The organism is Streptomyces sp. NRRL S-920 (assembly GCF_000717945.1).
In the GTDB taxonomy this organism is placed as follows: Bacteria; Actinomycetota; Actinomycetes; order Streptomycetales; family Streptomycetaceae; genus Streptomyces; species Streptomyces alboniger.
Genome location: NZ_JODF01000020.1, coordinates 57,034 through 106,674 on the forward strand (window position 1 = coordinate 57,034; position 49,641 = coordinate 106,674).

Sequence of the window (49,641 nt, forward strand, 5' to 3'; positions counted from 1 at the left end):
CCACGCCGCGCCCGCCGAGTCCAACGCCCCGTTGCTGATGGGTCTGTTGGGCGTCTGGTACGGCAACTTCCACGACGCGCAGTCGCACGCGGTGCTGCCGTACTCGCACTACCTCGCCAAGTTCACGGCCTACCTCCAGCAGCTGGACATGGAGTCCAACGGCAAGTACGTCGACCGGGGCGGCCGGGAGGTCGACTGGCAGACCGGCCCGGTCGTCTGGGGCACGCCCGGCACCAACGGCCAGCACGCGTACTACCAACTCATCCACCAGGGTACGAAGTTGATCCCGGCGGACTTCATCGGCTTCGCCGAGCCGGTCGCCGATCTGGCCCCCGGCCTGGTCGCCCAGCACGACTTGCTGATGGCCAACTTCTTCGCGCAGACCCAGGCGCTGGCGTTCGGCAAGACGCCCGACGAGGTGCGCGCCGAGGGTGTGGCGGAGGAACTGGTCCCGCACAAGACGTTCAAGGGCAACCACCCGACGACGACGATCCTCGCCAAGGAACTGACCCCCTCGGTCCTCGGCCAGCTCATCGCGCTCTACGAACACAAGGTGTTCGTCCAGGGCGCCATCTGGAACATCGACTCCTTCGACCAGTGGGGCGTCGAACTCGGCAAGGTCCTCGCCAAGCGCGTCGAGCCCGCGCTGACCGAGGGCGCCGAGGTGCCCGACCTGGACGGTTCGACCACCGCACTGGTCGCCAAGTACCGGGATCTGCGCGGTCGTTGAGCGACACGCGCTGTTAATCGGATGCGAGTGCCCCGCCCGGCGGGTGACACTGCTTCGGCTCTGTCACCCGTCGGGAGGACCGCCATGGACCAGCTGCTCGCCGCGCTCGCCGACCCCGAGAGACTGCGGCTGTACGCGCGCATCGTCCTCGACGACCTGCCGCCGCGCGAGGCCGACTCGCCCGCCGCCCGCAAGCATCTGGGCCGGCTCCTGGCCGGCGGGCTCGTGGAGCGGCTGCCCGACGGGTCGCTCCGGGCCGACCCGGCGGTCTTCCGGCGGGGGCCCGGCCCGGTGGACACCCACCCGACCGTGCCGCGCCGCCTCACCGGCTTCTTCGCGCACGGCCGCCTCACGGCCATTCCCGTACGGCCCGTCGTACGCCACGAACTCCTGGTCCATCTGACGGACACCCTCTTCGACGCCGACCGGGCCTACAGCGAGCGCGAGGTCAACGACGCGTTCCGCACCGTGCACGACGACACCGCGGCGCTGCGGAGGCACTGCGTCACCGACGGCCTCTTGGAGCGCGCGTCGGACGGCAGCAGTTACCGCCGCGTCCACGCCCGCGCGTAAGAGCCTGTGTCATCACCCCGGCCGGGTGGGCGCCGCCTGGCACGCACGCTCGCCGCGTTGCCGAAACGCCCTAGTAGCTCCGCTACGAGGACGCTCCGGCGCCTTGCGATCGCACGCACCAGACGACGCCCACTGATCCGGCCGGGGTGATGACACAGGCTCTGGCCCCGCACCGGACGGTGCGGGGCCCTTGTCGCGCACGGCCTGATCTCTAGGCGACCGCGGGCCGGTACAGGTCCGCGGGGAGCTGCGAGGCCGCCGCGTCGTCGAGCAGCCACAGCGTGCGCGAACGGCCGTAGGCGCCGGCCGCGGGGGCCTGCACCTCGCCCGCCCCGGACAGGGCGATGGCCGCGGCCCCCGCCTTGTCCTCGCCCGCCGCGAGCAGCCACACCTCGCGTGCCGCCCGGATCGCCGGGAGCGTGAGCGTGACGCGGGTCGGCGGGGGCTTCGGCGCGCCGTGCACACCGACCACCGTGCGCTCCGTCTCGCGTACGGCGGGCAGCTCGGGGAAGAGCGAGGCGACGTGGGTGTCCGGGCCGACGCCGAGCATCAGGACGTCGAACGTCGGCACCGGGCCGTGGTCGTCCGGGCTCGCCGCGGCGGCGAGTTCGGCGGCGTAGGCCTCGGCCGCGGCGTCCACCTCGTAGGGGCCGTCGGACGCGGGCATCGGGTGCACCCGGGCCGGGTTGAGCGGCACCGCGTCGAGCAGCGCCGCACGGGCCTGGGTGTAGTTGCGCTCCGGGTCGCCGTCCGGCAGGAAGCGCTCGTCCCCCCACCACAGGTCCAGGCGCGACCAGTCGATCGCGTCCTTCGCCGCGGACGAACTCAGCGCCGCCAGAAGGCCGTTGCCGTTGCGGCCGCCGGTGAGGACCACCGACGCGTAGCCGCGGGCGGCCTGCGCGTCGACGATCTTCGTGATCAGGCGGGCCGCCGCGGCCTGCGCCATCAGCTCCTTGTCGCGGTGGACGACGAGCTGCGGAGTCGCGCTCATTTCGCCGCCGCCTTCTTGGCCGGGGCCTTCTTGGCCGGGGCCTTCTTCGCCGGCGCCTTCTTCGGCTCAGCCGCCTTCTCCGGCTCGGTCGCCGCCTCCGCGGGCTCGGGCGCGTCCTTCGCGTCCTCGGCGGGCTTCAACGGCTCCGACGAGGGCTCGCCGAGCCGCTCCACGCCGTACTTCAGCGCGGAGGCGTAGGTGTCGTCCGGGTCGAGGCGGCGCAGCTCCTCCGCGATCAGCTCGGCCGTCTCGCGGCGCTTGAGGGCCACCGCGCGGTCGGGCTGCCCCTGGATGGAGAGCGTGGCGAGCGAGCCGTCGGCGCGGTCGAGCACGATGGGACCGCAGTCGGTCTCCATGCGTACGCCGGTCAGGCCGGGGCCCGCCGACAGCGAGCGCTTCACCGGGACGTCGAGCCGGTCCGCGAGCCACATGCCGAGCAGCTCGCAGCTGGGGTTGAACTCCTCGCCCTCCACCTGCACCGACGTGACCTTGCAGGTGACCTGGTCCAGGGCCGCGGCGAGCATGGAGCGCCACGGGGTGATGCGGGTCCAGGACAGGTCCGTGTCGCCGGGGTGGTAGGCCTCGGCGCGGGCGGTCAGCTCGTGGATCGGCTGCTCGGCCGCGTAGGTGTCCGTGACGCGGCGCTGGGCCAGCGCGCCGAGCGGGTCGTTGGACGGGTCGAGCGGGGCGTTCACCGGCCACCAGACGACCACGGGGGCGTCGGGGAGCAGCAGCGGCAGGACGACCGACTGGGCGTGGTTGATGACCTCGCCGTACAGCCGCAGGACCACCGTCTCGCCGGTGCCCGCCTCGACGCCCACCCGTACCTCGGCGTCCAGGCGCGAGGTCGTGCGGTCGCGGGGCGAGCGGGCGGCGCGCTTGATGACCACGAGCGTGCGCGAGGGGTGCTCGCGCGACGCGTCGTTGGCCGCCTTCAGGGAGTCGTACGCGTTCTCCTCGTCGGTGACGATGACGAGGGTGAGGACCATGCCGACGGCCGGGGTGCCGATCGCGCGGCGGCCCTTCACCAGCGCCTTGTTGATCTTGCTGGACGTGGTGTCCGTAAGGTCGATCTTCATGGCCGACGCCAGCTCCGTCCGTCTCGTGCGAGCATCTCGTCCGCCTCGGTCGGGCCCCAGGTGCCGGCCGGGTACTGCGCGGGCTTGCCGTGCTTGTCCCAGTACTCCTCGATCGGGTCGAGGATGTTCCAGGACAGCTCGACCTCCTCCGTGCGCGGGAAGAGGTTGGCGTCGCCGAGCAGGACGTCGAGGATCAGACGCTCGTACGCCTCCGGGCTCGACTCGGTGAAGGACTCGCCGTACGCGAAGTCCATCGAGACGTCCCGGATCTCCATGGAGGTGCCGGGCACCTTGGAGCCGAACCGGACCGTGATGCCCTCGTCGGGCTGGACGCGGATGACGATCGCGTTCTGCCCCAGCTCCTCGGTCGCGGTGTGGTCGAAGGGGGAGTGGGGGGCGCGCTGGAAGACCACCGCGATCTCCGTCACCCGTCGGCCGAGCCGCTTGCCGGTGCGCAGGTAGAAGGGGACGCCCGCCCAGCGGCGGTTGTCCACTCCCAGCTTGATGGCGGCGTAGGTGTCGGTCTTCGACTTGGGGTCGATGCCCTCTTCCTGGAGGTAGCCGACGGCCTTCTCGCCGCCCTGCCACCCCGCGGAGTACTGGCCGCGGACCGTGCTCCTGCCGAGGTCCTTCGGCAGCCGGACGGCGCCGAGCACCTTCGCCTTCTCGGCGACCAGCGCGTCCGCGTCGAAGGAGGCGGGCTCCTCCATGGCGGTGAGGGCCATCAGCTGGAGCAGGTGGTTCTGGATGACGTCGCGGGCGGCGCCGATGCCGTCGTAGTAGCCGGCGCGGCCGCCGATGCCGATGTCCTCGGCCATCGTGATCTGCACGTGGTCGACGTACGACCGGTTCCAGATCGGCTCGAACATCTGGTTGGCGAAGCGGAGCGCCAGGATGTTCTGGACGGTCTCCTTGCCGAGGTAGTGGTCGATCCGGAACACCTGGTCCGGGGCGAACACCTCGTGCACGATCGCGTTCAGTTCCTGGGCGGAGGCCAGGTTGTGCCCGAACGGCTTCTCGATGACCGCGCGGCGCCAGGAGCCCTCGGGGGCGTCCGCCAGCTCGTGCTTCTTGAGCTGCTGGACGACCTGCGGGAAGAACTTGGGGGGCACCGAGAGGTAGAAGGCGAAGTTGCCGCCCGTGCCCTGCGCCTTGTCCAGCTCCTGGATGGTGGCCTTGAGCTGCTCGAACGCGGTGTCGTCGTCGAAGTTGCCCTGGACGAAGCGCATCCCCTGGATGAGCTGCTGCCAGACCTCCTCGCGGAACGGAGTGCGCGAGTGCTGCTTGACCGCGTCATGCACGACCTGGGCGAAGTCCTCGTCCTCCCAGTCGCGACGGGCGAAACCAATAAGGGAAAAGCCCGGCGGCAACAGACCTCGGTTCGCGAGGTCGTACACGGCGGGCATCAGCTTTTTACGGGACAAATCGCCCGTGACGCCAAAAATGACCAGGCCCGACGGCCCCGCGATACGCGGGAGCCGTCGGTCTGCGGCGTCACGCAGCGGATTGCTGCTTGACAAAGTGGTCAGCCCTTCGAAGGAGCGAGGCGCTTCAGCTCGGCCTCGGTCGACTTGAGCAGGTCGTTCCAGGAGGCCTCGAACTTCTCGACGCCCTCGTCCTCCAGGAGCTGCACGACCTCGTCGTACGAGATGCCGAGCTTCTCCACCGCGGCGATCTCGGCACGGGCCTCGTCATAGGTGCCCGCGATGGTGTTGCCGGTGATCGAACCGTGGTCGCCGGCGGCTTCCAGGGTCGCCTCCGGCATCGTGTTCACCGTGTTGGGCGCGACCAGCTCGTCGACGTACAGGGTGTCCTTGTACGCCGGGTCCTTGACGCCGGTCGAGGCCCACAGCGGACGCTGCTTGTTGGCCTGCGCCTTGTCGAGCGCGGCCCAGCGGTCGCTGGAGAAGACCTCCTCGTACGCCTCGTAGGCGAGCCGGGCGTTGGCCAGCGCGGCCTTGCCCTTGAGGGACTTGGCCTCGTCCGTGCCGATGCCGTCCAGGCGCTTGTCGATCTCGGTGTCCACGCGGGACACGAAGAAGGACGCCACCGAGTGGATCTTGGAGAGGTCCAGGCCGCGCTCCTTGGCCTTCTCCAGACCCGCCACGTACGCGTCCATGACCAGGCGGTAGCGCTCCAGCGAGAAGATCAGCGTCACGTTGACGCTGATGCCGAGGCCGATGACCTCGGTGATCGCCGGGAGGCCCGCCTCGGTGGCCGGGATCTTGATGAGCGTGTTCGGGCGGTCCACCAGCCACGCGAGCTGCTTGGCCTCGGCGACCGTGGCCTTGGTGTTGTGCGCCAGGCGCGGGTCGACCTCGATCGACACGCGGCCGTCCTGGCCGCCCGTCGCGTCGAAGACCGGGCGCAGGATGTCGGCGGCGTCACGGACGTCCGCCGTCGTGATCATGCGGATGGCCTCTTCGACCGTGACCTCGCGGGCGGCGAGGTCGGAGAGCTGCTGGTCGTAACCGTCGCCCTGCGAGATGGCCTTCTGGAAGATCGACGGGTTGGTCGTGACGCCCACGACGTGCTGCTGGTCGATCAGTTCGGCGAGGTTGCCGGACGTGATCCGCTTGCGCGACAGGTCGTCCAGCCAGATCGCGACGCCTTCTTCGGAGAGGCGCTTGAGTGCGTCTGTCATGGAATTACATCTCCTACTTGGTCGTGTACGAGCGTCAGCGCTGGGCTGCGGCGATCGATTCCCGGGCGGCCTGGGCGACCGCGTCGGCGGTGAACCCGAACTCGCGGAACAGCACCTTGGCGTCCGCCGAGGCACCGAAGTGCTCCAGCGAGACGATGCGTCCGGCGTCGCCCACGAAACGGTGCCAGGTCAGGCCGATGCCCGCCTCGACCGCCACGCGCGCCTTCACGGACGGCGGCAGCACGCTGTCGCGGTACCCCTGGTCCTGCTCCTCGAACCACTCGACCGACGGCATCGAGACGACCCGCGTCGCCACGCCCGCGGCCTGGAGCTGCTCGCGCGCCTCGACGGCGAGCTGCACCTCGGAGCCGGTGCCGATGAGGATGACCTCCGGAGCGCCGCCTTCGGCCTCGAACAGGACGTAACCGCCCTTGGCGGCGTCCTCGTTGCGCTCGTAGGTCGGAACGCCCTGGCGGGTCAGCGCGAGGCCGTGCGGGGCGCCCTTGCCGAACTCCTTGGTGTAGCGCTTGAGGATCTCGCGCCAGGCGATGGCGGTCTCGTTCGCGTCGGCCGGACGGACCACGTTCAGGCCCGGGATGGCGCGCAGCGAGGCCAGGTGCTCGACCGGCTGGTGCGTGGGGCCGTCCTCGCCCAGGCCGACCGAGTCGTGCGTCCACACGTACGTCACCGGGAGGTGCATCAGCGCGGACAGGCGTACGGCGTTGCGCATGTAGTCGGAGAACACCAGGAAGGTGCCGCCGTAGATGCGGGTGTTGCCGTGCAGCGCGATGCCGTTCATCTCCGCGGCCATGGAGTGCTCGCGGATGCCGAAGTGGATCGTGCGGCCGTACGGGTCGGCCTCCGGGAGCGGGTTGCCCGCGGGGAGGAACGACGACGTCTTGTCGATCGTCGTGTTGTTCGAGCCCGCGAGGTCGGCGGAGCCGCCCCACAGCTCGGGGATGACCGCGCCGAGCGCCTGGAGGACCTTGCCGGACGCGGCGCGCGTGGCGACGCCCTTGCCCGTCTCGAAGACCGGGAGCTGCTCCTCCCAGCCCTTGGGCAGCTCGCCCGCGGCGATGCGGTCGAAGGTGGCGGCGCGCTCGCCGTCGGCGGTGCGCCAGGCGGCGAAGCCCTTCTCCCACTCGGCCTTGGCCTGGCGGCCGCGGTCGAGGGCCTTGCGGGTGTGCGCGATGACCTCGTCGGAGACCTCGAAGGTCTGCTCGGGGTCGAAGCCGAGGACGCGCTTGGTGGCGGCCACCTCCTCGTCGCCGAGCGCCGAGCCGTGGGCGGCCTCGGTGTTCTGCGCGTTCGGGGCGGGCCAGGCGATGATCGAGCGCATCGCGATGAAGGACGGCTTGTCCGTGACGGCCTTGGCCCGCTGGATCGCGTCGAAGAGCGCCCGCGGGTCGAGGTCGCCGTCCTCCTTGGGCTCCACGCGCTGCACGTGCCAGCCGTAGGCCTCGTACCGCTTCATGGTGTCCTCGGAGATCGCGGTCTCCGTGTCGCCCTCGATCGAGATGTGGTTGTCGTCCCACAGCAGGATCAGATTGCCGAGCTTCTGGTGCCCGGCCAGCGACGAGGCCTCGCCGGAGATGCCCTCCTGGAGGCAGCCGTCACCGGCGATGGCGTAGATGAAGTGGTCGAACGGCGACTCGCCGGCCGGGGCCTTGGGGTCGAACAGGCCGCGCTCGTAGCGGGCGGCCATCGCCATGCCCACGGCGTTGGCGACACCCTGGCCCAGCGGGCCCGTCGTCGTCTCCACGCCCGTCGTGTGCCCGTACTCCGGGTGGCCCGGCGTCTTCGAGCCCCAGGTGCGGAAGGCCTTCAGATCATCCAGCTCCAGACCGAAACCGGCCAGGTAGAGCTGGATGTAGAGAGTCAGGGACGAGTGGCCCGCGGAGAGGACGAAACGGTCACGACCGGTCCAGTCCGCGTCCGCCGGGTCATGGCGCATCACCTTCTGGAAAAGGGTGTACGCGGCAGGCGCGAGGCTCATGGCCGTACCGGGATGGCCGTTGCCGACCTTCTGTACGGAATCCATGGCCAGGACGCGAGCGGTATCAACGGCCCGCTGGTCCAGTTCGGTCCACTCGAGGTCTGTGGTGGTCGGCTTGGTGCTCACCCTGAGTCAGGGCTCCTCTCCACATGTCGAATGCCGGCGATGTGAATCCCACCGGCCGTTGTCGAGCCTACCGCTGCCGGAACGTGCATTTTTTCGAGTCATTCCAGACTGCCGGGACAAGCCGGGATACGCCTCCTGAAAGGAATGCGCGGCGATTCGCCATGTGAATAAGGAACCGCTCATTTGTCCGCTCAAAGGTCGTTCGGCATCGCTCATGTGTCCGCCCCCGGGTCCCCCCGAAGAACGGCCCGTACCGCGCACGTGGCGGCCCGCCCGATGGGCGGTACCCCTCTTACCCGTGCTCAACACGACCCCACCCCCGCGAAGGGCGAAGTATGGGCAACGTCTACAGTGGCGTGGTACGCGCGAGCCTTTACCGGATCTTCATGTCCGACGGTGCTGGTCGGCTCGCTGGGATGTCTCTGTCAGGGGTGTGCGTGACGGCCGTTGAATCCCGTCCAGCGGGGGTTTCCGGGACGGACCTTAGCCCGAGCCATCGGCCGTTCGGGGCCCGTGTCAAGGCGTTCGTGGCGCTGACGAAGCCGCGGATCATCGAACTCCTCCTCATCACCACCGTTCCGGTGATGTTCCTCGCCGAGCAGGGCGTGCCGGACCTGTGGCTGGTCCTCGTGACCTGCGTGGGCGGCTACCTCTCCGCGGGCGGCGCCAACGCGCTCAACATGTACATCGACCGCGACATCGACGCCCTGATGGACCGGACGTCGCAGCGGCCGCTGGTCACCGGCATGGTGAGCCCGCGCGAATGCCTCGTGTTCGGCATCACCCTCGGGGTCGTCTCCACGCTGCTCTTCGGCCTCGCCGTCAACTGGCTCTCCGCCTGGCTCTCGCTCGGCGCGCTGCTCTTCTACGTGGTCGTCTACACGATGATCCTGAAGCGGCGCACCTCGCAGAACATCGTCTGGGGCGGCATCGCGGGCTGCCTGCCGGTCCTCATCGGCTGGTCCTCGGTGACCAACTCCCTGTCGTGGGCGCCGGTCATCCTCTTCCTCGTCATGTTCTTCTGGACGCCGCCGCACTACTGGCCGCTCTCCATGAAGGTCAAGGAGGACTACGCGCGCGTGGGCGTGCCGATGCTGCCGGTCATCGCCTCCAACAAGGTGGTCGCCCGGCAGATCGTCCTCTACAGCTGGGTCATGGTCGCCGTCTCCCTGCTGCTCCAGCCGCTCGGCTACACCGGCTGGTTCTACACCGCGGTGGCGCTGGTGACCGGCGGCTGGTGGCTGTGGGAGGCGCACGGCCTACAGAACCGCGCCAAGGCGGAGGCGACGGGCGGCAAGCTCAAGGAGATGCGGCTCTTCCACTGGTCCATCACCTATGTCTCGCTGCTCTTCGTCGCCGTGGCGGTGGACCCCTTCCTGCGCTAGGCGCTCCGCTGGGGGGACGGGTGCCGGTGCGGGTCTGGGCTCGAACGCGCAGTTCCCCCGCGCCCCTGACGGGGCGCGTGGGCGACGCCACTTCGAGTGGCTGTCGACCAGGTGGCTACCCGTCGGTAGCATCCTCGGCATGGCAGAGACTCAGCAGGTGGACGACAGCAAGAAGGCCGCTCGCTCGGAGCGGAAGGCGGCTCGGCTCGCCAAGGAGATCGGCGCCTTCGCCCGCGAGCACGGCGGGGCCGAGGGGCAGATCGCGTACATCGGCCAGAAGGGTGCCCGCATCGTCCTCGTCGGTGAGGACGGCGGCTGGGGCGACCTGGTCGCGCCCGACCACGCCGTCGCCGTCAGCGCCGTCGAGAAGGCCGGGATCACCGTCCACGACGACTTCGACGGCGACTTCGCCGCGAAGGTGCGGACCGGGCCCTACGAGTGGACGCGCATGGCAGGGATCCAGATCGGCGGACCGAAGAACGACGCCGGAGGCAACACCTGACACCCGGGTCACCCGTTAGGACCGTAGGAGCAAGGTCCATTCAGCGGGAGCCCGCATGATCGAAACGCCGTCCCTGGTGGACCAGTACTGCCATGGCGTCCTCCGTACGGAGCTGGGCCTCGGCACCTTCGAGGCCCATCTCGGCCGGGGCGAGGGACCGCCCGCCCCCGGCACCACCTTCTTCGACACCCAGACCGGCTTCGCGGTGCGCCGCTGGTGCCCGCCCCTGCTCGGCGTCGAGCCGCACTGCCCGCCGGCCCGCTATCTGGCCCGCCGCCGCGAGCTGGGCGTCCTGGAGACGGGGCGGCGCCTGCTGAGGGGCAGCGGCATCACCACGTATCTCGTCGACACGGGGCTGCCAGGGGACCTGACGGGACCCGACGAGATGGCGTCCACCGGCGACGCCGAGGCCCGCGAGATCGTCCGCCTCGAACTGCTCGCCGAGCAGGTCGCGGACACCTCGGGCACCGCCGACTCCTTCCTCGCCAACCTCGCCGAGTCCGTGCACGCCGCGGCCGCGGGAGCCGTCGCCTTCACCTCGGTCGCGGGGGTGCGCCATCCGCTCGCCCTCGCGGGACGGCCACCGGGCCCCGGCGAGGTGCGGGGCGCGGTGGGGCGCTGGCTCGCGGGGCGGCAGGTGGGCGGGGCGCTCACCGACCCGGTGCTGCTGCGGCATCTGCTGTGGATCGCGGTGGCCTCGGGCAGGCCCCTGCAACTGCACGCGGGAGCGGGGGACCCGCAGACGTACTTCGGGGACTTCGCGCGGGCCACCGCGGGCCTCGGCACCGACCTGGTCCTGCTGCACGGCTACCCCTACCACCGCAGCGCCGCCCACCTCGCGGCCGTCTTCCCGCACGTCTACGCCGACCTCGGCCCCGCACTCGTACGCACCGGGGCGCGGGCGGCGGCCGTGCTCGCGGAGATCCTCGAACTCGCGCCCTTCGGCAAGCTGCTCTTCTCCAGCGGCGCGCACGGGCTGCCCGAACTGCACGTCGTGGGGGCGCACCTGTTCCGGGAGGCCCTCGGGCGGGTGCTCGGCACGTGGGTCGCGGACGGCGCCTGGTCGCTCACCGACGCGCAGCGCGTGGCGGGCCTGATCGCGGCGGGCAACGCCCGCCGCGTGTACGGGCTGTCAGACGGCGGAGAGCTGTGAGTCGTCCGCCTGCGCGGGCAGCTCGGTCGCGGGGTGCGGCCGCTCCCGCAGCGACAGCAGGACGCGCAGCACCGCGATCCACACCAGGCACGAGCCGAACATGTGCAGGCCGACCAGGATCTCCGGCAGGTCCGTGAAGTACTGGACGTAGCCGATGGCGCCCTGCGCGAGCAGGATCAGGAACAGGTCGCGGGTGCGGGCCAGCGGGCCGCGCGGCGCGTCGACCGCCTTGAGGACGAACCACAGGGCGAACGCCAGCGTCACCACGATCCAGGCGAGCACCGCGTGCAGCTTGGTGACGCCCTCCCAGTCCAGGCCGACCGGGTCGAGGTTCATCCGCGGCACGTCACTGGAGTCGCCCGCGTGCGGCCCCGCGCCGGTCACGACCGTGCCGACCGCGATCAGCAGCCCCGAGGCGGCCACCAGGAACCAGACGAGCTGCGCCACGGCCTTGCCGACCAGCGGGCGCGGCTCGGCGTCGCCCTCGCGCGAGCGCTGCCACATGACGGCGGCGACCGCGATCAGGGCGGAGGAGAGCAGGAAGTGCGCGGCGACCGTGTACGGGTTCAGGCCGACGAGTACGACGATGCCGCCGAGCACGGCGTTGCCCATGACCAGCCAGAACTGGGCCCAGCCGAGCCGGGTGAGGCTGCGCCGCATCGGCTTCTGCGAGCGGGCCGCGATGATCGCCCAGCCGACGGCCGCGCACAGCACGTACGTCAGCATGCGGTTGCCGAACTCGACGACGCCGTGGAAGCCCATCTCGCTGGTCGCGGTGAGGGAGTCCTGCGTGCACTTGGGCCAGGTCGGGCAGCCGAGGCCCGAGCCGGTCAGCCGCACGGCGCCGCCCGTCACCACGATGACGACGGTCATGGCCAGGGAGATGAAGGCCGCCCGCTGGACGGTCCGCTGGGTGGGGGTCCACCGCTCGGCGATGAAGGCGAGCGGGTTCCGCGCGGCTTGAGCGACGTCGGCTCGGGTCACGTTTGGCACGGGCCCCATCGTAGGGGGCCGCTTGTGCACGGCTTCACGAGGGGGACGTATCCGGCGTTCCGGCGGGGCGGCGCCGCTACTCCCAGCGGAAGAACCGCGCCGCCGCGCCGAGCCCGAGGACCGCCCACACGGCGAGGATCCCGAGGTCCGCCCACGGCATGCCCGCACCGTGCTGGAGCACATCGCGCAGCCCGTCCGAGAGCGCCGAGATGGGCAGCCGGCCGAGGACCGACTGGGCCGCGTCGGGGAACTTGTCGAGCGGCACGATCACCCCGCCGCCCATGAGCAGCAGCAGGAAGACGAGGTTCGCGGCGGCCAGGGTCGCCTCGGCCTTCAGGGTCCCCGCCATCAGCAGGCCGAGCCCGGAGAAGGCGGCCGTGCCGAGCACCAGGAGCAGGAGCACGGAGACGGGGTTGCCGTGCGGTGACCAGCCGAGGGCGAAGGCGATGGCCGTGAGCAGCACGATCTGGAGGACCTCGGTGACCAGCACGGAGAGGGTCTTCGCGGCCATCAGGCCCCAGCGGGGGAGCGGCGAGGCGCCGAGCCGCTTGAGCACGCCGTAGCGGCGCTCGAAGCCGGTCGCGATGGCCTGGCCGGTGAAGGCCGTCGACATCACCGCGAGCGCGAGGACGCCGGGCGCGAGGAAGTCCACGGCCTTGCCGTCGCCCGTGTCCACGATGTCGACCGCGCTGAACAGCACCAGCAGCAGGGTGGGAATCACCACCGTGAGGAGCAGCTGCTCGCCGTTGCGCAGCAGCATCTTGGTCTCCAGCGCGGCCTGCGCGGCGATCATGCGGGGGAGCGGGGCGGCGCCCGGCTTCGGCGTGTACGTACCGGCGGCGCTCATCCGCGCAGCTCCTTACCCGTCAGTTCCAGAAAAACGTCTTCCAGAGTGTGGCGTTCGACCGAGATCCGGTCCGGCATCACCCCGTGCTGGGCGCACCAGGAGGTGACGGTGGCGAGCAGCTGCGGGTCGACCGTGCCGCTGACGCGGTAGGCGCCGGGGGTCAGTTCCGCCGCCGCCGAGTCCGGCGGCAGCGCCTTGAGGAGCGAGCCGACGTCAAGCCCCGGACGGCCGGTGAAGCGCAGGGTGTTCTCGGCGCCGCCGCGGCACAGCGCGTCCGGGCTGCCCTGGGCGATGACCTTGCCCGCGTCGATGATCGCGACGTCGTCGGCGAGCTGCTCGGCCTCGTCCATGTGGTGCGTGGTGAGGATGACGGCGACCCCGTCGCGGCGCAGATCGCGTACGAGGTCCCAGGTGGCCCGGCGTGCCTGCGGGTCGAGGCCCGCGGTCGGCTCGTCCAGGAAGACCAGGTCGGGCCTGCCGACCACGGCCATCGCGAGCGCGAGCCGCTGCTGCTGGCCGCCGGACAGCCGCCGGTAGGTGGTGCGCCCGCAGCTGCCGAGCCCCAGCCGCTCGATGAGGTCGTTCACGTCCAGCGGGTCCGCGTGCAGCTTGGCGACGTGGCGCAGCATTTCGTCCGCGCGGGCACCGGAGTACACGCCGCCGGACTGGAGCATCACGCCGATGCGGGGCCGCAGCGCGTCGGCCTGGCGGACCGGGTCGAGGCCGAGGACGCGCACGGTGCCCGAGTCCGGCTTCCGGTAGCCCTCGCAGGTCTCGATCGTGGTGGTCTTGCCGGCGCCGTTGGGGCCGAGGACGGCGGTGATGCCCGCCCCGGCCGTCAGGTCGAGACCGTCGACCGCGGTCTTGTTTCCGTACCGCTTGACCAGACTCTCGATCTGGACGACGGGCTCGTTTCGCATGGTGAGCCAGTCTAGGGAGGGGCCGGGGGCGCCGGGTGGGCGGGGCGCGGTGATCGGCCCCCGCGAGGGGTCGCGGTGGGGCCCTCGGCCAGGCCCGCGGTCCGGCTCATGACCAGGGCGAAAACCCGGTCCGAGTGATCGTTTTCGCAGGTCAGCTTAGGTTTGCCTAAGTGATGCAGCGCACCACGCGGTGATCAAGGCGCGGGTTGTCAGGGTCTGAGGAATTACGCAACAATGGCGTTGTGAAAAACGTTGGCGAGGCTCCCCAGGAGGAACTCGCGACCGGAGAGCGCTCGACGCGCAACCGGGTCGCGCGCTCCATCCTGGACCACGGCCCCTCCACGGTCGCCGACCTCGCCGCGCGCCTCGGCCTGACCCAGGCCGCCGTGCGCCGGCACCTCGACACCCTCGCCCAGGAGAACGTCGTAGAGCCCCGTGAGCAGCGGATCTACGGCGCGCGTACGCGCGGGCGCCCCGCCAAGGTCTTCGCGCTCACCGACTGCGGCCGGGACGCCTTCGACCAGTCGTACGACAAGCTCGCCGCCGACGCCCTGCGCTGGATCAGCGAGCGGCACGGCGAGGGAGCGGTCGTCGAGTTCGCCCGCGACCGGATGGCCGCCCAAGCCGCGGCCTACCGGAAGACGATCGACGCGGCGCCCCCCGAGCAGCGCACCGAGGCTCTCGCGAAGGCGTTGACCGCCGACGGGTACGCTGCTACGGCGCGTAGCGCTCCGGTGGGCGAGCAGCTGTGCCAGCACCACTGCCCGGTCGCTCACGTCGCCGAGCAGTACCCACAACTGTGCGAGGCGGAGACGGAGATCTTCTCCGCCCTCCTCGGGACGCATGTCCAGCGGCTCGCCACCATCGCCCACGGCGACGGCGTCTGCACGACATTCATCCCCCGTAACGCCCCACAGTCTTCACAGACCACTGATCACGCATCCGCAAGCACGGCCGGGAGGAACCCCGCATGACGCTCCCCACGGAGACTGCCCACCCCGAACTCGAGGGTCTGGGCACGTACGAATACGGCTGGGCCGACTCCGACGCGGCCGGTGCCGCTGCCAAGCGCGGTCTGAGCGAGGACGTCGTCAAGGACATCTCGGCGAAGAAGTCCGAGCCGGAATGGATGACGAAGCTCCGCCTCAAGGGCCTGCGCCTCTTCGACAAGAAGCCCATGCCCAACTGGGGCTCGGACCTGTCGGGCATCGACTTCGACAACATCAAGTACTTCGTGCGCTCCACGGAGAAGCAGGCGGAGTCCTGGGAGGACCTGCCCGAGGACATCAAGAACACGTACGACAAGCTCGGCATCCCCGAGGCGGAGAAGCAGCGCCTCGTCGCCGGTGTCGCGGCCCAGTACGAGTCCGAGGTCGTCTACCACCAGATCCGCGAGGACCTGGAGGAGCAGGGCGTCATCTTCCTGGACACCGACACGGCGCTCAAGGAGCACCCGGAGCTGTTCAAGGAGTACTTCGGCACGGTCATCCCCGTCGGTGACAACAAGTTCGCGTCGCTGAACACCGCCGTATGGTCCGGCGGATCGTTCATCTACGTCCCCAAGGGCGTGCACGTCGAGATCCCGCTCCAGGCCTACTTCCGCATCAACACGGAGAACATGGGCCAGTTCGAGCGGACGCTGATCATCGTCGACGAGGACGCCTACGTCCACTACGTCGAGGGCTGCACCGCGCCGATCTACAAGTCGGACTCGCTGCACTCCGCCGTCGTCGAGATCATCGTGAAGAAGGGCGGCCGCTGCCGCTACACGACGATCCAGAACTGGTCGAACAACGTCTACAACCTGGTCACCAAGCGCGCCGTGGCGTACGAGGGCGCGACCATGGAGTGGATCGACGGCAACATCGGCTCCAAGGTGACGATGAAGTACCCCGCCGTCTACCTCATGGGCGAGCACGCCAAGGGCGAGACGCTGTCCATCGCCTTCGCGGGCGAGGGCCAGCACCAGGACGCCGGCTCCAAGATGGTCCACATGGCGCCGAACACCTCCTCCAACATCGTCTCCAAGTCGGTGGCGCGCGGCGGCGGTCGTACGTCGTACCGCGGCCTCGTCGAGATCGGTGAGGGCGCCGCCGGATCGAAGTCGAACGTGCTCTGCGACGCGCTGCTCGTCGACACGATCTCGCGCTCGGACACCTACCCCTACGTCGACGTCCGCGAGGACGACGTGTCGATGGGTCACGAGGCGACCGTCTCCAAGGTCTCCGACGACCAGCTCTTCTACCTGATGAGCCGCGGCATGACGGAGTTCGAGGCCATGGCGATGATCGTCCGCGGCTTCGTCGAGCCGATCGCCAAGGAGCTGCCGATGGAGTACGCCCTGGAGCTGAACCGGCTGATCGAGCTGCAAATGGAGGGTTCGGTCGGTTAAGACCGGCAACCGTCCCCGCAGCGACTGACTTCTTTTACGCAGAGAGAGAGCACGACGACAGCCATGGCTGAGGCTCAGAACATCCCGGTCGGGTCGACGACCGCCGGATCCATCGCGGTGGCCGCCGAGTCCACCGTCGCCACCCGTATGAGCGCGCCCCCGTCCTTCGACGTGGCGGACTTCCCGGTCCCCCACGGCCGCGAGGAGGAGTGGCGGTTCACGCCGCTGGAGCGGCTGCGCGGGCTGCACGACGGCAGCGCGGTGGCCGCGGGCGGCATCCGGGTCGAGGTGAGCGCCCCCGAGGGCGTCATCCAGGAGACCGTCGGGCGGGACGACGCGCGCGTCGGCAAGGCGGGCAAGCCCGTCGACCGCATCGCCGCGCAGGCCTACTCGTCCTTCGAGAAGGCCTCGGTCATCACCGTCCCCAAGGAGACGGTCCTGACTGAGCCGATCCGGATCGCTGTGCACGGCGAGGGCGGCACCGCCTTCGCCCACCAGGTGATCGAGCTGGGCGCGTTCGCCGAGGCCCTGGTCGTCATCGACCACACCGGTGACGCCGTGCTCGCCGCCAACGTCGACCTCGTGGTCGGCGACGGCGCCAAGCTCACCGTCGTCTCCGTCCAGGACTGGGACGACAAGGCGGTGCACGTCGCCCAGCACAACGCGCTGATCGGCCGCGACGCCTCCTTCAAGTCCGTCGTCGTCACCTTCGGCGGCGACCTGGTCCGCCTGCACCCGCGCGTCAGCTACGCGGGTCCCGGCGGCGAGGCCGAGCTGTTCGGCCTGTACGTCACCGACGCGGGCCAGCACCAGGAGCACCGCCTCCTGGTCGACCACAACACCCCGCACTGCAAGTCGAACGTCGTCTACAAGGGCGCGCTCCAGGGCGACAACGCCCACGCCGTGTGGATCGGTGACGTCCTCATCGAGGCCGCCGCCGAGGGCACCGACACCTACGAGATGAACCGCAACCTCGTACTGACCGACGGCGCCCGCGTGGACTCGGTACCGAACCTGGAGATCGAGACCGGCGAGATCGTCGGCGCCGGCCACGCCTCGGCAACCGGCCGCTTCGACGACGAGCAGCTCTTCTACCTCCAGTCGCGCGGTATCCCGGAGGACGAGGCCCGCCGCCTCGTCGTCCGCGGCTTCTTCGCCGAGCTGGTCCAGCAGATCGGTCTGCCGGACGTCGAGGAGCGCCTCATCGCCAAGATCGAAGAGGAGCTGGAGGCGACGGTCGCATGACCTTCGTACGCGTCTGCGGACTCGGTGAGCTGGAGGAGGACACCCCCAAGCGGGTGGAACTCGACGGCACGCCGGTCTCGGTCGTCCACACCGAGGGCGAGGTGTACGCGATCCACGACATCTGCTCGCACGCGAACGTCTCCCTCTCCGAGGGCGAGGTGGAGGACTGCCAGATCGAGTGCTGGCTGCACGGCTCCGCGTTCGACCTCCGTACCGGCAAGCCGTCCGGCCTTCCCGCGACGCGCCCCGTCCCCGTATACCCCGTAAAGATCGAAGGGGATGACGTGCTCGTCTCCCTTTCCCAGGAGTCCTGAGGCACCCATGGCAACGCTTGAAATCAAGGACCTGCACGTCACCGTCGAGGCCGACAACTCCACCAAGGAGATCCTCAAGGGCGTCGATCTGACCGTGAAGCAGGGCGAGACCCACGCCATCATGGGCCCGAACGGCTCCGGCAAGTCGACGCTCGCCTACTCCATCGCGGGTCACCCCAAGTACACGATCACGCAGGGCACCGTGACCCTCGACGGCGAGGACGTCCTGGAGATGTCCGTCGACGAGCGTGCCCGCGCCGGCATGTTCCTCGCCATGCAGTACCCGGTCGAGGTCCCCGGCGTCTCGGTCTCCAACTTCCTGCGCACGTCGGCGACGGCGATCCGCGGCGAGGCCCCCAAGCTGCGCACCTGGGTGAAGGAGGTCAAGTCCGCGATGGAGCAGCTCCAGATGGACCCGGCCTTCGCCGAGCGCAACGTGAACGAGGGCTTCTCCGGCGGTGAGAAGAAGCGCCACGAGATCCTCCAGATGGAGCTTCTCAAGCCGAAGATCGCGATCCTCGACGAGACGGACTCCGGTCTGGACGTCGACGCCCTGCGCCAGGTCTCGGACGGCGTCAACCGCGTCCGCGAGACCGGCGAGGTCGGCACCCTGCTGATCACGCACTACACGCGCATCCTGCGCTACATCAAGCCCGACTTCGTGCACGTCTTCGCCAACGGCCGCATCGCCGAGTCCGGCGGCGCCGAGCTGGCCGACAAGCTGGAGGCCGAGGGCTACGAGGCTTACACGAAGGGTGGCGCATCCGCGTGACACAGCTGCCGGGCCTCCTCGACACCGAGGCGATCCGCAAGGATTTCCCGATCCTGGACCGCACGATCCACGACGGCAAGAAGCTCGTGTACCTGGACAACGCGGCGACGTCCCAGACGCCGCGCCAGGTCCTCGACGTACTGAACGAGTACTACGAGCAGCACAACGCCAACGTCCACCGCGGCGTGCACGTCCTCGCCGAGGAGGCCACGGCGCTGTACGAGGGCGCCCGTGACAAGGTCGCGGCGTTCATCAACGCGCCCAGCCGCAACGAGGTGATCTTCACCAAGAACGCCTCGGAGTCGCTGAACCTCGTCGCCAACATGCTCGGCTGGGCCGACGAGCCCTACCGCGTGGACCACGAGACCGAGATAGTCATCACGGAGATGGAGCACCACTCCAACATCGTGCCGTGGCAGCTGCTGTCGCAGCGCACGGGCGCGAAGCTGAAGTGGTTCGGCCTCACCGACGACGGCCGCCTCGACCTCTCCAACATCGACGAGGTCATCACCGAGAAGACGAAGATCGTCTCCTTCGTGCTGGTGTCGAACATCCTGGGCACGCTCAACCCGGTCGAGGCCATCGTGCGCCGCGCCCAGGAGGTCGGCGCGCTCGTCCTGATCGACGCCTCGCAGGCCGCCCCGCACATGCCGCTCGACGTGCAGGCGCTCCAGGCCGACTTCGTGGCCTTCACCGGCCACAAGATGTGCGGCCCGACGGGTATCGGCGTGCTGTGGGGACGCCAGGAACTCCTGGAGGACCTCCCGCCCTTCCTCGGCGGCGGCGAGATGATCGAGACGGTGTCGATGCACTCCTCGACATACGCCCCGGCGCCGCACAAGTTCGAGGCGGGCACACCGCCGGTCTCCCAGGCCGTGGGCCTCGGCGCGGCGGTGGACTATCTGTCGGCCATCGGCATGGACAAGATCGCCGCCCACGAGCACGCGATCACCGAGTACGCGGTGAAGCGCCTCGGAGAGGTCACCGACCTGCGGATCATCGGCCCGGCGACGGCCGAGGACCGCGGCGCGGCGATCTCCTTCACGCTCGGCGACATCCACCCGCACGACGTGGGCCAGGTCCTCGACGAGCAGGGCATCGCGGTCCGCGTGGGCCACCACTGCGCGCGGCCCGTCTGCCTGCGGTACGGAATTCCTGCGACCACGCGAGCGTCGTTCTATCTGTACTCCACGCCCGGCGAGATCGACGCGCTCGTCGACGGCCTGGAGCACGTACGGAACTTCTTCGGCTGAGGGGCTGGCTGGGAACGTGAAGCTGGATTCGATGTACCAGGAAGTCATCCTGGACCACTACAAGCACCCGCACGGGCGTGGTCTGCGCGATGGCGACGCCGAGGTGCACCACGTCAACCCGACGTGCGGGGACGAGATCACCCTGCGCGTCAAGTACGACGGGTCGACGATCGCCGACGTGTCGTACGAGGGGCAGGGCTGCTCCATCAGCCAGGCCAGCGCGTCCGTCCTGAACGACCTGCTGGTCGGCAAGGAGCTGGCCGAGGCGCAGCGGATCCAGGAGGTCTTCCTGGAGCTGATGCAGTCCAAGGGCAAGCTGGAGCCCGACGACGCCATGGAGGAGGTCCTGGAGGACGCGGTCGCGTTCGCCGGGGTCTCCAAGTACCCCGCGCGCGTCAAGTGTGCTCTGCTGAGCTGGATGGCGTGGAAGGACGCGACGGCCCAGGCGCTGGGCGAGAACGACAGCGCCACTGACGCTGTCGCCGAGAGGAAGACCGCATGAGCGAGAACGAGACCCTGACCACGAAGCCGGCTTCCGAGGAAGAGGTCCGCGAGGCGCTGTACGACGTCGTCGACCCCGAGCTGGGCATCGACGTCGTCAACCTCGGCCTGATCTACGGCATCCACGTCGACGACGCCAACATCGCCACGATCGACATGACGCTGACGTCCGCGGCCTGCCCGCTGACCGACGTCATCGAGGACCAGGCGAAGTCCGCCACGGAGGGCATCGTCAACGAACTGCGGATCAACTGGGTCTGGATGCCGCCGTGGGGTCCGGACAAGATCACGGACGATGGGCGTGAGCAGCTGCGGGCGCTCGGGTTCAACGTCTGATCCCAGGCTCTGCCGTGCGCGAAGCCCCCTGGAGGACTCTCCGGGGGGCTTCGCCGTGTCACGACGCCGAGTGCAGCGCGTGCGCCAAGCCCTCCTTGCGGATGCGGCGGTCTATGTAGAGCAGGGCTGTCACCAGGGGGAGGAAGACCGTGGCGAGGAGTTGGGTGAGCAGGGTGCCTGCCAGGGCCAGGAGGGCGTAGAGGCCGAACTGGGAGCGGAGTTGGTCGAAGAGGATCTCTGCCGTGCCGCTGTCCGGGTTCACCGCGGGAGGCTCCGGGGCGGCGAACTGGAGGGGGAGGCGGAACGCCAGCGAGGCGATCACCACGATCACTCCGGCGAGCAGCGAGATGCCGAACGTGCGCCACCAGGCACCGCGTACGAGCCTCACGGAGCGGCGCAGCGCCGTGAAGGGGCCCGCGGTCTCCAGGACCGCCGCCGCCGGGGCGAAGGCGAACAGGACGTACAGCCAGGCCGACAGGGGGAGCACCAGGAGGAAGAGGAGGAAGACCAGACCGAAGGGGGCCGTCGAATCGGTCAGGACCGTCACGAAGAAGGCGACGATGAGCAGGGTGAACGCCGCGACCGGCAGCAGCAGGATGAGAGCGAGCAGCAGCGTCACGGCCGCCACTGATGGTGTGCGCGACCAGGCCTTGCGCCACACCGCCCGGAACGTCGTGGCGCGGCCGATGACCGCCTCGTGCAGGGTCGCCGCGCAGGCGGCCTGGATGAAGGAGTTGACGGCGAGGCTGCCCAGCAGGCCTGCCAGCCAGACGGCGGCGAAGGCCAGCAGCAGGGGGCGGCCGTGCTCCCAGGAGAAGGTGGCGTCCGGTGCGTACAGGGCCCGGAAGTCGTCGCGGGTGGCGCCGTACGCGAGGAGGAGCGCGCCCGTCATCACCAGGGCCAGCAGGCCGTACGCGGCGGCGGCCGTACCGAAGAGGGGCTTGGCGTAGCGCCGCATCGTGGCGAAGGCGCCGCCGAGTATTCCGTCGACGCCGAGCGGGGCGAGGGGGATGACGCCGGGCTTCGGCGGGGGAGGCGGCGGTGGGCCCCAGGGGTTCTGCCGCCAGTCGTAGGGGCCCCAGCCCGGCCCAGGCCCAGGCCCAGGCCCAGGCGTCGGCCCCGGCCCAGGCGTTGGCCCCGGCCCAGGCGTCGGTGCCGGTCCGTGAGTCGGCGGGCCCGTCTGCTGTCCGTGTGGTCCCCACCCCGATGTGTCCGGCATCGCCCTTGCGCTCCATGGTGTGCGTCGTTCGTTGTGTGCGTCGCTCGTTCTGTGGCCCCCACAGCGATCGCGTCACCCTATCCGGTGAGGGCCCACGCCTTTGCGTACGCCCGTACACAACGATGCGTACACTCGTACACATGGGATACGTACTGCTGGCCGCGGCCATCGCGGCGGAGGTGGCCGCCACCACGGCCATGAAGTTCAGCGAGGGATTCAGCAGACTGTGGCCCTCGTTGATCACGCTCACCGGGTATCTGATCGCCTTCACCCTGCTCGCGCAGACCCTCAAGACGCTCTCCGTGGGCACCGCGTACGCGATCTGGGCCGGCATCGGCACGGCCGCCGTCGCCGGCATCGGCATGCTGTTCCTCGGGGAGTCGGCCAGTCCGCTCAAGCTCGCGGGCATCGCGCTCGTGATCGTGGGCGTCGTCGTGCTCAATCTGGGCGGGGCCCACTGATGCCCCGCCGCTACGACCCCGAGCGCCGCCAGCGGATCATCGACGCCGCGCTCCGGGTGGTGGGGGAGAAGGGGATCGGCGGGCTCAGTCACCGCTCGGCCGCCGCCGAGGCCGATGTGCCGCTCGGCTCCACGACGTACCACTTCAAGACGCTCGACGAGCTGCTGGTCGCCGCGCTGCGGCAGGCGAACGAGGGCTTCGCCAAGATGGTGGCCGCAAGCGGCGCTTTCGAGGATCCGCGCGCCGACCTCGCCGCCGAGCTGGCGGGGCTGCTCGGCGACTGGCTCGCGGGAGAGCGCACGGGCGTCGAGCTGGAGTACGAGCTGTACCTCGCCGCCCTGCGCAGGCCCGTGCTGCGGCCCGTGGCCGCCGAGTGGTGCCAGGGCCTCACCGGCGTCCTGGCCCCGCGCACCGATCCGGTCACCGCGCGCGCCCTGGTCGCCCTGATGGACGGGATCTGCCTCCAGGTGCTGCTCACCGGCGGGACGTACGACGAGGCGTACGCGCGCGAGATGCTCGGTCGGCTGCTGCCGCCCGCGCACGGGCGGCCCGGAGCGTGAGACCGGTTCGCCCGCGCGAGGGCGCTCCGGTTAGGTTTCACCCATGACCGACACGAACGCACCTCGCACCACCGGCGCCATCGCCGCAGGCCTCGCCACCGTCACCGCCGACGGCACCATTCTCGACACCTGGTTCCCCGCGCCCCAGCTCACCGCCGAGCCGGGCCCCGCAGGCAGCGAGCGGCTCTCCGCCGAGCGTGCCGTGGAGCTGCTGGGCGAGGGCGCCGCCAAGGCCATCGGCCCGGACGCCCGCCGTGGCGTGGAGATCATCGCTGTACGTACGGTCATCGCGTCCCTCGACGACAAGCCGCTGGACGCCCACGACGTCTACCTCCGGCTGCACCTGCTCTCGCACCGCCTGGTCAAGCCGCACGGCGTGAACCTCGACGGCCAGTTCGCCTTCCTCGCCAATGTCGCCTGGACCTCGCTCGGCCCGGTCGCCGTCGACGACGTGGAGAAGGTGCGGCTCAACGCCCGCGCCGAGGGCCTGCACCTCGCCGTGACGTCCATCGACAAGTTCCCGCGCATGACGGACTACGTCACGCCGAAGGGCGTCCGCATCGCCGACGCCGACCGGGTCCGCCTCGGCGCGCACCTCGCCGAGGGCACCACGGTCATGCACGAGGGCTTCGTGAACTTCAACGCGGGCACGCTCGGCACCTCCATGGTCGAGGGCCGCATCTCTGCCGGCGTCGTCGTCGGCGACGGCTCGGACATCGGCGGCGGCGCCTCCACGATGGGCACCCTGTCCGGCGGCGGCAACGTCCGCATCGTCATCGGCGAGCGCTGCCTGATCGGCGCCGAGGCGGGCGTCGGCATCGCGCTGGGCGACGAGTGCGTCGTCGAGGCGGGCCTGTACGTCACGGCCGGCACCCGCGTGACCATGCCCGACGGACAGATCGTCAAGGCCCGTGAGCTGTCCGGCGCCTCGAACATCCTCTTCCGCCGCAACTCGGTCACCGGCACCGTCGAGGCCCGCCCGAACAACGCGGTCTGGGGCGGCCTGAACGACGTTCTGCACAGCCACAACTAACATCTGCACAGCCACAACCAACACAGGGGGAGCGGTATGCACAGGATGGGTCTCCGGGCTATGGCCCTGGGTGCGGTGACGGTGTTCGGCCTGGTGGCCGGGTGCGGTCAGAGTGTGGGGCAGCCCCGAGGTGAGGGGCACGCGGCGGCGCGGGAGGTGAGCCGGGCCGCGACGGGTGATCACAGTTACCCGCTGCGTAAGAGCGACATTCCCTGGAGCGGTAGCCCGAGCCCGTTCAACGCGCAGGTCAAGCTCGCCGACGGGCGGCGCGTCGCCATGCACTACATGCGCGGCAAGGGGCTCTTCGTGCAGGACTACAGCCCCCGGGCCAGGGGCTGGTCCAAGCCCGCCGTGATCTACAAGACGAGGACCGACGCCTGCCAGGGCATCGGGCTCAAGGCCAAGGACGGCACCGTCGCGGCCTTCGGGGACTTCGCCCCGTGGTGCGCGGACGGCGAACCGCCCAGGGAGTCCGTCGCCGCCGTGGCCACGGGATCGCTGACCAAGTGGGACAAGCACCTCACGAAGAACTTCGACGGCTGGGAGAAGATCGCCGTCGCGCCCGGCGGCAAGAAGGTCACGTTCAGCCGGGGCGGCACCACGCTGCGCTGGACCAAGGCGGCGGGCTTCCCCGGCGCGAACTGAACCTCGCTCCAGCTGAGTGAACCTCGCTCCAGCTGAGTAAAGCTCGCTCCACCCGAGCGGCCACCCTCCGGGGTGGCCGTTTTTCTTTTTCCCGCAGCAGGCATAGCGGGGGACGTCCGGACCCGTCCTCATACACGTGGGAGGGCAACAGGCCCCCCAGGGAGCGAAGGTGACGATGGATGCGCAAGAGCAGGACAGTTTCCGGGACTTCGTGGAGACCAGATCGCCGGCGCTGCTGAAGACCGCCGTGCTGCTCAGCGGCGGCGACCGGCACGCGGGCGAGGACCTGTTGCAGAACGCGCTCGTCAAGGCGGCGGGCCGGTGGCGGCGGATCGACGAGCCGGAGGCGTACGTACGGCGGATCCTGTACCGCCAGCAGGTGAGCCGGTGGCGGCTGAAGTGGCCGCGGCGCGAACTGGCCGTCGCCGAACCGCCGGAGAGCGCCACCGCCGGGGACGGCACGTCCGCCGCCGAACTGCGGATCGTGCTGCGCGGGGTGCTCGCCAAGCTCACCACGCGCCAGCGGACCGTCCTGGTCCTGCGCTACTTCGAGGACCTGCCGGAGGCGGAGGTGGCCCAGATCCTCGGCTGCTCCGTCGGCACCGTGCGCAGCACGACGCACCGCTCCCTCGCCCGCCTGCGGAGCCTCGCTCCCGAACTGGCGCGTCTCGACCAGCCGGACCGCGGACCCAGGCCGGTGTCCCCCGACTTCTCGCCCATGGAGGTATGACCGTGAACATGGAAGAACTCGTGCGCGAGTCGCTGCGGGAGCAGGCCGGCCAAGGCGCGCCCCTGCCCGGGGACTTCGCGGACCGCGTACTGGCCGCGCGGCGGCGCCGCAGGACCCGTACGGTCGCGGGCACCTCGCTCGCCGCCATGACGGCCGCCGTCGTGGCGGTGGCGGTACCGGTGGCCGGCTCCGGCACCGAGCGGCAGGAGACGAGCCCGGCCAGCGAGCTGAAGAGCGGCGACATCGTCGCCCACCCCGGCCAGACCCCGCCGCGCGACCTGATCGCCGCGGGCGGCACGGCGCTCGCGGCGTACAGCACGAACGCACGCGTCAAGCAGCCCGACGGCGACGAGATCGTCACCCGTACCTACCGGCTGCTCGACCAGAAGACCGGCACTTACCGCAAGGACACCCGATGGAGGTGGCTGGACGTCGCCCCCGGTATGCGCACCGCCGCCGTCCTCGAAGGCAAGCTGCCCACCGGGCGGATCGGTCTGCTGAACCTGCTCACCGGCAAGGTCGAGCGCTGGATTCCCGTGGACCGCAAGGTCGGGGGCGTCGAGTTCTCGCCGGACGGCAGGAAGCTCGTCGCCACGACCTACGAGAAGAGCCCGGACCTGCTGGACATGGACCGGCCGATGCACGACGGCAAGCGCGAGCTGCCCGGCCCCGCCGATCCGAGCAGGACCGGCTTCTACGTCATCGACGTGGCGTCGGGTAAATCCGGCTGGAGTGCTGTCAAGACGGCCCAGGGCAACGGCTGGCCCGGCGAGATCAACACCCGGGAGGACTTCGCCTTCAGCCAGGACGGCACCCTGGTCTACTCGAACCTCACCATGGCGCCGTACCGGCGGTACTACGACTTCGAGGGCCACAAGAAGAGCACCCCCCCAAAGGAGAAGCACTTGGGCTCGTTCAACGGCGCTGGGCTCTCACCGGACGGGAAGCTCGCCGCGGGTGATTTCGTGGGCGGCTCCAAGACCACCGCGTCCGAGGTCGTCGACCCCCTCACCGGCAAGCGCGTCGCCAAGGTGCCGGGGCAGCAGCTGCTCGCCTGGGCCGACAGCAAGCGGCTCATCGCCTGGGACATCGCGCCCGGCACGAGCGAGTACCGCAACCGGCTCGTCCTCGTCACCATCGGCAGCCAGAAGACGGTCCCGCTCAGCGGCTTCCGCTCGTCCAAGGCGGACGCGGTCAGCCGCTGGGAGCCGGTCTTCGCCGAACGGTAGGCGGTCTTCGCCCAGCAGTACGCGGTGAGCAGCCCGCCGGTCGCCTCGCGGCCGGCGGGCTACAGCTCGTCAGAATGATGACGTGCCGGCTGCCGCGCATGGCGTACACGCGGTCCTCCACCACGACGGGCCGGTGGTGGTCCGCGAGGCGCAGGACGGCCCGCGACCGGTGCCAACCCGCCCCCGCATGGGTCACCATGGCGGGACAGTCGGTCCCTAGGAGGCGTCATGAGGCTCGGCAAGGCACTCGCCACCGGAATCGCCGAGGAGCAGCCGCGGCAGGAGGAGCCGTCGCGACCGTACGACACGTCCGTGCCCCAATCCGGCCCGAAGACCTCCGAGTCGGCGGCGGAGCCCCTGCCGGTCGAGGCCACGGCCGCCCGATGAGGCCGCGGCTCCCCGAGGAACGCCCGACGGAGCCGCCGACCGGATACAAGATCGCCCGCCCGGTGCTGTCCTACGACGGCACCCGGGCCGCCTTCACCGGCGTCTCCCTCGGCGCGGGCCGGCCCTACGGGGTGCTCGACGAGGCGAGCTGCGTCTACGGCAGACGGCACAGCGCGCCCCACCGCCGCTGCGACTGCGGCTTCCACTGCGTGCACGACCGCGCCACCGCCGAGGGGCTGCTGTGCACCGCCGAGCACCGCAAGGCGGTGCTGCTCGAAGTGACCGTGCTCGGCGTGTACATCCGCTTCGAGCGCGGCTTCCGGTACGGGCGGCAGCGGGTGCGCCGCGCGACCGTCCCGCCGTGCGACTGCGGCGCCACCGCAACCCTCCTCGCCGACGCGGGCTGGGGCAGGCCCGGGTGGTGGGCGCTGGAGGCCGCGTGCGGGCGGTGCCGGGGCGGGCGCCGGGCCGTGGCCGTCGCGGAGTTCGCACGGCTGGCGGGGGAGGGGCTGCGGGTCGTCGCGGCCGCCCCGCCCGCCTCGCCGGAAGGACCGCCGGGCCTTGGGATGCCCGAACTGATGGCCGAGGCCGCGCTACTCCAGGCACGCCTGGACTGGTTCCAGGCCGAGCTGGCCCGGCTGACCGGGGATCAGCGGGGATAGCGCGGCCCGGCACGGGTACCCGGACCTCCCAGCCAGAAGGGAGGCGAAACCCGTGACCGGGACCAGGGAAGAGCGGCCGACGCACGACCCCGCGCAACACTCGGTGGGTCAGCTCGTCGAGCAGGCCACCGCACAGCTATCGGAACTCGTACGCCAGGAAATGCGGCTCGCCGGCCAGGAGATGGCCGAGAAGGGCAAGCGTGCGGGCCGCGGAGGCGGGCTCCTCGGGGCGGCCGGCGCGATCTCCTACATCGGGCTCATGGCGCTGGCGGCCACGGCGATCGCGGCGCTCTCACTCGCCCTGCCCGTCTGGGCCGCCGCCCTGATCGTCACCGGTGTTCTCTTCGCCGTGGCCGGGGTACTGGCGGCAGTGGGGCGCGGGCAGTTGAAGCGCGCGGTTCCACCGGTGCCCCAGGAGGCCATCGACAGCGTCAAGGCTGACGTCGAGGAGATCAAGGGAAGGGCGCACCGATGACCAGCACACCAATGGACCCCGAGGACCCCAAGGGCTCCGAGGACGCTAAGGACTCCAAGGACTCCAAGGACCCCAAGGACTCGGACGAACTGCGCACGCAGATCGAGGAGACCCGCGGCCGACTGGGCGAGACCGTCGAGGAACTGGCGGCGAAGGCGGATGTGAAGACCCGCGCACGGCATCGGGCCGAGGCGGTCAAGGGCCAGGTACGAGGAACGGCGGCACAGGTGAAGGACAAGATGACGGAGCAGGCGGCGCGCGCGAAGGACAAGGCGGCACAGGAGGCGGGCCACGCGAAGAGCGTGATCGCCGAAGGCGCCCCGCAGGCGAAGGGCAAGGCCATCGAGGGCGCGGCGCAGGTCAAGGGCAAGGCCATCGAAGGCGCCGCCCAGGTCAAGGGCAAGGCCATCGAGGGCGCCGCGCTGGCCAAGGGGGCCGTACTCGGCGCCAAGGCGCGCGCGGAGGAGCACCAGGCCGTCGTACAGGCCGAGGAGAAGGTCGCCGAGGCCGCGCGGCTCGTGCAGGAGAACACACCCGAGCCGGTACGTTCCGTCGCGACCGGCGTCGCACGGGCCGGCCGCCGGCGGCCGGGGGCGTTCGTCGCGGCGGGGGCGGGCGTGCTGCTCGCGTTCGTGGTGCTGCGCCGACGCAAGGGCGGTGGCCGCCGATGAGCAAGGCCACCCTGCTCTACAAGCCCGTCGGCATGGCCTTCGGCATGCTCGGAGGCATGGCCGCGGGCGCTCTCTTCCAGCGCACCTGGAAGGCGGTGGCGGGCGAGGACGACGCGCCGGACGCCCACGACGAGGAGCGCACCTGGCGCGAGATCCTCGCGGCCGCCGCGCTCCAGGGCGCGATCTTCGCCGTGGTCAGGGCGGCGGTGGAGCGCGGCGGCGCGGTGAGCGTACGCCGGGTCACCGGCCGCTGGCCCGACTGAGCCGGCCGCACCCCGTCGCCGCTGTGCCCCGGCCGTGTTCCTTCCGGCCGGGGCACAGCGGCGCTCGTACGTGTCGCGGCCACGCGCGCGTGCGGTGGTGGGAGGCTGGCCCCCCGCCCGAGAGGCCGCGTTGACGGCACCGGGCCCCCGGAGGAAGCTCGGCCCATGACCACCACGCGGCAGCATCCCTACGCCCGCTATGTCGCGCTCGGCGACAGCCAGACGGAGGGGCTCGGGGACGGTGACGAGGCGCACGGCTACCGCGGCTGGGCCGACCGCCTCGCCGAGATCCTCGCCGCGGTGAACCCGGACCTCACCTACGCCAATCTCGCCGTGCGCGGCCGGCTGACGGCGGGGATCAAGGCGGAGCAGCTGGGCCCGGCCCTCGCGCTGAAGCCGGACCTGGTGACCGTCATGGCGGGCATGAACGACCTGGTGCGGCCGGGCTTCGACGCCGCGCGCGTGGCTGCCGACCTCGAGGAGATGTTCACCGAACTCACCGCGGCGGGCGCGCACGTGGCCACCGTGACCTTCCCGGACATCGGGCGGATCGCCCCGCTCGCCCGGCGCGCGCTGCCCCGCGTCCTGGACCTGAACGCCCGGATCCGGGCGGCCGCCGACCGGCACGGCGTGACCGTGCTCGACACGTTCCCGCACCGGGTCACCACCGATCCGCGGCTGTGGAGCGGCGACCGCCTGCACGCGAGCCCGCTGGGCCACGCGAGGATTGCCGAGGGCATGGCGGACGCCCTCGGCCTGCCCGGCCACGAGGACTGGCTGACGACGCTGCCACCGCTCGCCCCGGTATCGGTGCTCGGCGAGGTGGCGGCGGAGGCACGCTGGCTGGCCGGGTTCATGGGGCCGTGGCTGTGGCGGCGTATGCGGGGACGCTCGTCGGGCGACGGCAGGGAAGCGAAGCGGCCCGCTCTCGGCGCGGTGACCGTACCGGATCTACCGGATCTACCGGACCTGCCAGATCTACCTGCCGGACCTGCCGGATCTGCCGGATCGCGAACGGGCTTGACCTGAACCTCGGTTGAGGTCGGAACGTGGAACACGCACGCACCGACCCACACCGAGACGGACGGATGGACAGCCATGTCTGCGACCACGGCGACGACCCTGAGCACCGGCACCCACCCCGACCCGGCCCGCCCCGACGCGGGCCTCGCCTTCATCAGCACCTGGGGCACCGGCTCGCCCGAGCGGCAGCGGGCCACCCTGGACGCCATCGCGCACGCCTGGGAGAGCCGCCCCTGGCCGCACGAGGGGCTCCTGTCGTACACGGTGTACGCGGGCTCCGACGGGTCCGAGGGATCGGCGGTCCTGCACCACTCGCACTGGCGGGACGAGGAGTCCTACCAGGACTTCTTCGACAGCGCGCACAACGGCAGGGACGCGCGCAACGCCGAGATCGACGCGGCCGTGGCGGGCATCGAACGCCGCGGCCTGTCCAGGACGCGGCTGTACCGCAGCTGGAGCGCCGCTTCCGGCGGCGAGCGGCGGGAGCCCGGGGCGATCGTGATCGTGCGCGTCGTGTTCGACGGCCCGGACGCGGAGCGGCAGCGCGCCTGGGTGGACGGTGTGCTGGAGGCCCTGGACAGCGACCCGGTCAAGGACAAGGGGCTGATCTCCGCGCACTTCCACCTCAGCGCGGACGGCACGGAAGTCGTCAACTACGCGGAGTGGGAGACCGAGCAGGCCCACATCGACGCGCTCGCCGCGGCGGGCGAGGGCGTGGGCTCGCCGACGCCGCAGTGGCAGCGGGTACGCGAGTTCCCCGGCGTCACGAGCAGCGGCACGGTCGCCCGGTACCGGTTCGCGTACGGCTTCGTACCGAGCTGGGCGTAGATTCGAGGCCCCCTCCCGCCGACGGCCGTGCCCGCCTGGACAGCGGTAGGGGTCGGCGGGACGGTGGAAGGATGACCGGCGGCAAGGAGTTCGACATAGCCCGGGAGTTCGAGGTGGAGGGCTCCCCGGCCCAGCTCTGGGCCGCCCTCACCACCGGCGCCGGCGGCTGGCTGTGTCCCCTGGAGTACGAGCCGCGGGAGGGCGGCACCGCCCCCTTCGGCGGCACCGTCACCCGCTGGGACCCCCCGCACCGCCTCACCGCCCGCGTCGAGGACCCGGACGGCGTGCCCGGCCAGAGCCTCGACCAGCTCGACCACATCATCGAGCCCCGCGACGGCGGCCGCCGCTCCTGGCTGCGCTACGTCCGCAGCGGCGTCTTCACCGAGGACCTGGACGGCCAGTACGCCGACGCCACCCGGCGCACCGACTTCCACCTGCACACCCTGCGTCAGTACATGGCGTACTTCGCGGGCCGCCCCGCCGTCTTCTGCGCCCTCAACGGCCCGCGGCCCTCGATCGCCCCCGACGCCCTCGTCCGCCTCGCCCGCGCCCTCGGCCTGCCCGACGACGCTTCGGTGGGAGCCCGCGTCCGCGTGGAGGGCCCCGGCGAGGAACTGGACGCGGTGATCGACTTCCGTAGCCGGTACTTCATCGGCCTGCGCACGGACGACGCCCTGCACCGCTTCTTCGGACGCGGCCACCGCGGCGCGCCGGTCGGTGTCAGCGTGCACGACTTCGCCCCGCACGCTGACACCAAACGCACCGAACTGGCCTGGCAGGACTGGCTGCACCACCTCTACGGGTGAGAGCGGGCACGGACCCGCCCTGCCGACCCGCCCCCTACGGACCCGCCCTACGGCTTGAAGCGCAGCACCTGCGGGTCGTGATCGCTGTTCTGGTCCGCGAACTCGGCGTTGATGTGCACGCTGTCGTAGGAGAAGTCGTCGCCGACGCCGGGGCTGGTCAGGATCTGGTCGAGGACCTGCGAGTTGCCCTGGTAGACGTACGAGTAACGCTCGCTCCTGGGCAGCGACTTGACGGCCGCGCGCAGGGCGCCGCCGTCCTGGAGGGCCTTGGTGGTCGCCGAGAACTCGAAGTCGTTGATGTCACCGAGCACGACGACGTCCGCGTTCCGCTGGACCTCGCGGATGTCCTTCACGAAGCCGTTCACGGCCTGCGCCTGCTTGAGGCGCTGTACCTCCGAGGAGCGCACCGGCGGCTGGTGGTGCGAGGTGAGGCCCTCGTCGCCGCCCTTGGACCCGAAGTGGTTGGCGATCACGAAGACCGTGCGGCCGCGGAAGACGAACTCACCGGCCAGCGGCTTGCGGCTGTTGGTCCACGCCGCGTTCTGCGGGTCGACGCGGCCCGGCGAGTGGCTCAGCGCGGCCCGCTCGCCCGCGCGGACGACCTCGGTGGGCGTCGTCGCGTCGCCGCCCGCGCGGTCGGTGAAGGAGACCCGCTCCGGGTTGAAGAGGAACACCTGGCGGATGTTGCCGCCCGGCTCGCCGCCGTCCTTGTTGTTCACCGGGTCGATGGAGCGCCACTCGTAGCGCGGCCCGCCCGCGGCGACGATCGCGTCCGTGAACTTCTTCAGGGTCGCGCCCGCGGCGACCGTGCCGTCGTTCTTCGCGCCGTTGTCGTCCTGGATCTCCTCCAGGGCGACGATGTCGGGCGAGGCGAGGTTCGTGACGACCGCGCCGGCCAGCGCGTCGAACTTCGTCTGCGCGTCGCCCGGGTCGAGGTTCTCGACGTTGTACGTGGCCACGGCCAGCTCTCCCTTGGCCTGGCGCCGCGTCTTCTCGCGTACGAGACCCTTGTCGCGTACGTCACCCAGCTCACGGGCGACCAGGGTGTAGCCGCCGAACTGGTTGAAGTCCAGGGGGCCTTCCGCGCCGCCCTTCAGGACATCGCCGACGTTCGCCTTCGGGAAGGGACGCTCGGAGACGGGCGCGAGCTGCTGGATCTGGAGCCGTCCGCCGTTCTGTGCGTCGTAGGAGCCGTAGACGGTGCCGCCGCGCCGGTTGCGGTTCTCGTGGGGCTTCACCGTCACCCACAGCTCGTTGTACGCGTCGGTCGCCCCGACCACGCGCGAGCTGCCGACCGCCACGTTCATGCCCTCCAGGGACTCGTAGAGGTCCAGGGCGTACGTACGCGGCTTCAGCGGCAGCGCGTTGACGCTGTTGTCCTGCGCGGGGTCACCGGCGGGCGCGTAGCGGGAGGGCACCGACTTGGCGCCGACCCTCACCGGCGCGGGCAGCGCGTTGCCGGACGACTCCACGGTCACCGTCGGCTTGGTGATCTGGGTGAGGGACTGGTTGCCGGAGGCGGCGCCGCCGGGCACGTACTCCCCGACCGTCCCGGAGACCCGCACCGCGTCGCCCGGCTTGACGGTGAGCGCCGCCGAGCCGGTGTAGACGAAGACGCCCTCGCTGGTCGCCGGGTCGCCGTCGGCCTTCGTGTCCTGGATCCAGAAGCCCTTGGAGCCGTGGGCGCGGACGCCCGTCACCACCCCGCGGACGTCGGTGACCTGCTGGCCGGCCAGCGGCGAGATCCGGGTCGTGCCCTGGATGTCGTGGACGCGGACCTCGTCGGCCGAGGCCGTGGAGGTGGAGACGGCGAGCAGGCCCGCCGCGAGGGCGGTCGCGACGACGGCGGAGACGGCGGCCGGTCTCGGCATGCGGGGCGTCGGTATCTGAGGCATGAGGGGCTCCGGATGAGGGTGAGGGAACGGTGCTGCGGTGCAGGGCCGTGCGGGCGCTCTACGCGCGTCAATCTCTTGCGTGACCAGGGGAGTTGTCAAGGTCGTGCCGGTGTTCTTGACCTGGACGTTTTCTGACAGGGACATGAACCGGGCGGCATGGTGCCAAATCCGTCTAGGCTTGCGCCCTGCCGACCTTCCCCGCGCTCTTGACTCCGTCGAGCAGGGGAGCGCCCCACCCCCCGGAGGAGAACCAGCCGATGTCCGTAAGCCCCGCCACCCTGCCGCCGGTGCTGCTGCACTCCGAAGCGGAGCTCGCGCGGGCCGCGCTCGCCAGCCCGCTGCTGTCCCGCGCCGTGCGGCTCGCCCGCTGGGCGGGACCCGAGACCCGGGTCGGCGCGGGCGGCGAACTCGTCGACGCCCAGCTCCCGGCGGCCGCCGCCGAGCTGGGCCTCGCGGCGGACGACCCGGACGCGGCCGCGCTCGCCAGCGAGGCCTGGCGGATCGCCGTCGACACCGGCCTGGTCGAGGTCATTGACGCCGAGGAGGAGGGCGCGGAAGGCACCGTCACCCCGGGCGAGGACCTCGCGGTGCTCTCCGCGGGCGGCCCGCAGGACGTCCTCGGCGTCTGGCTGGGCGCCCTGGACACCGTCTACGCGGACGCCACCGTGCCGGACATGGACAACCTCCTCGACGTCCTGGAGGAGAACGGCGAGGTCGACTTCGACCAGCTCGGCTGGGACCCGCAGGCCGAGGCCGACTTCCTCGACGGCGTCCTCGGCAACCTCTACCTGCTCACCGTGGGCGACGCCGCGGCCGGTGGGGGCCCCGTGCCGCTGCCCGCGCTCGCCGCCTCGATGATCGTCCCCGACGACATGGGCGAGCCCACGGACGACATCCTGGAGCAGGTGTCGGACGCGATGATGAAGCTCGACGACCAGTTCCGCCTCTTCGAGCCGCTCGGCCTGGTCGAGTACCAGCCGGTGGACGAGGCCCTCATGGCCGAGATCGACGCCCCCGACGAAACCGGTGCGACCGGCGCCACCGAGGTGCCCGCGCCGATCGACGACGAGGACGTCACCCGGTACGGCATGGTCCGGCTCACCCCCCTCGGCCTGTACGGCGTCCGCGCCCGCATGCTGGAGGCCGGCGTCGACGCGCCCGCCGTCGGCGACCTCGCCGACAAGGGCGCGGACGCGCTCCTGGCGGGCACCTCCGGCTTCCCGCAGGCCGCCGCGCAGGCGGAGATCGAGCAGTGGCTCGCCCGGCACGAACCGCTGGCCGCCGCACGGGAGTTGCTGGCCGCGGCCCGCGGCGGCGACGAGGGCGCGCCGCTGCGCAGGCTCCGCTGCCAGCAGGCGCTGTCCCTGGTCGGCGGCGAGGCGGAGCCCGCCCTGCGGGAGGTGCTCGACGACCCGCAGCTCGGCGGGCTCGCCCGGGTATGGCTCACCGAGCACGGGGCGACGGACGTGCCCGCCCCCTCCGAGCAGCTCATCTTCTGGCTCACCATCGACACGCTCGCCGCGCAGCTCAGCGCCGAGGGCAACTCTGACGAGCTTCAGGGCCTGGTCGAAGGCCTCGCGCAGCAGCACAGCGGCTTCTTCGCCACCGCGTGGCGGGTGGAGCACCCCGCGACGGCGGACGTCCTGGAGGCGATGGGCCGCCTCCACCCCGACAAGAAGGTGGCGAAGGAGGCCCGCAAGGCGGCCTTCAAGGCCAGGTCCCAGCAAGGCATGTGAGCCCGGGGAGGGGCCCCGGCACCCCGGGTGGGCCAGGCAGCCCAGGCCCACCCGGGATCCGCTCACCCGTCAGTACGCGTAATGCGTGACCGAGCCGTTGCATCCAGTCGCCGCGGGCACCGCGGGTCAAGGTGTCCCGCGGTGTTTTCCCGGCAGCGGCGCGGGCCAGGGGGTCGGCGCCGCGATTGCGTCCTCGTCCCACTCCAGCAGTTCCGTGATGTCGTCCTCATGGCGGTGGATCAGGTCGGCGACCGGTTCGCTCGCCCACCAGGGGAACGCCGCGGCCCGCTCCCCGCACCAGGCCATCACCTCCGCGACCGTGGGGCGGGCCGCCGGGGCGCGGGTCAGACAGCGGCCGAGGAAGTCGGCCCAGGCGGCGCCCGGGACGCCCAGCAGGTCCGGCTCCTCGTGCAGCGTGCGGTGCAGGACCTCCGGGGCGCGGCCCGAACCGAACGGGCCCCGCCCGGTCGCCGCCACCGTGAGGACCGCGCCGAGCGCGAACACATCGGCCGCGGGCCCCGGCCGGGCGTCCCGCGCCAGCAGCTCGGGGGCGATGAAGCCGGGCGAACCGATGACCGGGCCACCGGCGTCCGGGTCCTCCTCGTCGGCCGTGCGCCCCGCGACGCGGAAACCGAGGAGCTTCGGCCCGGTGCGGGTGACGATGACGTTGGAGGGCTTCACGCCGCGGTGGACGACCCCGGCCGCGTGCACCCCCGACAGGGCGTGGGCGAGCACCGCGCCCAGCGCGGCGAGATCGGCGTCGCCCAGTGGCCCGTACGTGGCCACGGCCTCCGGCAGACCCGGCCCCGCGCAGAACTCGACCGCGAGCCACGGCTCCTCGGCGTCCGGATCCGCGTCGAGCACGGCGGCCGAGTACGGGCCGGTCACGGCCCGCGCGGCGGCCGCCTCGCGCCGGAAGCGCTCACGGAACCCCGGGCCGGCCGCGAGGTGCGCGTGGACCGTCCTGACGGCGACCGGCCGCCCGGACGCGGACCGCGCCAGCTGGACACGGCCCCTGTCGCCCTCGCCGAGCGGTGAAACGATCCGGTACCCGCCGACCTCCACGGGCGCTCCTTCCAGCGGGCCCGGGGCGGGCCCTTGCGGCGACAGGATGATCTGACGGTCTGTGCGACGTCTGAGGGGCATCGTACGGTTGCGGCTGCCGTGCGGCGTGCCGTCGCGGTGCGTCGCTCTCGTGGTACGGAACGTGATTCCCGTAACCCTTTCGGGTCGTCCCGAGGTGCCGGATACGTTGCCGTGACTGGGGTTTGTGTGTCTGTTCCATACCGATGTGAGAGCGGTGTGAGCTCGGAGCATGGTGCGTCGGGCGTCCGGGGGCGCATACTTCGAATATGACGAGGCCCGCCGGCTCGCGCCGCCACCTGCCGAACAGTCCCTTCAACGTGCCCGCTCCGCCCGCCCCACCCGTAGAGCAGTTCGCCGTGGGTGACCGTGTCTCCCACGACCAGTACGGACTCGGGAGGATCGTCGGCGTCGAGGGAGAGGACGCGGTCGTCATCGACTTCGCGGGCCGTCAGGGACGGTTCCTGAGTCCCTACCCGAAGCTCGCCAAGCTCTGACATCCGAAGACCTGATCCGACGCACGTGAGGGGCGGCGGGCCGCGCATGCGGCCTTCCGCCCCTCACGCATGCGTGCCCTACAGCGCCTGTGCCGCCGGCTTCACCATGCCGCGCACGGTGCGGGACTTGACGAACTGCCCCATACCGGTCATTTCCCACTCGCCGGTGAACTGCTTGATGAGCTTGGCCATCATGACGCCCGTCTGCGCCTCGGCGTTGGTCAGGTCGAAGCGGACCAGCTCCTCGCCGGACGCCGCGTCGATCAGACGGCAGTAGGCCTTGGCGACCTCGGTGAACTTCTGCCCGGAGAAGGAGTTCACCGTGAAGACCAGGCCCGTGACGTCCTGCGGGAGGCGGCCGAGGTCGACGACGATCACCTCGTCGTCGCCGCCGCCCTCGCCCGTGAGGTTGTCACCGGAGTGCTTGATCGCGCCGTTCACGATCGACAGCTTGCCGAAGTAGCAGCTGTCGACGTGGTTGCGATTCGGGCCGTACGCGATGACGGAGGCGTCCAGGTCGATGTCCTTGCCACGGAACGCGGGCTCCCAGCCGAGGCCCATCTTGACCTGGGAGAGCAGCGGCTTGCCGCCCTTGACCAGGGACACCGTCTGGTTCTTCTGGAGGCTGACCCGGCCCTTGTCCAGGTTGATCTTCCCGGCGCCGGGCGCGGGCGCCGGGGGAGCGGCGGGCGCGGCCGGGGCGGCCTGACGCGGGTCGGCGACCGGCGGGGGCGGACCCTGGACCGGCTGGCCCGCCGGGGGAGCCATCGGGGCGGCGGGGGTGGCGGCCGGGGCCGGGGCGGGCTCCTCGACCGAGACGCCGAAGTCCGTCGCGATGCCCGCGAGGCCGTTCGCGTACCCCTGGCCGACCGCGCGGGCCTTCCACGCGCCGTTGCGCAGATAGATCTCGACGATCACCAGGGCCGTCTCGGTGCCGAGCTGCGGCGGGGTGAAGGTGGCGAGCACGGAGCCGTCGTCCGCGTTGCGGATGGTGGCGGTGGGCTCGATGCCCTGGAAGGTCTGGCCCGCCGCGTCCGGGCTCGCGGTCACGACGATCTTCTCGATGCCGGACGGCACGGAGGCCGTGTCCACGGTGATCTTGTCGGGGGTCGTGCCACCGCCCGACTGATAGGTCACACCGGGGCCCGAGGGCTGGTTGAAGAAGATGAAGTCGTCGTCGGAGCGCACCTTGCCGTCGGCGGTGAGCAGCAGGCCCGATACGTCGAGCCGCACCGGAGCGGCGACGTCCACCGCCACGCGGGCGGCGGTCAGGGGGATGTTCGAGCCGGGGGTCATAGCTGTCATGCCAGGGGTAACGAACGACCCCTCTTTGCCGTTCCCTTACCCGGCCAGGGAATTTTCCCGGTCCGGCGCGCGGCGGCCCCTTGCCCGGGTCTCAGCCGCGGTTGCGCGGGTGGGCGCGGGCGGCGCGCTCGTTGCCGTGCTTGTAGTTGCCGGTCCAGCGGGCCATCACCAGCTGGGGGTCGCCACTCGCCGCCTCGGCGAGGAACTGTTCGGCGCGGGCACCGCGGAGCGTCCCGGCGGCACGTCCGCCGTGGGTGATCACGACAGTGCCGTCCGCGCGCTGTTCGTAGGTGAATCCATGAGGTCTCGGCATGGCCGGAGCGTACGTCCGGCCCTGCCGCACCGATACCGAATCACGGCCTAGCCGTCACGGCACCACGACGATCTTCCGGCCCAGCCCGGCGGCGAACCGGTCCAGTGCCAGCGGGTAGTCGTCCAGCGGCAGCCGGTCGCTGATGAACACCTCCGGGTCGAGCACCCCCGCCGCGAAGAGTTCGGCCGCGCGTTCGTAGCTGTGCAGGACCGCCATCGAACCGGTGATGGTGATCTCCTGGTTGTAGATCCGGTACGGGTCGATGGTGACGCGCGTGGCGTAGTCGGCGACGCCGAACTGGAGGAACGTGCCCGCCTTGGCGACCCGGTCCAGGCCGTCCTGGATGGCGCCCGCGTTGCCCGTCGCGTCGATCACCACGTCCCAGCCCTCCGGGCGGTCCAGTTCGTCGGCGCCGGCCGCCGAGCCCGAGACCCCGAGCCGCGCCGCCGTCGCGAGCCGCCGCGGGTTGACGTCGACGACATCGACACTCGCGGCGCCGGTCCGCTTGGCCAGTTCCAGCATCATCAGGCCCATCGTTCCCGAGCCGTAGATCAGCACGTGCGCCCCGAGCCGCGCCCGCAGCACGTCGTAGCCGCGCACCGCGCAGGACAGCGGCTCGATCAGGGCGGCGTCCTGGGTGCGTACGTGGTCGGGGAGCCGTACGCAGTTGGCGGCGGGCGCGAGGGCGTACTGGGCGGCGCCGCCCGCCGTGGTCACGCCGATCGCGGCCCACCGCTCGCACATGTTGCCCCGCCCGGCCCGGCACTGGCGGCACTCGTGGCAGTGCAGCGAGGGGTCGACCGCGACCCGGTCGCCGAGGGCGAGCCCGGTGACGTCACGGCCCCGCTCGACGACGGTACCGGCGAACTCGTGGCCGGGCACCACCGGCAGCGTGGGCGCGAACTCCCCCTGGCGGATGTGCAGGTCGGTGCCGCACAGGCCGCACGCGGCGACCTCCACGACGACCTCGCGGGGGCCGGGCGCCGGGTCGGGCACCTCGCCGACGACGACCTTGCCCACCGACTCGACGATCGCGGCCTTCATTTCACGGCTCCCAACGACAGGCCCTGGACCAGCTTGTCCTGGGCGGCGAACCCCGCGGCGAGCACCGGCAGGGAGATCACGAGCGACGCGGCGCACACCTTCGCCAGGAACAGGCCCTGGCTGGTGATGAAGCCGGTCAGGAAGACGGGCGCGGTCTGGGCGACGACGCCCGTGAGCACCCGCGCGAAGAGCAGTTCGTTCCAGCTGAAGATGAAGCAGATCAGGGAGGTCGCGGCGATGCCGGGCAGCGCGATGGGCGCCACCACGCGCGCGAGGATGGTCGGCAGCCGCGCCCCGTCGATCCGCGCGGCCTCGATGACGGCCTTCGGCACCTCGGCGAGGAAGGACTGCATCATCCACACCGCGATCGGCAGGTTCATCGAGGTGTAGAGGAGGACGAGCAGCCAGATGTTGTCCAGCAGCCCGGTGTTCCTGGCGAAGAGGTACAGGGGCAGCAGGCCCGCCACGGCCGGCAGCATCTTCGTGGACAGGAAGAAGAAGAGCACGTCCGTCCACTTCTTCACGGGCCTGATGGACAGGGCGTACGCGGCGGGCAGGGCCAGCACGAGCACGCAGAGCGTGGAGACGATTGAGGCCACCGCGGAGTTGATGAGCGACGGCCAGGGGCTCGCGCCGCCGCCCGCCCCGAAGAAGTCGCGGTAGCCGTCCAGGGTGAGCGAGGCGGCGAGCGAGGGCGGGTTGGTGGCCGCGTCCTCCTCCGAGTGGAAGGAGGTCAGCGCCATCCAGGCGAGGGGCAGGAAGAACAGGATCCCGGCGAGCCACGCGGTCAGACCGAGCCCGACACCTTTGGCACCTTTGACGCGTACGTTACTCATGCGCGGGACGCCTCCTCACGGAACAGGGACGAGACGACCCGCAGTACGAAGGTCGCGATGAGGAGCGAGCCGATGACGACGAGGACGCCGGCCGCGGAGGCCAGGCCGTTCTCGTGTGCCTGGTAGAAGCTCTGGTAGACGGTGTAGGGGAGGTTGGCGGTGCCGAGGCCGCCCGAGGTGAGGGTGAAGACGGCGTCGAAGTTCTGCACGATGTGGATCGAGCCGAGCAGGGCGCCCAGTTCGAGATAGCGGCGCAGGTGCGGCAGCGTCAGATGGCGGAAGACCTGCCAGTCGCCCGCGCCGTCCATGCGGGCCGCTTCGACCAGTTCGGTATCGCGGCTCTGGAGCCCCGCGAGCAGGATCAGCATCATGAAGGGCGTCCACTGCCACACCAGCGAGGCCTCGATGGCGAGCAGCGGGGTGGTGGAGATCCAGTCGGGCTGCGCCGCGCCCTCCCCGCCGGCCCAGCGCAGAAGGCCGTTGAACAGGCCGTACTCGGGGTTGTAGAGCACGTGCTTCCACAGCAGCGCGGCGGCCACCGGCACCAGCAGGAACGGCGCGATGAGCAGCGTGCGCACGAGGCCGCGCCCCTTGAACCGGCGGTCGAGCAGCAGTGCGAGGCCGAGCCCCAGGACGAGGCTCGCGAGGACCACGGACGCCGTGAGCAGGATCGTGGTCAGGACCGAGGCGCGCAGGTCGGGGTCGGTGAGGACCTCGGAGTAGTTGGCGAACCAGGTGAAGGAACGGGCGTGCGGATAGAGGGCGTTCCAGTCGAAGAAGGAGATCACCAGGGTGGCCACGAACGGCAGCTGGGTCACGGCGATCATGAAGACGAGGGCGGGGAGCAGGGGCGCCCTGGTGGCCCAGGCGCGCAGCCGTCCGGGAGGCCTCGGGGCGGGCACGCGCGCGTGGGTGAGGGCGGGCGTGCCGGTGGCGGTGGCGGTCATCGTCCCTCGTACTCCTCGGAGATCTTCTCGGCGAGCCGCTGGGACGTGCGCAGCGCCGCGTCGACGGACTGGCGTCCGGCGATGGCCGCGCTGATCTCCTGGGAGACCTTGGTGCCGAGGTCGGTGAACTCGGGGATGCCGACGAACTGGATGCCGGGCGCGGGGCGCGGCTGTACGCCCGGGTCGCGGGGCCTGGCCCCTTCGACGGCGGCGCGGGTGACGTCCTGGAAGGCGGCGGCTGCCTTGCGGTAGGCGGGGTTCGCGTACGTCGAGGCGCGCTTCCCGGCGGGGACGTCCGCCCAGCCGGTCTTCTCGCCGACCAGTTCCTCGTACTCCTTGCCCGACGCCCAGGAGATGAACTTCCAGGCCTTGTCGGGGTTCCTGGAGGCCTTCTGCATGCCCCAGGCCCAGGTGTAGAGCCACCCGGAGTTCTCCGTCCGCACCACCGGGGCGGGTGCGTAGCCGATCCTGCCCCTGACCGGGGACGTGGCGGACTCCAGCGAACCGGCGGCGGCCGTCGCGTCGTACCACATGGCCGTCTTGCCCTGGGTGAGGTTGTTGAGGCACTCGGCATAGCCGGACTGGGCGGCCCCGGACTGGCCGTGTTCGCGAACGAGGTCTACGTAGAAGCGAGTTGCCTTTCCGAACTCGGGGGAGTCCAGGCGCGCCTTCCAGTCCTTGTCGAACCAGGTGCCTCCGAAGGTGTTCACCACGGTCGTCAGCGGCGCCATCAGCTCGCCCCAGCCGGGCAGGCCGCGCAGGCAGATGCCCTTCATGCCCGGCTGCGCGCCGTCCACCCGGGCGGCGAGCCTCGCCACCTGCTGCCAGGTGGGGTGCTCGGGCATCGTCAGGCCCGCCTTCTTGAAGACGTCCTTGCGGTACATCAGGAAGGACGACTCTCCGTAGAAGGGCTGTCCGTAGAGCTTGCCGTCGTCGCCGGTGAGGGACTGGCGCATGGACGGCAGGATGTCCTTCTCGTCGTACGCCGTGTCCTCACGGGCGTACGAACCGACCTCGTGCAGCCAGCCGTTCCTGGCGTAGATCGGTATCTCGTAGTTGCTCAGGGTGGCGACGTCGTACTGTCCCGCCTGGTTGGCGAAGTCCTGGCTGATCTTGTCGCGGACGTCGTTCTCCGGCAGGACGGTGAAGTTCACCTCGATGCCGGTCCGCCGGGTGAAGTGGGCGGCGGTGAGCTTGCGCAGCTCCATCATCTGCGGGTTGTTCACCATGAGGACGTTCAGGGAGTCGCCTGAACCGGTCCCGCCCGCGCCGGTCCAGCAGCCGGCGAGCAGCGGGGCGAGCAGCGCCCCTGCGGCGGCCGCGGCGAGCGCGCGCGGCCTTGGTCGGCTCGGGGTTCGCATAAGTGCTCCTGGACTTAAGGGGAGGATTATGTATTTTCCGGGCACGCCAAGGCGTGCGGGGGCACGGTGTGCCGCAGGGGGGACGTCAGGCGCGGACGACCTGCGGGCCGAGGAGGGAGTAGCGGTGGGCCTCGGAGGCGGGCAGGCGGCTGCTCGTGACGATCGTGTCCAGGTCGCCGATCCCCGCGAACCGGCAGAAGCTCGTCGCCCCGAACTTGGTGTGCACGCCCAGGAAGACGGTGCGCCGCGACGCCCTGATCGCCTGCGCCTTCACCTCGCTGACCGCCGGGTCGGGCGTCGTCAGGCCGTGCTCGCGGGAGATGCCGTTGGCGCCGATGTAGGCCAGGTCGATGACGAACCCGGCCAGCATGCGGGTCGTCCAGTGGTCGACGGTGGCGAGCGTGCCCGGCCGGACCCGCCCGCCGAGCAGCAGGACGGTGATGTGGTCGGCCTCCGCGAGGACGCCCGCGGTGGCCAGTGAGGCGGTCACGACGGTCAGCGGCCGGCCGGCCGACGCCCCGGGCAGCGCCTCGGCGGTCAGCTGGGGCGTGAACCCCTCGTCGACGAAGACCGTCTCGGCGTCGCCGAGCAGCCCGGCCGCGGCGGCGGCGATGCGCCGCTTCTCCGGGACGTGCATGGTCGTGCGGAAGGCGAGCGTGGTCTCGAAACCCGCGCTCTCCACGGGGTAGGCGCCGCCGTGGGTGCGGCGGACCAGGCCGTGGTCCTCCAGGGCGCGCAGGTCGCGGCGGACGGTCTCCTTCGCGACGCCGAGCTGGGCGGCGAGCGCCGTCACGTCGACGGAACCGGAGTGGCGGGCCGCACTGACGATCAGCCGCTGACGTTCCTCCGCGGTCATCGGCGCCACCACCTTCTTCCCTGGTCCGAGCGTGCCCGTTCGGGCCCTGTGGGGAAGTTCTACAGCGCGGGCAAGGGCGTGACCAGGTGCGCAGCGGGCGGGATGCTGCCCGTTTGCGCCCGCTTGGCGGGGTGGCCGCCTGCGGTGCGGGCGGCAGGCGTGCCCGTTTCGGGGGAGCGGGCCGCCCGTTTGCCGCCCGGCCCGAACCGGATCGGCGAATCCACGCCCCGGGAGCGCGGGGTGAAGCCCACCGCGTGGCCGCCGCCTTCGCCGCGCACGCGGCATGGGCGGCAGCAGCCCGGCGCCGCTCGCGGGCCCTGTCGCACCCGGGTTGATCGCCGTTACGATCCGCGCACCAATCGTCGCTCCGGTACCAGGGGACAGAGGAGACAAGGTGCGCAACAAGGCGATATCCGGGCTGGTCTGCGCCGCGCTGACAGCGGGTGCCACGGTGCTCGGCGGCGTGGCACCCGCCACCGCACAGGGCGGGCAGGCCGCCGTCCAGGGCACGGCCACCGACTCCGTGCGCGAACGGCTGGAGAAGATACCCGGCATGAAGGTCGTCTCCGTCGCGGACAAGGAGGGCCACCCCCTCTACACGCTGACGTACGTCCAGCCCGTCGACCACCGCAAACCCGGCGGCGCCACCTTCACGCAGCGCGCCACGCTCTGGCACAAGTCCACGGACAAGCCGACCGTCCTCTACACCAGCGGCTACACCCTCCCCGGTGGCACCGCCTCCCTCACCCGGCTGATCGACGCCAACCAAGTCAGCGTCGAACACCGCTACTTCGCCCGGTCCCGCCCGTCCGGCGCGGCGGGCGACGACTGGTCCAAGATGACCGTCCAGCAGGAGGCCGCCGACGAGCACCGCCTCACCCGCGCCCTGCGCACCATCGAGAAGGGCAAGTGGCTCGGCACGGGCGCCAGCAAGGGCGGCATGACCGCCACCTACCACGAGCGCTACTACCCCGGCGACCTGGACGCCGTCGTCGCCTTCGTCGCTCCCAACGACGCCGTCCACCGCGACGACAGCGGCTACGAGCGCTTCTTCAAGACGGTCGGCACCAAGGAGTGCCGGGACGCGCTGAACGCCGTACAGCGCGAGATGCTCGTACGCCGCGACACGCTGCTCCCCAAGTTCGAGGCCGACGCGAAGGCGGACGGCGACACGTTCGAGGAGACCCTCGGCACCACCGACCGGGCCTACGAGTTCGCGGTCCTGGACCAGGTGTGGAACTTCTGGCAGTCCGGCACCGCCGCCGACTGCTCCACCGTCCCCGACGCGAAGAGGGCTACCGACGACGAGCTGTACGGCTGGTCGAAGAAGCACGGCCTGAGTGTCTACCGCGACGAGGACCTCGGCACCAACGGCTCCGGCCCCTACTACCGCCAGGCCGCCACCCAACTCGGCTGGGCCGACCTGAAGTTCAAGCACCTCAAGGACGTCCGGCACTACCCGGACCTCTACCAGCCCAACTCGGTGCTGCCCGCCGCCATGCGCGGCACGTACAACGGCGCGACCGTGGCCGACGTCGACCGCTGGGTGAAGAGCAGCGGTCGGCGGATGATGTTCATCTACGGCCAGAACGACCCCTGGAGCGCGGAGCGCTTCACCCCGAGCCGCCACGACTCCTACCGCTACGAGGTGCCGGGCGCCAACCACGGCGCGTCGATCGCTGCGCTGCCCGAGGCCGAGCGGACGAAGGCCGTGGCCACCATCAAGCGCTGGGCGGACGTGAAGTAGCCCGGCACCCGAGGAGCAGGGGCGCGGCGATCAGCAGCCGCGCCCCCGCGAGCACCGGCAGCAGCACACGGACGTCCACGCACTCCACGAGGGCCGCGCCCGCCGCGATGCCGACCGCGGTCGGGGTGAACATCAGCGTGTTGGCGGTCGCCGCCACCCGGCCGAGCAGCGCGTCAGGGGTCTCGCGCTGCACCGCCGTCAGCCCCGCGATCAGCACGCAGGGCAGCCCGACGCCGTTCGCGAAGCTTCCCGCGAGGACCGCCGCGTCACTCGGCAGCGCGCTCAGGCCCGCCGCCACCCCGGTCAGCGCGATGCCCGCCCCGCCGAACCGCCACGCCCCGAAGCGCCGCAGCAGCGCCCCCGACGCCACGCCCACCGCGACGGATCCGGCGCCCTGCACGACGTACAGCACGCCCGTGTACGCGGGGGAGCGGCCGAGCCCCTCCACGATCGCGTACACCAGCGCGCCGCTGACGCCCGACGACAGCATCGTCAGACCGCCCGCCACCACGAGGGGCCGCAGCCGCTCGTGCCCCCACAGATAGCGGGCCCCCTCGGCGGTCCGCTCCCGCAGGGACGCCCGCTCACGCACCGGGGCACTCTCCCGCACCCGCAGCAGCCCGTACATGCCCGCGGCCAGTACAAACGTGACGGCGTCCAGGAGGGCCACGCGAGCGCCCCCGTACGCGGCGAAGAGGCCCGCCCCCGCGAGGGGCGCCACCAGCTTCATGCCCTCATTGGCGGACATCCGCAGGCCGTTGAAGTCGCCGAGCAGCTCCTTGCCGACGGCCGTCGGCACCAGCGCGGCCTCCGCCGCGTCCGTGACGACGCCGCACGCCCCGTACACCAGGAGGACGGCGAAGAGGATCCAGAGCTGTCCCGTGCCGTCCACGGCGAACAGGGAGAGGAGCAGCACGCCGAGCGCGAGGTTGGCGGCCACCAGGAGCGGTTTGCGGCGGGTGCGGTCGGCGAGGGTGCCGAGCAGCGGGCCGATGAGGGCGGGCGCCCACAGGGCGAACTGGCAGAGCGCGGCGAGCCCGTCGGAGCCCGTCAGCTCCTTCACCCAGATGCCGGAGGCCAGCCACAGCGCGGAGGTCCCGAAACCGGAGACCACCACCGCGCCCAGATAGAGGCTCGCGTTGCGGTCCCGCAGGACGCGCCCGATCGTCGATGTCATGCCAGGTGATGCTGGTTTCTAAGGCCCCGGCGTCGGAATCGGGCGCTTTCCCTAACGCGGACCGATGAGTTCGGGGCACGCGGCCGGTCACCAGAGGAGACCTACCGATACAGCTGCCTTAGCGGAGGCCCCGATGACCGGTGACATCCCGTCCGGTGACACTGATTCCGGTGACATCCTCGACCTCGGCCCGCAGGCCCGCCTGGTGGCACGCCTCGCCGAACGCATCACGGACGGACAGCTCGCGGCGCCCACACCCTGCCCCGACTACGCGGTACGGCACCTCCTCGGCCATCTGATCGGCCTCGCCCGCGCCTTCGAGCAGGCGGCGCGCAAGGAGTTCGGGCCGGCACTGGACACGGACCCCGCGAGTCATGTGCCGGACATCGGCCCCGGCTGGCGCGAGGAGCTGGCCGAAGCCCTGGACGCCCTCGCCGGGGCCTGGCGCGACCCGGCGGCCCGGCAGGGCATGACCCGGGCGGGCGGCGTCGACCTGCCCGGCGAGGTCGCGGGCCTCGTCGCCCTCGATGAACTGGTCGTCCACGGCTGGGACCTGGCGCGGGCCACCGGCCAGGAGTACGCGCCGGACGAGGCCGACCTGGAGGGCGCGCGGGCGCTGCTGACACCCACCGGCGAGGCGGGCGGGGAGCCGGACGGGCTGTTCGGCAAGCCGGTCCCGGTCCCGGAAGGGGCGCCTCTCCTGGACCGCGTGATCGGTCTGAGCGGCCGCGACCCGGGGTGGCGTGCCGGGGGCTGACGGGCGGATGCGCCAGGGCCCGGGACCGGCCGCCCGGAAGTCGGCGTAGCGAGATAGATTGCATTCCTGACTAGGTCGCCATACGGTCTAGGTAGCTCAGACGCTCAGGGGCCGCGCGACAGGCGTGGACACGCACCGCGCGGCCCCCTCGGGAAGGGGGACCCATGACCATCTCGCCGGACTTCTCGGTCGCATCGACGACCGTCACGGCCGTGCTCGCCGCCTATCTGCTGCTCGGCGAGCCCTGGGCCGGCCGCCGGACCTACGCCTCGCTGGCCCGGCGCAGGGACGCCGAACCCCGCGCCCTCGTCCGCTACTTCGGCCTCGTGCTCGCCGTGTGGGCGGCCTTCGCCGCCGTCGCCGTGGCGGCGCTGCTGCTCTCGCCGGGCGCCGACGCCGCCGACTTCGGCATCACCGCGCCCGAACGGCCCCTCTACTCCCTGACCCTGGCCCTCATCTTCGCCGCGCTCGCCGTGGCGTCGGGGCGCAACTTCCGCAGCCTGGCCGAGCAGGGCAAGAACGTGCCGGGGCTCGCCTCCATCGAGGCCATGCTGCCGCGCACCGCCGAGGAGCGCAGGCTCGCGATCGTCGTCGCCGTGACCGACGGCATCTGCGCCAACCTCGTCTACCGCGGCCTGCTCATCGCCTTCGGCGTCGGCGCGCTCGGCCTCCCCCTCTATGGGGCGGCGGCCCTCTCGGTCCTCGTGTACGCGGTCGCCGGGTTCTACCAGGGCCGCCAGGGCGTCGCCGTCTTCGGCCTCCTCGGCGCCGTGCTGACCGGCCTCTACCTCGCCACGGGCAGCCTGCTGCTCCCCGTCGTGGCCCATGTGGCCCTCTCCGTGCGCGACCTCACGCTGCCCGCGCCGGACAAGCTTTGTGCCCCGTCCGCCGCATGACCGGAGACCTCCGCCCACGGGAGACGGCCGTGCCGAAGAAAGGCCTCACGCCATGACCGACCGCCGCGCCAGCTGGTTCAAGGGCGTACTCGACCTCCTCGTCCTCGCGAGCCTCACCGGCGGTGAGAGCTACGGCTACGAGATCGCCAAGCAGCTCGGTGCCGCGGGCTTCGGGCAGATCAAGGGCGGCACGCTCTATCCCGTGCTCAACCGCCTGGAGGAGGCGGGTCTGGTCGCCGCGGAGTTCCGCGTCGCCGAGAAGGGTCCGGGGCGGCGCTACTACCGGCTCACCGACGCGGGCCGGGAGACCCTCGGCGAGCAGGGCGGGCTGTGGCTGGCCTTCGACGCGTCCGTGCGCGAGGTCCTGGCGGGGGCGGGAGTGGGAGAGCGATGAACGGGGCGAGCGGGGTGGACGGGACGAGCACGGTGAACGAGACGAGCGCGGTGGATGGGACGAGCACAGTGGACGGAGCGGACGCGGTGAACACGCGGTACGAACAGGACAGTTACCTCCTCGACCTCGCCGGTCGGCTGCGGGCGCGCGGCCTGCCCGCCGACCGAGTCGAGTCGACCGTCGCGGAACTGGCCGCGCATCTGGAGGAGGCGGGAGGTGACGCGCTGGAGGAGTTCGGCCCGGCCGACGAGTTCGCCGAGCTGCTGGTGCCCGCCACGGGGGAGCGGGCACCACGGACCCCGGCCGCCCATGTCGAGACCTGGCGCTGGACCGCCGACATCTACGTCGACGAGGAGCTGTTGAACCGCTTCGGCGACGAGGGCTGGGAGGTGGAGCGGGTCGACGCGCTCGGCCGCTTCGTCAGCCGCCGTGACCCCGAGCACCCGCAGCGCTGGGAGTACCGGCGCGAGCTGGTCGCGCGCGGCCGCGAGGGCCTGGACGCACGCCTCGCGCCCGACGGGTGGGAGGCGTGCGGCACCTGGCTGGTGCACGCGTGGTTCAAGCGGCCGAGGGCGGCCAGTCTCGGTCCCGGCGCGGAGATCGCCTCGCCGCCGCCCGCGCCGGAGCGGAGCAACTTCCTGAGCCGGAAGTTCTACGTCCTGGCAGGCGTCGTCCTCGCCGCGGTGACCGTCTCGGGGATCTCGTCCGCGCTCGACGACGGCGCGGGCTCCGGGCTCGGCCAGGCGGCAGGCCTGCTGGTCGGTGCCTGCGTGCCGATCCTGCTGGTCGTGGTCGGCCAGTCGTGGCGCGTCCGGCGCGACCGGAACCGGACCTAGGGCCTGTCCGGCGGATCATGCCGCGGGTCGCGGGGTCTGGCACTTCCCCAAGCTCTCGGCTTCGCTCGAGCAGGGGAGACCCCATCCAAGCTCTCGGCTTCGCTCGAGCAGGGGGCGACCCCATCGCGTTGCCGCCCTCCTCCGCCTTGCATCTCGACGCACCAGACCCCGCTCACCAGCGCAGAAAGGTGACCGCCACCCAAGTGCGGCCTGATCC

General features: G+C 71.3%; 53 protein-coding genes (1 of these 53 only partly in view). 34 read left to right on the forward strand and 19 right to left on the reverse strand.

Going from position 1 to position 49,641, the window contains the following annotated elements:
- Window positions 1–730, forward strand: the 3' end of a protein-coding gene (pgi, locus tag IG54_RS0117045; protein ID WP_030784163.1) for a glucose-6-phosphate isomerase. Its footprint begins 923 nt before the window's first position; only the last 730 of its 1,653 coding nucleotides appear in the window; the start codon falls outside the window, past its left edge; its stop codon occupies window positions 728–730.
- 84 nt (window positions 731–814) lie between these two features.
- A complete protein-coding gene (locus IG54_RS43790) occupies window positions 815–1,303 on the forward strand; it encodes a DUF2087 domain-containing protein (protein ID WP_078594185.1) in 489 nt (162 codons plus the stop codon).
- Window positions 1,304–1,514: 211 nt separating this feature from the next.
- Here IG54_RS43790 and pgl read toward each other — a convergent pair whose 3' ends face one another.
- Genes pgl through tkt form a run of 5 tightly spaced genes read right to left on the reverse strand, consistent with a single transcriptional unit; the run spans window position 1,515 to window position 8,139 of the window.
- Complete coding sequence (gene pgl, locus IG54_RS0117055) at window positions 1,515–2,294, reverse strand: 6-phosphogluconolactonase (protein WP_030784167.1); 780 nt, start codon at window positions 2,292–2,294, stop codon at window positions 1,515–1,517.
- Window positions 2,291–3,373 carry a glucose-6-phosphate dehydrogenase assembly protein OpcA gene (opcA, locus tag IG54_RS0117060; RefSeq protein ID WP_030784170.1) on the reverse strand — a complete coding sequence of 361 codons (1,083 nt, stop codon included), beginning with the start codon at window positions 3,371–3,373 and terminating at the stop codon, window positions 2,291–2,293. The genes pgl and opcA overlap by 4 nt, the downstream gene beginning before the upstream one ends.
- The gene (zwf, locus tag IG54_RS0117065) at window positions 3,370–4,893 is read right to left on the reverse strand and encodes a glucose-6-phosphate dehydrogenase (RefSeq protein WP_106977026.1); all 1,524 of its coding nucleotides are present in this window, start codon (window positions 4,891–4,893) and stop codon (window positions 3,370–3,372) included. The genes opcA and zwf overlap by 4 nt, the downstream gene beginning before the upstream one ends.
- A 5-nt stretch (window positions 4,894–4,898) precedes the next feature.
- Window positions 4,899–6,017, reverse strand: a complete 1,119-nt coding sequence (tal, locus tag IG54_RS0117070) for a transaldolase (RefSeq protein ID WP_030784176.1) — start codon at window positions 6,015–6,017, stop codon at window positions 4,899–4,901.
- A gap of 34 nt (window positions 6,018–6,051) precedes the next feature.
- Window positions 6,052–8,139 (reverse strand): transketolase, encoded by a 2,088-nt coding sequence (gene tkt, locus IG54_RS0117075; RefSeq protein ID WP_030784179.1) that lies wholly within the window; start codon window positions 8,137–8,139, stop codon window positions 6,052–6,054.
- 431 nt (window positions 8,140–8,570) lie between these two features.
- Between tkt and IG54_RS0117080 the strand changes: the two genes are divergently transcribed.
- The 3 genes from IG54_RS0117080 (at window position 8,571) to IG54_RS0117090 (ending at window position 11,179) form a co-directional block, all read left to right on the forward strand.
- Window positions 8,571–9,524, forward strand: a complete 954-nt coding sequence (locus IG54_RS0117080; protein ID WP_078594187.1) for a heme o synthase — start codon at window positions 8,571–8,573, stop codon at window positions 9,522–9,524.
- Window positions 9,525–9,663: 139 nt separating this feature from the next.
- Entirely contained in the window at window positions 9,664–10,026 is a 363-nt protein-coding gene (locus tag IG54_RS0117085; protein WP_030784185.1) for a hypothetical protein, read from the forward strand.
- Between the two features lie 55 nt (window positions 10,027–10,081).
- Window positions 10,082–11,179: an amidohydrolase family protein gene (locus IG54_RS0117090; protein WP_030784188.1), complete on the forward strand. Its 1,098-nt coding sequence runs from the start codon at window positions 10,082–10,084 to the stop codon at window positions 11,177–11,179.
- On the opposite strand, the gene IG54_RS0117095 is transcribed toward IG54_RS0117090, so the two are convergent.
- The 3 genes from IG54_RS0117095 to IG54_RS0117105 form a co-directional block, all read right to left on the reverse strand.
- A complete protein-coding gene (locus tag IG54_RS0117095; RefSeq protein WP_051819557.1) occupies window positions 11,159–12,181 on the reverse strand; it encodes a COX15/CtaA family protein in 1,023 nt (340 codons plus the stop codon). The genes IG54_RS0117090 and IG54_RS0117095 overlap by 21 nt on opposite strands.
- Before the next feature lie 67 nt (window positions 12,182–12,248).
- A complete protein-coding gene (locus IG54_RS0117100; protein ID WP_030784196.1) occupies window positions 12,249–13,019 on the reverse strand; it encodes an ABC transporter permease in 771 nt (256 codons plus the stop codon).
- Window positions 13,016–13,939, reverse strand: a complete 924-nt coding sequence (locus IG54_RS0117105; protein WP_030784199.1) for an ABC transporter ATP-binding protein — start codon at window positions 13,937–13,939, stop codon at window positions 13,016–13,018. The genes IG54_RS0117100 and IG54_RS0117105 overlap by 4 nt, the downstream gene beginning before the upstream one ends.
- A gap of 242 nt (window positions 13,940–14,181) precedes the next feature.
- On the opposite strand from IG54_RS0117105, the gene IG54_RS0117110 reads away from it, so the two are divergent.
- The 8 genes from IG54_RS0117110 (at window position 14,182) to IG54_RS0117145 (ending at window position 20,752) form a co-directional block, all read left to right on the forward strand.
- Complete coding sequence (locus tag IG54_RS0117110; RefSeq protein WP_030784201.1) at window positions 14,182–14,913, forward strand: helix-turn-helix transcriptional regulator; 732 nt, start codon at window positions 14,182–14,184, stop codon at window positions 14,911–14,913.
- A complete protein-coding gene (gene sufB / locus IG54_RS0117115; protein WP_030784204.1) occupies window positions 14,910–16,331 on the forward strand; it encodes a Fe-S cluster assembly protein SufB in 1,422 nt (473 codons plus the stop codon). Before IG54_RS0117110 ends, sufB begins: the two co-directional genes overlap by 4 nt.
- A 63-nt stretch (window positions 16,332–16,394) precedes the next feature.
- Window positions 16,395–17,576 (forward strand): Fe-S cluster assembly protein SufD, encoded by a 1,182-nt coding sequence (gene sufD / locus IG54_RS0117120; RefSeq protein WP_030784207.1) that lies wholly within the window; start codon window positions 16,395–16,397, stop codon window positions 17,574–17,576.
- The gene (locus IG54_RS0117125) at window positions 17,573–17,890 is read left to right on the forward strand and encodes a bifunctional 3-phenylpropionate/cinnamic acid dioxygenase ferredoxin subunit (protein ID WP_030784210.1); all 318 of its coding nucleotides are present in this window, start codon (window positions 17,573–17,575) and stop codon (window positions 17,888–17,890) included. Before sufD ends, IG54_RS0117125 begins: the two co-directional genes overlap by 4 nt.
- A 7-nt stretch (window positions 17,891–17,897) precedes the next feature.
- Window positions 17,898–18,662 carry a Fe-S cluster assembly ATPase SufC gene (sufC, locus tag IG54_RS0117130; RefSeq protein WP_030784213.1) on the forward strand — a complete coding sequence of 255 codons (765 nt, stop codon included), beginning with the start codon at window positions 17,898–17,900 and terminating at the stop codon, window positions 18,660–18,662.
- Window positions 18,659–19,915: a cysteine desulfurase gene (locus IG54_RS0117135; RefSeq protein WP_030784215.1), complete on the forward strand. Its 1,257-nt coding sequence runs from the start codon at window positions 18,659–18,661 to the stop codon at window positions 19,913–19,915. Before sufC ends, IG54_RS0117135 begins: the two co-directional genes overlap by 4 nt.
- A 16-nt stretch (window positions 19,916–19,931) precedes the next feature.
- Entirely contained in the window at window positions 19,932–20,417 is a 486-nt protein-coding gene (sufU, locus tag IG54_RS0117140; RefSeq protein WP_030784218.1) for a Fe-S cluster assembly sulfur transfer protein SufU, read from the forward strand.
- Window positions 20,414–20,752 (forward strand): metal-sulfur cluster assembly factor, encoded by a 339-nt coding sequence (locus IG54_RS0117145; protein WP_030784222.1) that lies wholly within the window; start codon window positions 20,414–20,416, stop codon window positions 20,750–20,752. Before sufU ends, IG54_RS0117145 begins: the two co-directional genes overlap by 4 nt.
- A gap of 58 nt (window positions 20,753–20,810) precedes the next feature.
- On the opposite strand, the gene IG54_RS0117150 is transcribed toward IG54_RS0117145, so the two are convergent.
- Window positions 20,811–21,710 carry a hypothetical protein gene (locus IG54_RS0117150; protein ID WP_051819559.1) on the reverse strand — a complete coding sequence of 300 codons (900 nt, stop codon included), beginning with the start codon at window positions 21,708–21,710 and terminating at the stop codon, window positions 20,811–20,813.
- A 401-nt stretch (window positions 21,711–22,111) separates the two neighbouring features.
- Here IG54_RS0117150 and IG54_RS0117155 point away from each other — a divergent pair, with 401 nt between their 5' ends.
- The 14 genes from IG54_RS0117155 to IG54_RS0117220 all read left to right on the forward strand — a co-directional run bounded on the left by IG54_RS0117155 (window position 22,112) and on the right by IG54_RS0117220 (window position 31,744).
- Window positions 22,112–22,432, forward strand: a complete 321-nt coding sequence (locus IG54_RS0117155; RefSeq protein WP_030784230.1) for a DMT family transporter — start codon at window positions 22,112–22,114, stop codon at window positions 22,430–22,432.
- Window positions 22,432–22,992 carry a TetR/AcrR family transcriptional regulator gene (locus IG54_RS0117160; RefSeq protein ID WP_037897289.1) on the forward strand — a complete coding sequence of 187 codons (561 nt, stop codon included), beginning with the start codon at window positions 22,432–22,434 and terminating at the stop codon, window positions 22,990–22,992. Before IG54_RS0117155 ends, IG54_RS0117160 begins: the two co-directional genes overlap by 1 nt.
- 43 nt (window positions 22,993–23,035) lie before the next feature.
- Window positions 23,036–24,025, forward strand: coding sequence for a 2,3,4,5-tetrahydropyridine-2,6-dicarboxylate N-succinyltransferase (dapD, locus tag IG54_RS0117165; protein WP_030784235.1), 990 nt, complete (start codon window positions 23,036–23,038; stop codon window positions 24,023–24,025).
- A 45-nt stretch (window positions 24,026–24,070) separates the two neighbouring features.
- A complete protein-coding gene (locus IG54_RS0117170; protein ID WP_234336212.1) occupies window positions 24,071–24,670 on the forward strand; it encodes a hypothetical protein in 600 nt (199 codons plus the stop codon).
- A 175-nt stretch (window positions 24,671–24,845) separates the two neighbouring features.
- A complete protein-coding gene (locus IG54_RS0117175; RefSeq protein ID WP_030784241.1) occupies window positions 24,846–25,400 on the forward strand; it encodes a SigE family RNA polymerase sigma factor in 555 nt (184 codons plus the stop codon).
- On the forward strand, window positions 25,397–26,629 hold the full coding sequence (locus IG54_RS0117180) for a WD40 repeat domain-containing protein (protein WP_420712260.1): 1,233 nt from the start codon (window positions 25,397–25,399) through the stop codon (window positions 26,627–26,629). The genes IG54_RS0117175 and IG54_RS0117180 overlap by 4 nt, the downstream gene beginning before the upstream one ends.
- A 228-nt stretch (window positions 26,630–26,857) precedes the next feature.
- Entirely contained in the window at window positions 26,858–27,016 is a 159-nt protein-coding gene (locus tag IG54_RS42025) for a hypothetical protein (protein ID WP_158708879.1), read from the forward strand.
- The gene (locus IG54_RS0117190) at window positions 27,013–27,678 is read left to right on the forward strand and encodes a hypothetical protein (protein WP_030784247.1); all 666 of its coding nucleotides are present in this window, start codon (window positions 27,013–27,015) and stop codon (window positions 27,676–27,678) included. Before IG54_RS42025 ends, IG54_RS0117190 begins: the two co-directional genes overlap by 4 nt.
- A gap of 52 nt (window positions 27,679–27,730) precedes the next feature.
- On the forward strand, window positions 27,731–28,153 hold the full coding sequence (locus IG54_RS0117195; RefSeq protein WP_030784251.1) for a phage holin family protein: 423 nt from the start codon (window positions 27,731–27,733) through the stop codon (window positions 28,151–28,153).
- A complete protein-coding gene (locus tag IG54_RS38000; RefSeq protein WP_078594188.1) occupies window positions 28,150–28,824 on the forward strand; it encodes a DUF3618 domain-containing protein in 675 nt (224 codons plus the stop codon). Before IG54_RS0117195 ends, IG54_RS38000 begins: the two co-directional genes overlap by 4 nt.
- Window positions 28,821–29,087 carry a DUF4235 domain-containing protein gene (locus IG54_RS0117205; RefSeq protein ID WP_030784256.1) on the forward strand — a complete coding sequence of 89 codons (267 nt, stop codon included), beginning with the start codon at window positions 28,821–28,823 and terminating at the stop codon, window positions 29,085–29,087. Before IG54_RS38000 ends, IG54_RS0117205 begins: the two co-directional genes overlap by 4 nt.
- A 165-nt stretch (window positions 29,088–29,252) precedes the next feature.
- Window positions 29,253–30,116, forward strand: a complete 864-nt coding sequence (locus IG54_RS0117210; protein ID WP_030784257.1) for an SGNH/GDSL hydrolase family protein — start codon at window positions 29,253–29,255, stop codon at window positions 30,114–30,116.
- Between the two features lie 69 nt (window positions 30,117–30,185).
- Window positions 30,186–30,938, forward strand: coding sequence for an antibiotic biosynthesis monooxygenase (locus IG54_RS0117215; protein WP_030784259.1), 753 nt, complete (start codon window positions 30,186–30,188; stop codon window positions 30,936–30,938).
- A 71-nt stretch (window positions 30,939–31,009) separates the two neighbouring features.
- Window positions 31,010–31,744: an SRPBCC family protein gene (locus tag IG54_RS0117220; protein ID WP_030784262.1), complete on the forward strand. Its 735-nt coding sequence runs from the start codon at window positions 31,010–31,012 to the stop codon at window positions 31,742–31,744.
- 47 nt (window positions 31,745–31,791) lie between these two features.
- Here IG54_RS0117220 and IG54_RS0117225 read toward each other — a convergent pair whose 3' ends face one another.
- Window positions 31,792–33,639, reverse strand: coding sequence for an endonuclease/exonuclease/phosphatase family protein (locus IG54_RS0117225; RefSeq protein ID WP_030784264.1), 1,848 nt, complete (start codon window positions 33,637–33,639; stop codon window positions 31,792–31,794).
- A 257-nt stretch (window positions 33,640–33,896) separates the two neighbouring features.
- Between IG54_RS0117225 and IG54_RS0117230 the strand changes: the two genes are divergently transcribed.
- Window positions 33,897–35,375 (forward strand): hypothetical protein, encoded by a 1,479-nt coding sequence (locus IG54_RS0117230; RefSeq protein WP_030784267.1) that lies wholly within the window; start codon window positions 33,897–33,899, stop codon window positions 35,373–35,375.
- A 126-nt stretch (window positions 35,376–35,501) separates the two neighbouring features.
- Here the strand turns inward: IG54_RS0117230 and IG54_RS0117235 are convergent, their stop codons facing one another.
- Window positions 35,502–36,440 carry a serine/threonine-protein kinase gene (locus IG54_RS0117235; protein ID WP_051819564.1) on the reverse strand — a complete coding sequence of 313 codons (939 nt, stop codon included), beginning with the start codon at window positions 36,438–36,440 and terminating at the stop codon, window positions 35,502–35,504.
- A gap of 287 nt (window positions 36,441–36,727) precedes the next feature.
- Between IG54_RS0117235 and IG54_RS0117240 the strand changes: the two genes are divergently transcribed.
- Window positions 36,728–36,955 carry a CarD family transcriptional regulator gene (locus tag IG54_RS0117240; protein WP_030784272.1) on the forward strand — a complete coding sequence of 76 codons (228 nt, stop codon included), beginning with the start codon at window positions 36,728–36,730 and terminating at the stop codon, window positions 36,953–36,955.
- A gap of 78 nt (window positions 36,956–37,033) precedes the next feature.
- Here IG54_RS0117240 and IG54_RS0117245 read toward each other — a convergent pair whose 3' ends face one another.
- The 7 genes from IG54_RS0117245 to IG54_RS0117275 all read right to left on the reverse strand — a co-directional run bounded on the left by IG54_RS0117245 (window position 37,034) and on the right by IG54_RS0117275 (window position 43,617).
- A complete protein-coding gene (locus IG54_RS0117245; protein ID WP_030784274.1) occupies window positions 37,034–38,251 on the reverse strand; it encodes a TerD family protein in 1,218 nt (405 codons plus the stop codon).
- 100 nt (window positions 38,252–38,351) lie between these two features.
- Window positions 38,352–38,573 carry a hypothetical protein gene (locus IG54_RS0117250; protein ID WP_030784278.1) on the reverse strand — a complete coding sequence of 74 codons (222 nt, stop codon included), beginning with the start codon at window positions 38,571–38,573 and terminating at the stop codon, window positions 38,352–38,354.
- Window positions 38,574–38,627: 54 nt separating this feature from the next.
- Complete coding sequence (locus IG54_RS0117255; RefSeq protein ID WP_030784280.1) at window positions 38,628–39,617, reverse strand: zinc-dependent alcohol dehydrogenase family protein; 990 nt, start codon at window positions 39,615–39,617, stop codon at window positions 38,628–38,630.
- On the reverse strand, window positions 39,614–40,453 hold the full coding sequence (locus IG54_RS0117260) for a carbohydrate ABC transporter permease (protein ID WP_030784282.1): 840 nt from the start codon (window positions 40,451–40,453) through the stop codon (window positions 39,614–39,616). Before IG54_RS0117260 ends, IG54_RS0117255 begins: the two co-directional genes overlap by 4 nt.
- Window positions 40,450–41,400 (reverse strand): carbohydrate ABC transporter permease, encoded by a 951-nt coding sequence (locus tag IG54_RS0117265; protein WP_030784285.1) that lies wholly within the window; start codon window positions 41,398–41,400, stop codon window positions 40,450–40,452. Before IG54_RS0117265 ends, IG54_RS0117260 begins: the two co-directional genes overlap by 4 nt.
- A complete protein-coding gene (locus tag IG54_RS0117270) occupies window positions 41,397–42,761 on the reverse strand; it encodes an ABC transporter substrate-binding protein (protein WP_030784288.1) in 1,365 nt (454 codons plus the stop codon). The genes IG54_RS0117265 and IG54_RS0117270 overlap by 4 nt, the downstream gene beginning before the upstream one ends.
- An 85-nt stretch (window positions 42,762–42,846) precedes the next feature.
- Entirely contained in the window at window positions 42,847–43,617 is a 771-nt protein-coding gene (locus IG54_RS0117275) for a DeoR/GlpR family DNA-binding transcription regulator (RefSeq protein WP_030784290.1), read from the reverse strand.
- Window positions 43,618–44,011: 394 nt separating this feature from the next.
- On the opposite strand from IG54_RS0117275, the gene IG54_RS0117280 reads away from it, so the two are divergent.
- Window positions 44,012–45,364, forward strand: a complete 1,353-nt coding sequence (locus IG54_RS0117280; protein ID WP_030784293.1) for a S28 family serine protease — start codon at window positions 44,012–44,014, stop codon at window positions 45,362–45,364.
- Here the strand turns inward: IG54_RS0117280 and IG54_RS0117285 are convergent.
- Window positions 45,339–46,541, reverse strand: coding sequence for an MFS transporter (locus IG54_RS0117285; RefSeq protein WP_037897294.1), 1,203 nt, complete (start codon window positions 46,539–46,541; stop codon window positions 45,339–45,341). The genes IG54_RS0117280 and IG54_RS0117285 overlap by 26 nt on opposite strands.
- Window positions 46,542–46,674: 133 nt before the next feature.
- Between IG54_RS0117285 and IG54_RS0117290 the strand changes: the two genes are divergently transcribed.
- The 4 genes from IG54_RS0117290 to IG54_RS38005 all read left to right on the forward strand — a co-directional run bounded on the left by IG54_RS0117290 (window position 46,675) and on the right by IG54_RS38005 (window position 49,424).
- The gene (locus tag IG54_RS0117290) at window positions 46,675–47,298 is read left to right on the forward strand and encodes a TIGR03086 family metal-binding protein (RefSeq protein WP_051819566.1); all 624 of its coding nucleotides are present in this window, start codon (window positions 46,675–46,677) and stop codon (window positions 47,296–47,298) included.
- 164 nt (window positions 47,299–47,462) lie between these two features.
- Window positions 47,463–48,194, forward strand: a complete 732-nt coding sequence (locus IG54_RS0117295; protein WP_037897296.1) for a CPBP family intramembrane glutamic endopeptidase — start codon at window positions 47,463–47,465, stop codon at window positions 48,192–48,194.
- A gap of 52 nt (window positions 48,195–48,246) precedes the next feature.
- A complete protein-coding gene (locus tag IG54_RS0117300; RefSeq protein WP_030784304.1) occupies window positions 48,247–48,588 on the forward strand; it encodes a PadR family transcriptional regulator in 342 nt (113 codons plus the stop codon).
- The gene (locus tag IG54_RS38005) at window positions 48,585–49,424 is read left to right on the forward strand and encodes a hypothetical protein (RefSeq protein WP_158708880.1); all 840 of its coding nucleotides are present in this window, start codon (window positions 48,585–48,587) and stop codon (window positions 49,422–49,424) included. Before IG54_RS0117300 ends, IG54_RS38005 begins: the two co-directional genes overlap by 4 nt.
- Window positions 49,425–49,641 lie beyond the last annotated feature (217 nt).

Coding starts and splice junctions, on each gene's coding strand:
- IG54_RS43790 (WP_078594185.1), top strand. CDS start 815: ATGGACCAGCTGCTCGCCGCGCTCGCCGACCCCGAGAGACTGCGGCTG.
- pgl (WP_030784167.1), bottom strand. CDS start 2,294: ATGAGCGCGACTCCGCAGCTCGTCGTCCACCGCGACAAGGAGCTGATG.
- opcA (WP_030784170.1), bottom strand. CDS start 3,373: ATGAAGATCGACCTTACGGACACCACGTCCAGCAAGATCAACAAGGCG.
- tal (WP_030784176.1), bottom strand. CDS start 6,017: ATGACAGACGCACTCAAGCGCCTCTCCGAAGAAGGCGTCGCGATCTGG.
- IG54_RS0117085 (WP_030784185.1), top strand. CDS start 9,664: ATGGCAGAGACTCAGCAGGTGGACGACAGCAAGAAGGCCGCTCGCTCG.
- IG54_RS0117090 (WP_030784188.1), top strand. CDS start 10,082: ATGATCGAAACGCCGTCCCTGGTGGACCAGTACTGCCATGGCGTCCTC.
- IG54_RS0117095 (WP_051819557.1), bottom strand. CDS start 12,181: ATGGGGCCCGTGCCAAACGTGACCCGAGCCGACGTCGCTCAAGCCGCG.
- IG54_RS0117100 (WP_030784196.1), bottom strand. CDS start 13,019: ATGAGCGCCGCCGGTACGTACACGCCGAAGCCGGGCGCCGCCCCGCTC.
- IG54_RS0117105 (WP_030784199.1), bottom strand. CDS start 13,939: ATGCGAAACGAGCCCGTCGTCCAGATCGAGAGTCTGGTCAAGCGGTAC.
- sufB (WP_030784204.1), top strand. CDS start 14,910: ATGACGCTCCCCACGGAGACTGCCCACCCCGAACTCGAGGGTCTGGGC.
- sufD (WP_030784207.1), top strand. CDS start 16,395: ATGGCTGAGGCTCAGAACATCCCGGTCGGGTCGACGACCGCCGGATCC.
- IG54_RS0117125 (WP_030784210.1), top strand. CDS start 17,573: ATGACCTTCGTACGCGTCTGCGGACTCGGTGAGCTGGAGGAGGACACC.
- sufC (WP_030784213.1), top strand. CDS start 17,898: ATGGCAACGCTTGAAATCAAGGACCTGCACGTCACCGTCGAGGCCGAC.
- IG54_RS0117145 (WP_030784222.1), top strand. CDS start 20,414: ATGAGCGAGAACGAGACCCTGACCACGAAGCCGGCTTCCGAGGAAGAG.
- IG54_RS0117150 (WP_051819559.1), bottom strand. CDS start 21,710: ATGCGGCGCTACGCCAAGCCCCTCTTCGGTACGGCCGCCGCCGCGTAC.
- IG54_RS0117155 (WP_030784230.1), top strand. CDS start 22,112: ATGGGATACGTACTGCTGGCCGCGGCCATCGCGGCGGAGGTGGCCGCC.
- IG54_RS0117160 (WP_037897289.1), top strand. CDS start 22,432: ATGCCCCGCCGCTACGACCCCGAGCGCCGCCAGCGGATCATCGACGCC.
- dapD (WP_030784235.1), top strand. CDS start 23,036: ATGACCGACACGAACGCACCTCGCACCACCGGCGCCATCGCCGCAGGC.
- IG54_RS0117170 (WP_234336212.1), top strand. CDS start 24,071: ATGGGTCTCCGGGCTATGGCCCTGGGTGCGGTGACGGTGTTCGGCCTG.
- IG54_RS0117175 (WP_030784241.1), top strand. CDS start 24,846: ATGGATGCGCAAGAGCAGGACAGTTTCCGGGACTTCGTGGAGACCAGA.
- IG54_RS0117180 (WP_420712260.1), top strand. CDS start 25,397: ATGACCGTGAACATGGAAGAACTCGTGCGCGAGTCGCTGCGGGAGCAG.
- IG54_RS42025 (WP_158708879.1), top strand. CDS start 26,858: ATGAGGCTCGGCAAGGCACTCGCCACCGGAATCGCCGAGGAGCAGCCG.
- IG54_RS0117190 (WP_030784247.1), top strand. CDS start 27,013: ATGAGGCCGCGGCTCCCCGAGGAACGCCCGACGGAGCCGCCGACCGGA.
- IG54_RS38000 (WP_078594188.1), top strand. CDS start 28,150: ATGACCAGCACACCAATGGACCCCGAGGACCCCAAGGGCTCCGAGGAC.
- IG54_RS0117205 (WP_030784256.1), top strand. CDS start 28,821: ATGAGCAAGGCCACCCTGCTCTACAAGCCCGTCGGCATGGCCTTCGGC.
- IG54_RS0117210 (WP_030784257.1), top strand. CDS start 29,253: ATGACCACCACGCGGCAGCATCCCTACGCCCGCTATGTCGCGCTCGGC.
- IG54_RS0117215 (WP_030784259.1), top strand. CDS start 30,186: ATGTCTGCGACCACGGCGACGACCCTGAGCACCGGCACCCACCCCGAC.
- IG54_RS0117220 (WP_030784262.1), top strand. CDS start 31,010: ATGACCGGCGGCAAGGAGTTCGACATAGCCCGGGAGTTCGAGGTGGAG.
- IG54_RS0117225 (WP_030784264.1), bottom strand. CDS start 33,639: ATGCCTCAGATACCGACGCCCCGCATGCCGAGACCGGCCGCCGTCTCC.
- IG54_RS0117230 (WP_030784267.1), top strand. CDS start 33,897: ATGTCCGTAAGCCCCGCCACCCTGCCGCCGGTGCTGCTGCACTCCGAA.
- IG54_RS0117240 (WP_030784272.1), top strand. CDS start 36,728: ATGACGAGGCCCGCCGGCTCGCGCCGCCACCTGCCGAACAGTCCCTTC.
- IG54_RS0117245 (WP_030784274.1), bottom strand. CDS start 38,251: ATGACCCCCGGCTCGAACATCCCCCTGACCGCCGCCCGCGTGGCGGTG.
- IG54_RS0117250 (WP_030784278.1), bottom strand. CDS start 38,573: ATGCCGAGACCTCATGGATTCACCTACGAACAGCGCGCGGACGGCACT.
- IG54_RS0117255 (WP_030784280.1), bottom strand. CDS start 39,617: ATGAAGGCCGCGATCGTCGAGTCGGTGGGCAAGGTCGTCGTCGGCGAG.
- IG54_RS0117260 (WP_030784282.1), bottom strand. CDS start 40,453: ATGAGTAACGTACGCGTCAAAGGTGCCAAAGGTGTCGGGCTCGGTCTG.
- IG54_RS0117265 (WP_030784285.1), bottom strand. CDS start 41,400: ATGACCGCCACCGCCACCGGCACGCCCGCCCTCACCCACGCGCGCGTG.
- IG54_RS0117270 (WP_030784288.1), bottom strand. CDS start 42,761: ATGCGAACCCCGAGCCGACCAAGGCCGCGCGCGCTCGCCGCGGCCGCC.
- IG54_RS0117275 (WP_030784290.1), bottom strand. CDS start 43,617: ATGACCGCGGAGGAACGTCAGCGGCTGATCGTCAGTGCGGCCCGCCAC.
- IG54_RS0117285 (WP_037897294.1), bottom strand. CDS start 46,541: ATGACATCGACGATCGGGCGCGTCCTGCGGGACCGCAACGCGAGCCTC.
- IG54_RS0117290 (WP_051819566.1), top strand. CDS start 46,675: ATGACCGGTGACATCCCGTCCGGTGACACTGATTCCGGTGACATCCTC.
- IG54_RS0117295 (WP_037897296.1), top strand. CDS start 47,463: ATGACCATCTCGCCGGACTTCTCGGTCGCATCGACGACCGTCACGGCC.
- IG54_RS0117300 (WP_030784304.1), top strand. CDS start 48,247: ATGACCGACCGCCGCGCCAGCTGGTTCAAGGGCGTACTCGACCTCCTC.
- IG54_RS38005 (WP_158708880.1), top strand. CDS start 48,585: ATGAACGGGGCGAGCGGGGTGGACGGGACGAGCACGGTGAACGAGACG.